Below are 54,516 nucleotides of genomic sequence, written 5' to 3'. Positions count from 1 at the left end.
TTCCACTTCGGCGCGAACGACAACACCATTCCCCCGCAGGACGTCGCGCTGCACCGCCAGAAGCAACCGCAGGCGCAGACCTTCGTCTACGAAGGCACCGGTCATGCGTTCAACCGCGACGTGGATCCGAAGGTGTACGACGCCGACGCGGCGAAGCTCGCCTGGCAGCGGACCTGCGACTTCCTCGAGACGCAGTTGCGATGAACCTCGACAGCTGGCACCTGCACCCGCAACTGGCCGACGACACGCATCCGGTCGCGACCTGGCCGCTGTGCGAAGTGCGCCTGATGGACGATGCCAACCATCCCTGGTTGATCCTCGTCCCGCGCATCGCCGAAGCGACCGAAGTCACCGACCTGGCACCGCCGCAGCAACTGGTGATGGTCCAGGAGATCGACCGCGCGTGCCGTGCGTTGCAGGTGTTCCGTCCGCACAAGCTCAACGTCGCCGCGCTCGGCAACCTGGTCCCGCAATTGCACATCCACGTCATCGCCCGCTACCGCGAGGACATCGCCTGGCCGCGCCCGGTCTGGGGCATGGCGGCCGCGAAACCCTACGCCCCGGAGTTGCTGATCGAGCGGATTCAGCTGTTGCGCGCGACAATCGGCGAACGTCCCTGACCCATCCGGAGTTCGCAATGCGCAAGTTGTTCCTGGCCGCCGCGCTGGCCGTCCTCGCCTTGCCTGCGCAAGCGGGCCTGTTCGACAAGAAGCCCGACGACGTCGCGAACGAAGCGGTCAAAAATAACCTGATGGCAGTGACGATCTGGGTCGATGCCACCTGGGGTTTCCGCAACCAGGGCGCCGCCAATGCGCTCAGCCGCGCACACCAGGCCTTCGCCACGCGCGGGTACAAGGTGCAGAGCGTGGAGCCGTACATCGAGAACGGCGACCTGCAGGGCTTCTTCGTGACCTACCAGAAGCCCTGATCGCGAAACCATCCTCCGCCGCGAACGCGGCGGAGGATGCGCAGACTCAACCCTTCAACACCTGCGTGCCCGCGATCAGATCGTGGCCACAGCGGCGGTCGGCGCGGAAGATCAGCAACACGTCGATCAGCGTGAGCACGGTGCCGAGCACCGGGATCGAACCGGCGACATGCACCGGCAGGTAGCGCTTGAGGATCAGCGTGCCGAAGGCCGGCTGCGTGCCATCGAGCAGCGCAATGCGGATGCCCATGATCTTCTTGCCCCAGGTCTGCGCGGTCTGCGACAGCGGCCAGCCCTGCACGATGAGGAACACGAGGAAGCCTGCGAACGCATAGCCCAACAGGACCGAGATTGCAGCGGTGTCGCCATTCCGCATCCGCTCGAAGTAACCGGTCGCGAACATCACCGGCAGCATGATCGCCAGCAGGATGATGCCGTCGAGGAAGGCCGCGAGGAAACGTTCACCGCGACTGGCGAGTGCTTCTTCGACCGGCTCTGCCACGTTGGCGCTGGGCGCCTGGTACGGATTGTTGTCCATCGTTTTCCCCTCCCCTGGTGGATGTTGGAACCTACGTCCGCGGCAGCGTGACCCCCGTCTGCCCCTGGTATTTGCCGCCGCGGTCCTTGTACGAGGTTTCGCACACTTCGTCGGACTGGAAGAACAACATCTGCGCCACGCCCTCGTTGGCGTAGATGCGCGCCGGCAACGGCGTGGTGTTGCTGAACTCCAGCGTCACGTGCCCTTCCCATTCCGGTTCCAGCGGCGTGACGTTGACGATGATGCCGCAGCGCGCGTAGGTGCTCTTGCCCAGGCACACCACGAGCGTGTCGCGCGGGATGCGGAAGTATTCGACCGTGCGCGCCAGCGCGAAGGAATTGGGCGGGATGATGCACACGTCCGATTCGATGTCCACGAAGCTGCCCGAGTCGAAATGCTTGGGGTCGACGATCGTGGAATTGATGTTGGTGAAGACCTTGAACTCGCGCGAGCAACGCACGTCGTAGCCGTAGCTGGAGGTGCCGTAGCTGACGATGCGGTGGCCATCGGCGGCGTGCTTGACCTGACCGGGTTCGAACGGCTCGATCATCTTCTGCTGTTCGACCATGCGGCGGATCCAGCGGTCGCTCTTGATGCTCATGCGGTCTCGTACAGGTTGGCGATTGCGGGATTGTAGGGCGTTCTATAGCAGCTGCGCGCCCAGCGACACGGGCGCGCGCGGGCGGCTGGCGAGTTCGGCCGCCATGCGGCGCGCGACGGCGCGGTAGGCCGCGGCGGCCGGCGAATCGGGGACGGCGACGACGATCGGCGTACCGGCGTCGCCCTGCTGGCGGATGCCGATTTCCAGCGGCAGCGAACCGAGCAAGGGCGTGCCGTACTGCGCGGCGATGCGCTCGCCGCCGCCATGGCCGAACACATGTTCGACGTGGCCGCAGTTCGAGCAGGTATGCACGGCCATGTTCTCGACCAGGCCCAGCACCGGCACTTCGACTTTTTCGAACATGCGCAGCGCCTTGCGCGCATCCAGCGTCGCCACGTCCTGCGGCGTGGTGACCACCACGGCACCGGCGACGGGGATCTTCTGCGCGAGCGTCAGCTGGATGTCGCCGGTGCCCGGCGGCAGGTCGACGAACAGGTAATCGAGCTGGCCTTCGCCGCCCCACAGCGTCTGTTCGAGCAATTGGGTCAGCGCGGAGGTGGCCATCGGGCCGCGCCAGATCATCGGCGTGTCCTGTTCGACCATCAGGCCGATCGACATCGCCTCGACCCCGTGCGCGTGCATCGGTTCGATCGCCTTGCCGTCGGGGCTGTCGGGGCGGCCGGTGAGGCCGAGCATCGTCGGAATGCTGGGGCCGTAAACGTCGGCATCGAGCACACCCACGCGCGCGCCTTCGCCGGCCAGCGCCAGCGCGAGGTTCACCGTGGTCGTCGACTTGCCCACGCCGCCCTTGCCCGAGCCGACCGCGATGACGTTGCGGATGCGCGCCAGCGGCGCGAGTTTCCCTTGCGGCGCGTGCGCGTCGATCCGGGTCTGCAGTTCGAGGCTGGCGAGCTTCAGGCCTTCGGCCGAGACCGCTTCGGCGACCTGCGCGCGCAACATCTCGTGCCAGCTCGCGGCCGGATACCCCAGCGTGACGGCGACGGCGGCCTGGCCGTCGCTGACGGCGGCGCGGATGCGCGCGCCGGTTTGCGCGAGCGTCAGGCCCGCGGCGGGGTCGCGGAGGGCGGCGATCCGGGATTCGAGCGGGGTCATGGCGGGCACTGCGGGGGAAGGCGCGCATTGTAGGCTGAACCGCGGCGCGACCCCGGATTCCGTACGCACCCGGATGCGGTATAAAGCCGCCAGTCCGCCGGATTCGTGCGGGCATCTTCAACGATCCCTGGGAGGGGACCCATGCGCACCAAGTTCTTCGCGTCCGTGCTGGCGATGCCGCTGCTCGCCGCTGTGTTCGCCGCGTCGGCCCAGACGCCCGATCCGGTCATCGGCAAATGGAAGACCTTCGACGACGAGACCGGCAAGGCCATGTCGATCACGGAGGTGTATCGCACCAAGAATGGCGGCATCGCGGCCAAGGTCGTCGAAACGCTCAACAAGCCCAACGCCACGTGCGACAAGTGCGACGGCGCGGACAAGGGCAAGCCGGTCACCGGCATGCTGGTGTTCTGGGACGTGAAGCAGACCGATGGCGTGTGGGGCGGCGGCCAGGGCTTCAAGCCTTCGGCCGGCGAACACTTCAAGGTCAAGAGCGTCAAGGCCTCGGCCGACGGCAAGCACCTGGAAATCACCGGCTGCAAGTTCGTGTTCTGCCGCACCGGCAAGTGGGAACGCACCGACTGAAGTTCGCGTCCACGCGATCGACTCCAAAGCCCGGCGCAAGCCGGGCTTTTTCGTGTCCGTGCCATAATCGCCGGCCCTGTTCGAAACACGCGCCATGCCCCGCCACGTCGCCGTCTCCTGCGCCCTGCCCTACGCCAACGGCCCGCTGCACCTCGGGCATCTGGTCGGCTACATCCAGGGCGACATCTGGGTGCGCGCACGGCGCATGGCCGGCGACGCGGTGCGCTTCGTGTGCGCCGACGACACGCACGGCACGCCGATCATGCTCGCGGCGGAGAAAGCCGGCACGACGCCCGAGGCGTTCATCGCCGCGATCCAGGCGCAGCACGAACGCGACTTCGCCGCCTTCCACGTCGCCTTCGATCATTACGATTCGACCAACTCGCCGGCCAACCGCCAGCTGACCGAAGCGATCTACGCCGCGCTCGATGCACGCGGCCACATCGCGCGGCGCAGCGTGGCGCAGTTCTACGATCCGGCGAAGGGCATGTTCCTGCCCGACCGTTACATCAAGGGCATCTGCCCGAATTGCGGCACGCCCGACCAGTACGGCGACAACTGCGAAAACTGCGGCGCCACTTACGCGCCGACCGACCTGAAGGAACCGCGCTCGGTGCTCAGCGGCGCCACGCCCGAGCTGCGCGATTCGGATCACTTCTTCTTCGAAGTCGGCCGCTTCAGCGATTTCCTGCGCCAATGGCTGGACAGCGACGTCGCGATCCCCGGCGTGCGCGCCAAGCTGCTCGAATGGCTCGACGCCGAAGGCGGCCTGCGCGCGTGGGACATCTCGCGCGATGCGCCCTACTTCGGGTTCGAAATTCCCGGGCACCCCGGCAAGTACTTCTACGTGTGGCTCGACGCGCCGATCGGTTACCTCTCGGCGCTGCAGGTGTTGTGCGAACGCGACGGCGCGAACTTCATGCAGTACCTCGCGCACGACAGCGAAGCGGAACTGCACCACTTCATCGGCAAGGACATCGTCAACTTCCACGGCCTGTTCTGGCCGGCGGTGCTGCACGGCGCGGGCTTCCGCGCGCCGACGAAGCTGCACGTCAACGGGTATCTCACCGTCGACGGCGCGAAGATGTCCAAGTCGCGCGGCACCTTCGTCATGGCCAGCACCTATCTGGACGCCGGCCTGGAACCCGAAGCGCTGCGTTACTACTTCGCCGCCAAATCCGGCGGCGGCGTCGACGACCTCGACCTCAACCTGCACGACTTCGTCGCGCGCGTGAACAGCGATTTGGTGGGCAAGTTCGTGAACCTGGCCAGCCGCTGCGCCGGTTTCATCGAGAAGCGTTTCGACGGCCAACTCGCCGGTGCATTGCCCGATGCGGCGATGTACACGCGCTTCGTCGATGCGATCCCGCAGGTCGCCGCCGCTTACGAAGCCAACCAGCCCGCCGCGGTGTTGCGCCACGCGATGGCGCTCGCCGACGAAGCGAACCGTTACATCGACGAAACCAAACCCTGGGTGCTCGCCAAGCAGGAAGGCGCCGATGCGCAGCTGCAGGCCGTTTGCACGCAGGGCCTGAACCTGTTCCGCGTGCTCGCCGCGATGCTCAAGCCGGTGCTGCCCTTGCTGTCGCAGCGCGCCGAAGGCTTCCTGCGCGCGCCCGTCGCGGGTTGGCAGGACCTGGCGCAGCCGCTGCTGGCGCATCGCATCGACGCTTACGTTCCCCTGTTCACCCGCATCGACCCCAAGCACATCGACCAAATGACCGAAGCCAGCAAGGACACCATGGCGCCGACCGCGCCGCAGCCCGTCGCCGCCGTTGCCGCCGCAAAGCCCGAGGCGCCGAAGGCCGTGGCCGCCGACGTGGCGCACATCGGCATCGACGACTTCGCCAAGCTCGACCTGCGCGTGGCGAAGGTCCTCGCCTGCGAGTTCGTCGAAGGCTCCGACAAGTTGCTGCGTTTCGAACTCGACGCGGGCGAACTGGGCAAGCGCCAGATTTTCTCCGGCATCCGCGCGTCCTACGGCGATCCGGCCGCGCTGGTCGGTCGCAACGTGGTGTTCATCGCCAACCTCGCGCCGCGCAAGATGCGCTTCGGCGTGAGCGAAGGGATGATCCTGTCCGCCGGCGCCGATGGCGGTGGCCTGCACCTGCTCGACGCACAGGGCGCGCCCGCGGGTTCGCCGGTGAAGTGATGTTGGACCCGTGAACGCGATCGAACTCGTCGAACGTCTCGATCGCGTCCTGCCGCAGACGCAGTGCGGCCAGTGCGGATTCGCCGGATGCCGGCCCTACGCCGAAGCGATGGCGCGCGGCGAAGCGGGTGTCGAACGATGCCCGCCCGGCGGCGATGCGGGCGCGCGTGCGCTCGCGAAAATCCTCGATGTCGCGCCGGTGCCCTTCGATCGCACGCGCGGCGAACACAAGCCGCCGCTGCTCGCCTACATCGTCGAGCCCGATTGCATCGGCTGCACCAAGTGCATCCAGGCCTGTCCGGTCGATGCGATCGTCGGCGGCAGCAAGCGCATGCACACGGTCATCGAACCGCTGTGCACCGGTTGCGAACTCTGCGTCCCCGCATGCCCGGTGGATTGCATCGTGATGATCGCGCCGTAGCGATCAGTGCCGGCGCATCGGTTCGCCGAAGGTCAGCCAGAAGCCGTTGTTGTCGCGCAGGATGAACTCGCGCATGCCGTAGAAGGTGTCGTGCGGGCCTTCGAACACCGACACGCCCCTGGGGAGCGCTTCGAACAGCGCATCGACGTTTTCGACGCCCAGGTACAAGTCGGCATCGCGGCGCGGCGCATCGCTCGCATGGCCGCCGCAGTTGAACATCACGCGGCCCTCGCCGTAGCCGAGCAGCGCCCAGGTCAGTTCGCCCTCTTCTTCCGCCGACTCGAGCAACGTGAATCCCACCGAGACGTACCACGCGATCGTCGCGCGGATGTCGGGCACCTGCAGCATGGGCGTGATCGTGGCCATGTGCGTCACTTCGCGCAGGCCGAGCAAACGCGCTCGACCTTGTAGCCCTGCGCCTTCATGCGTTCGACCACCCCGTCCTTGCCGAGCAGGTGCAACGCGCCGACCACGACGAGCGTGTCGTCGGTGCCCGGCGTGTCCAGGCGCTTGCGGAGCATCGGCACCCACGCCGCGTTGCGATCGCTGTTGATCGTCTTGTAGAGCCCGGGATATTCATCGCGGAACTCGACGCCGAGCTTCGTCCACAACTTGTCGACGTTGCCGCTGCGCCACAGCGTGTGCAGCTCTTGCAGTGCTTCCGGGCCGCCGTCGTGCTCGTCGAGCGATTCGGCCATCAGTTGCAGTTGCTCGGCCTTGCCCATGTCCTCGAACATCGCCAGCTGCTTCATGCCGCCTTCCAGCCCCTGCGTGCGCTTGCCGTCGGCCTTGGCCTGCTTGCCCAGGTGCGCATCCAGACCGAGTTCCGAATCGAAGCCCGCCGTGCGCGCTTCGGCGATCGTCACCAACAGGCTGGCGTACCACGCGTCGACCACCTGGAACATCTCCGGCTGCAGGCCCATCTGCCGGAGCGTGGGGTCGTTCTCGCGCAACCACGTGGCCAGGCGCGCGCGCAACGCGGGCGTCAGGTCGTCGTCGAGCTTGCTGCCGTCGGTGCGCAGCGCGGCCTGCGTCATCGCCACGCTGAGGTCTTGCGACAGCATTTCTTCGGGCGCCAGTTCGAACACCACTTCTTCGGCGTCGGCGTAAGCCGCGTCGATGTCCTTCGACAAGGGATAGTCGTCCTTCGTCAGCATGTGGAAGGAGCCGAGCAGGTACACGGTGTTGTCCTTGTCGGAGACCTTCCACAGCAGCGGCACCGGCGTCGTGGACTTCGACAGCGGCGCGATGTTGTCGGCGGCGAACGACGGGGAAGCGAAGGCGAGCGTTGCGGCAAGCAGCCAGGTGCGACGCATGGAGGATCCTCGGGTCAATGCTTTGCGTAGACGCGTTCGCCGGCTTCGACCGCCAGGTCGAGGCGATTGGCGACCGGCGGCAACGGACAGGTGGCGAAGGCGGTGAACGCGCACGGCGGGTTTTCGGCGCGATTGAAATCGATCGTCATCTGCCGGTTCGCGGTGGGGCGCGCGAGATCGAGATAGCGGCCGGCCGGATAACTCCCGTGTCCGCTCGTGCGATCGGCGTAGACGAGGAAGAGCGTCGGTTCGCCCTGGTCCAGCAATTCCAGGCGATGCGTCTTGCCGCCCTGCACGAATTCCACGGCGCCGGGATTGGGCACCTGTTCGACCATGTTGACGATGTTGACGATCGGCAAGGTCGTTCCCGCCGGATGCGGAATGAAGCGCCCGGCGACCTTCCATTCGGGGCCACCGGGCCAGAACTGCAGGCCCGCGAAATGCAGGCGCGCGGCGGCGTCGCTGTGCTTAACGCGCAGCGCGATGCGATCGCCGCGCTTGATGATCGTCGCCACGCCCTTGCCGTCGTCGAATCCGATCTTGTTCGGGCCGCCCTCGTCCGCATCGGTCTTCAGCACCGTCGCGCCAACGAACGGCGTGCCATCGAGCGTCACCGCGACGCTCTTGTCCGGCACGAAGGTGACGCGGCCATCGGCGCCCAGATCGAACATGCCCAGGTGTTCGGGGCCCATCGTCATGCGCAGGCCGTTGCTGCCCGCGGTGCCGGCGTAATGCGAGCCGGGGTCGATCCAGTGCAGGCCGACGACCGACGTCCAACCATCGGGCGCCGTCAGCTCGGCCACGCGCGCATCGCGCCAGGGCTTTTCCGAGGCAGCGAACGCACGTTCGCGCGCTTCCGCCGCCGCCTTCGCCGCGGCTTCGTCGTTGCCCTTGCCGCAGCCGCCCAACGCGAGCGTGCAGGCCAACAGGGCCAACGCGTAATGCTTCCCCTTCCCCATGTTCAACGCCCTCGCAGGAACCATTTGTCGATGTCGGCCAATGCGAACCGCGTCCACGTGGGACGGCCGTGGTTGCATTGGCCGGAACGTTCGGTCGCTTCCATTTCGCGCAGCAGCGCGTTCATTTCGGCAATGGTGAGACGACGGTTGGCGCGCACGGCGCCGTGGCAGGCCATCGTCGACAACAATTCGTCGCGTGCGGCCGCGATGCGGCGCGATTGTCCGTGTTCGCGCAGGTCGGCGAGCACGTCGCGCAACAAGGCCTCCACGTCGCCGTCTGCGAGCAGGGCCGGCACGCTGCGCAGCAACAGCGAACCGGGGCCGCTGCGCGTGAGTTCGAAACCGAGCGCGGCGAGCGTGCCCGCCTCCCGTTCGGCGACGTCGGCTTCGCGTTCGGAGACCGCGACATTCATCGGGACCAACAGCGGCTGCGTGCGCAGGCCTTCGCCGTCGTGCGCGCCCTTGAGCTTTTCGTACCCGATGCGCTCGTGCGCGGCGTGCATGTCGACGACGATCAGGCCTTCCGCATTCTCGGCGAGGATGTAGATGCCGTGGAGTTGCGCGATGGCGAATCCGAGCGGTGGCGCGGCGTCGTCGCGCGCGTCGGGCATCGGCATCGGACGCGGGGCTTCGGCGAGCGCGACATCGTCGTTGGCGTACAGCGCCGCGTATGCCGCGCGCGCATCGCCAACACGCAGCGACAGGCCGGACTGATCCGCGCCGGTCCACGAGGGGCCGACCCACGTGCGCGAATTCGTTTCGGCAGCGACAGGTGCCGCTGTTTCCGCGGACAAACCCGCGCGCGTTTCGGCAAGCGCCGCATGCAACGTGCGATAGACGAAGTCGTGCACCAGGCGCGATTCGCGGAAACGCACTTCGTGCTTGGCCGGATGGACGTTGACGTCGACCGTGCGCGGATCGAGTTCGAGGAACAACACGTACGCCGGTTGGCGCCCATGGAACAACACGTCGGCATAGGCCTGCTTCACCGCATGCGCGACGTTGCGATCGCGCACGCTGCGGCCGTTGACGTAGAGATACTGCTGGTCGGCGCTCGCGCGGTTGTACACCGGCTGCGCGATCCAGCCATGCAGGCGCAAACCGGCGCCTGCGTGTTCGACGCGCAGCGCGTGCTTCGCGAATTCTTCGCCCAGGGTTTCGAGCAGGCGGTCGGTGGACGCGAGCATGCCGTCGCCGCGGTAACGACGCGCCGGGCGGCCGTTGTGCGAGACGCGCAATTCGACATCGGGGCGCGCGAGCGCGAGCGAACGCAACCATTCCTCGATGTGGCCCAGCTCGGTGCGTTCGGCGCGCAGGAACTTGCGACGCGCGGGGACGTTGTAGAACAGGTCGCGCACCTCGACGGTCGTGCCGTGCGGATGCGCTTTCGGTGCAACATCGCCGAAGCGGCCGCCGTCGACCTGCAAAGCCGCGCCATGGTCGGCATCGGTGCGTCGCGAGGCGAGCATGAAGCGGCTGACCGAGGCGATCGACGGCAAGGCTTCGCCGCGGAAACCGAGCGTGGCGACGGCTTCCAGATCGTCGAGCGAAGCGATCTTGCTGGTCGCGTGCCGCTGCACGGCGAGCGCGAGCTCTTCCGGCGCGATGCCGCCACCGTCGTCGCGCACGCGGATCAGGCGGATGCCGCCTTCTTCCAGGTCGATTTCGACGCGGCGCGCACCGGCGTCCAGCGCGTTCTCCACCAATTCCTTGACCACCGACGCGGGCCGTTCGACGACCTCGCCTGCGGCGATCTGGTTGATCAGGGTGTCGGGAAGTTGGCGGATGGGCACTGCACGGCGCTGCACGGAAGAGCAGCGCCGATCATACCCGCGCTCAGCGGCTGCCGGCGGCGCTCGCCGTGGGATTGTCGGCGGCCTCCGCACGCGCGGCATACAGCGTTCCCGGCGGCGGCTGGCGGGTGAAGTACATGTTGACCCCGTCGAGGATCGCGCGCGCGAGTTCGCCCTGGTGGCGCGGGTCGTTGAGGCGGCGTTCTTCTTCCGGATTGGTGATGAACGCGGTTTCGACGAGCATCGAGGGGACGTCGGGCGAGCGCAGCACGACGAAATTCGCGCGCTCCACGCCGGCCTTGTGCGTGCGGCCCAGTTTCTTCAGGCCGACCAGCACGTGCCCGGCGATGTCTTCGGAGGCTTTCATCGTCGCGCTTTGCGACAGGTCCAGCAGGACCGAGGCGAGCGTGTTGTCCTTGTCCTGCAGGCGCACGCCGCCGACCAGGTCGGCCGCGTTTTCCTGGTTCGCCAGCCAGCGCGCGGCCTGCGACGAGGCGCCGCGCTGGGACAGGACGAACACCGACGAGCCGCTGGCATCGGGATTGTTGAACGCGTCTGCATGGATCGAGACGAACATGTCCGCCTTCGCCGCGCGCGCCTTCTGGTAACGCTGCGCGAGCGGGATGAACACGTCGGTGTCGCGGGTGAGGTAGGCCTTCAGGCCGGGCGTGGCGTTGATCTGGCGCGCCAGTTCGCGCGCGATCGCGAGCGTCACGTCTTTCTCGCGCGTGCCCTTGCCGCCGCGCGCGCCGGGATCCTGGCCGCCGTGGCCGGCGTCGATGGCGATGACCAATTCACGCATGCCGCTGCCGCGCAGCTGTTGCATCGACTTGGTTGCGCCCGGCGGGGGCGTGGTCGAGGCGATCGGCGCGGGAACGACGGTGTATTTCGGGAGCTGGGTCGACGCGTTGGTCGGCAGCGTCGTCGCGGGCTTGATCGACGCGCCCTGCCCGCTCGGCAAACTGGCGACCAGGCGCGAGGTGGCTTCAGCCGAACGCGCGGCGGTTTCCTGCGGCGAGGGTTCTTCGGGCTTGTTCGCGAAGGCGCCGATGGGATCGATGACCTCGGCGTCGATCGCAGGCTTGATCACCGCAGGCTTGACGACCGCAGGCTGGCCAACGACTGCAGCGGCAGCCACGGCCTTGCCGTCGCCCGGCCACTCGAGCACCAGGCGGGTGACGCCGTCGGTGGTTTCGATGCGGGGCTTCAGGCCGACGACCGGCGATGCGAGGTCGAACACGATGCGCACCGTGCCCGGCACGGGCTGGCCGGTACGAACCGACTTCACGACGCCGGCGCCCTCGGGCAGCGCGAAGCGGCCGAGCTTGGAGGACGGCAGGTCCACGACCAGGCGGTCGGGGCCGGCGAGGGTCAGGGTGGAGTAGCTGGCGGGCCCGTCGAGCAGCAGTTCGGCGCGGGTGCCGGTGGCGCCTTCGTCGAGGGTCAGGCCTTTGATTTCACCGGCGCGCGCGATGTTCCAGCACAGCGCGAAGATCAGCGCTGCGCCGAGTGCCCATTGCTGCACGGTGGCCCCCTTGATACGCATGGCCGGGAGTTAAGCACCGGCCGCAAGGATTTGCAACCACTTTTCCCTTAACTATCCGGCACCTGCCGTGGTTTGTTCTCAGCGAGGGGGAACAAACGCATGCAAGTCGGGTAAACCGGCCAAACGGCTCAACCACTCGTCGCCCACCGGCGACCCCGCGACGGCATCGAGCGACCGCCCGTCGCCTTCCAGGGCGAGCAGGAGGTCCAGGTCGGCCGGCGGCAGGGCCCGCCCTCCGCGCTCGGGCCACTCCACCAGCCAGAGTGCGCCCTCGCCCGCGTCGAGGCCGAGGAATTCGAGTTCGCCCGGATCGCCGATGCGATACAGGTCCAGGTGCAAGGCATCGCCACCGTCGTCGAGCGGATAACGCTCGACGAGCGTGTACGTCGGACTGCGAATCGCACCGCGCACGCCGAGCGTGCGCAACAACGCGCGCGCGAACGTGGATTTTCCCGCGCCCAGATCGCCGCGCAGATGCACGACCGCGCGCGGCGGACGCGTGCGCGCGAAGACCGCGGCAACGCGATCGGTATCGTCGGGCGTGGGCAGGAAGGCGCGCATCAACGCACGGCGTCGGGATTGGCGAGGCGACGAATGCGCGGCAGCAAATCCGACGGCAACAAGCCGCGCTCGCCGCCATCGCGCGCGGCTTCGTCGCCGGCGCTCGCATGCAGCAACGCACCGATGCACGCAGCGTCGAACGCCGGCATGCCCTGCGCACGCAAGGCGGCGATCACGCCGGTGAGCAGATCGCCCATGCCGCCGACGGCCATGCCGGGATTGCCCGCACCGATCACGCCCGTTCGCCGGCCGCGTTCGACCACGACGGTGCCAGCGCCCTTCAGCACGACCACGGCGTCGAATTTTTCCGCGATCGCATTCGCCGCACCATGGCGATCGTTCTGGATTTCCGCCGTCGTGACACCGAGCAGGCGCGCGGCTTCGCCGGGATGCGGCGTGAGGACCGTGCCCGTCGGCAATGCGACCGTTTCGCGCGTGGCGAGCAGGTTCAACGCATCGGCATCGAGCACGAGCGGCTTACCCGATCCGAGCGCCGCGCCGAACAACACGCGCCCCCACATGCTTTGTCCCAATCCGGGCCCGGCGGCGACGATATCCGCGCGTTCCAGTTGCCCCGCGAGGTCTTCGCTGCGTTCCACCGCGCGCGCCATCGCTTCGGGCCGGCGCGCGAGCAACGCACCGACGTATTCCTCGCGCGTGGCGACATCCACGAGCCCTGCACCGGCACGCAGCGCGGCTTCTGCGCACAGCATGATCGCGCCGCCGCTGCCGTGGTCGCCGCCCAGGCACAACACGCGGCCCGAATCGCCCTTGTGCGCATCGCGCGCGCGCGGACGCAGCGCGCCTTTCAGGGACTCGGGCAGCAACAAGGCCGAATGGGGTTCGATGCCATCGAACATGTGCGGCGGCATCGACAGTTCGGCCAGCTCCGGGCGGCCGCGCATCGTCATCGCCGGACCGGTGTGCAAGCCGGGCTTGGGCACGATGAATTCCAGCGTGCGCGTGGCGGCGACGGCCACGCCCGGCATCCCGCCGGTATCGGCGTCGATGCCGCTGGGCACGTCGATCGACAATCGCGGCGCGCCCTGTGCGTTGATCGCGTCGATCAGCGTCTTCGCGGCGCCTTCGGGCGCGCGCGTCAGGCCGATGCCGAACAAGGCATCGACGATCAGGTCGGCCGGCGGAAGCTTGTCGACGAAGGCTTCGACGCGGCCCTGTCGATCGCGGAAATCGTCGCGCGCCCGCTGCGCCGACGGCGTGGTCGGCGAATGCTCCGGCAGGCGCACCACGCGCACGTTGCGACCCGCTTCGAGCGCGAGGCGCGCGAGCACGTAGCCGTCCCCGCCGTTGTTGCCCGGCCCGCAGACCACCACGATGCGTTGCGCCTGTGGCCAGTGGCGCAGCGCGCAGTGCCACGCCGCGCGGCCCGCGCGTCGCATCAGTTCGAAGGCGTCGCCGCCCATTTCGGCCGTGGCGCGCGCATCGAGCGCGCGCGCGGCCTTCGTGTCGTACAGCGCAAGGGTCGCAAGCATCATCGGATTCTATACTTGGCAGATGGCCTCCCAGACGCCAACGCCGTCGCATCCTGCACCCGAGGGCAATGTCCTGGCCGCGCAGATCCGTGCGCTGGCCAACGAGCTGGGCTTCCAGCGCGTGGGCATCGCGGGCGTGGACCTGGCCGCCGACGAGGGCCACCTGCGCGATTGGCTGACGCAGGGCCTGTACGGGTCGATGGACTGGATGGCGCGCCACGGCGACAAGCGGTCGCGCCCCGGCGAGCTCGTCCCGGGCACCGTGCGGGTGATTTCGGTCGGGCTGGACTACGCGCAGGACGACGCGTTCGCGTGGCAAACGCTGGACGATGGCGAGCGCGCCTACGTCGCGCGCTACGCGCTGGGCCGCGATTACCACAAGCTGATGCGCAATCGGCTGCAGACCCTGGCCGATCGCATCGCCGCCCTCGTGGGTCCGTTCGGCCACCGGGTGTTCGTCGATTCGGCGCCGGTGCTCGAACGTGCGCTCGCGCGCAACGCAGGCCTGGGGTGGATCGGGAAGAACACCTGCCTGATCGATCGCGACGCAGGCTCGTGGTTTTTCCTCGGCGAGGTGTTCGTCGACATCCCCTTGCCGGTCGACGAACCGGCGAGCGCGCACTGCGGAACATGCACGCGTTGCATCGACATCTGCCCGACGCAGGCGATCACCGCTCCGAATCGGCTGGATGCGCGGCGCTGCATCTCGTATCTGACGATCGAACACGAAGGCAGCATCGATCCCGAATTGCGCCCGCTGATGGGCAACCGCATCTTCGGTTGCGACGACTGCCAGTTGATCTGCCCCTGGAACAAATTCGCGCGACGCACCGACGAACCGGATTTCCGCGCGCGCAACGACCTGGACAAGGCGACCTTGCCGGATCTGTTCGCGTGGACGGAGGACGAGTTCCTCAAGCGCACCGAAGGCTCGGCGATCCGTCGCAGCGGTTACGCGCGCTGGTTACGCAACATTGCGGTGGCGCTGGGGAATGCGCCGACGACGCCGGCGGTGTTGGCCGCATTGGACTCGCGCAAGGACATTGAGGATCCGGTCGTGCGCGAGCATGTCGAGTGGGCGCTGGCCCAACATTCGCGCTAGTCGCGCAGGATCTGGTCCAGCAAGGCCTGCGTCACCGGATCGGCGATCTCCGCCTTCTGCCCGCGCATCGCCGGCAACAGGCTGCTTGCGACCTGCTTGCCCAATTCGACGCCGAATTGATCGAAGGCGTTGATGCTCCACGCGACCGATTGCAGGTAGACGCTGTGTTCGTACAACGCGATCAGCGCACCGAGCGAACGCGGCGTCAGCGCATCGAGCAACACCATCGTGCTCGGGCGATTGCCCGCGTAACGGCGATGCGGATCGGCACTGTCCTGTCCGTTCGCGAAGGCTTCGGTCTGCGCGAGCAGGTTCGCGAACAAGGCGCGGTGGCTTTCGCGATGCGGGTGGTCGGCCTGGAGCGTGCCGACGAAATCGCCGGGAATGATGTCGGTGCCCTGGTGCAGCGCCTGGAAGAAGCTGTGCTGCACATCGGTGCCCGCGCCGCCCCACCACACCGGCACGGTGCGTTCGGCGACGGGCGTGCCGTCGAGGCGCACGGACTTGCCGAGGCTTTCCATCACCACCTGCTGCAGGTGCGCGGGCAGCAGCTTGAGGCGATCGTCGTACGGGAACACGCCCTGCGAGGCGAAACCCATCGCGTTGCGATTCCATACCGCCGTCAACGCGTGCCAGTAGCCGAGGTTTTCGCGCGGCGCGGCTTGCAACACGTGCGCATCCATCTCCGCTGCACCGGCGAGCAGGGCTTCGAACGCCGGCATCCCCAGCGCCAGGCCGATCGGCAAGCCGACCGCCGACCACAGGGAATAGCGGCCGCCGACCCAATCCCACATCGGCAGGATGCGGGCTTCGGGAATGCCCCACTCCGCCGCGCGCGCGACGTTCGCGGTGACCGCGAGCAGGCGCGAGTCGTCGCCGAGCCATTCGCGCACGATGCCGCCGTTGAGCAGCGTTTCCTGCGTGCCGAAGGTTTTCGAAACGATGATGGCGGCGGTGCGCTTCGGATCGAGCCCGGCGAGCACGCGCTGTGCGGCGGCGCCGTCGACATTCGAAATGAAGTGGACACGGAAGCGGCCGGGTTTCGGCGGCGACAAGGCATCGACGACCAGACGCGGACCGAGATCCGAACCACCGATGCCGATGCTGACGACGTCGGTGACCGGCGTGTCCTGCAACAGATCGACGACGCGACGCATGCGCGCGAGCGCGGCTTGCGCTTCTTCGTGCGCGGCCACCGCGATGGGCGCATCGCTCAACGCGCCGCGCAAGGCTGTGTGGAGCGCGGCGCGGTCTTCGGTCGGATTGACGCGCTTGCCGTCGAACAGGTCGCGCACGCGTTCGGGGAATTGCGCCGTATCGGCGAGTGCGAACAACGCATCGATCGCCGCGGCGTCGTAACGCTGGCGCGCGAAGTTCGCATAGACCGGACCGACGCGGAATGCCAGGTTGGTGGCGCGACCCGGCACCTGCACCAGCGTCCGGATCGGCGTGTCGCCCAGGCGCGCGGCGTGCGCGCGCAGGGCGTCGAAGTGCTGCTTGAAGGGGCTGGCGTCCATGCGCCCCAGTATCACGCAGCCTGCTTCGGCATCGAGTGATTGGTGTGCGTCAGCGCGTTGTTGCGATCGACGTAGACGCAGGTCGGCTTGTACTTCGCCGCCTCGGCTTCGTCCATCGACGCGTAGGCGCAGATGATCACCAGGTCGCCCGGCGAGGCGCAGTGCGCAGCCGCGCCGTTGACCGAAATCACGCCCGAGCCTTCTTCGCCACGGATGGCATAGGTCACGAACCGCATGCCGTTGTTGACGTTGTAGATGTGGATCTGTTCGTACTCGCGGATGCCGCTGATGTCGAGCAGGCGGCCGTCGATCGCGCACGAGCCTTCGTAATGCAACTCGGCGTGCGTGACCGTGGCGCGGTGGATCTTGGCTTTGAGCAGGTTGAGCTGCATGGAACGGCTCCGCGGGAAGGCCGGGCGTGGGGCCCGGGAAAGGTGCGCAGTCTAGATAGGGGTTTTCCGCGCCGCAACAAAGGGGGCCGGCGGCGGGCCCTGCGTTCAGAATTCGAGGTTGTCGATCAGGCGGGTGCGGCCCAGGCGGGCCGCGACCAGCGCCACGCGCGGACCGGGAATGTCTTGTGGTTCAAGCAGTTCCGGGGTGCGTACGACAGCGTAGTCGACGTCGAAGCCCGCCGCCGTGAGCGTCGCCCTCGCCTCGCCTTCGACTTCGGAACGCGGTGTTCCGCCCAGCGTGGCCTCGCGCATGCGCAACAGGGTGCGGTGGATGGTCGCCGCCACCGGCCGTTCTTCCGCCGACAGGTACTGGTTGCGCGAGCTCATGGCCAGGCCATCGGTCTCGCGGAATGTCTCGGCGGCCAGCACTTCGATCGGGAATGCGAGGTCGCGCGCCAGATAGCGGATCACGGCGAGCTGCTGGTAATCCTTGCGCCCGAACACGGCGACATCGGGCTGCACCTGCAGGAACAGGCGCGCGACCACCGTCGCCACGCCATCGAAATGCCCCGGGCGATGCGCGCCTTCCAGCACGTCGGTCACGCCGGGCACGCGGATGCGCACCGCGTTGTCCGACCCATACGGATACATCGTCGCCACCTCGGGCATCCACAACAGATGGCAACCGGCGGCCGACAGGCCCGCGGCATCGGCGTCGGGCGTGCGCGGATAGCGCGCGAAATCTTCGTTCGGCCCGAACTGCGTCGGATTCACGAACACGCTCGCGACCACGCGATCGACGTGCCTGCGCGCGAGTTCGACGAGCGAATAATGGCCTGCATGCAGGTTGCCGAGCGTCGGCACGAAACCCACGCGCAGGCCTGCGCGCTTCCACTCACCGACGTGCGCGCGCAGCTCGTCGAGGCCGGTGGCGACCGCGAGCGTCATTCGTAGGCGTGCGCGGCGTCGGGGAACGCGCCGCTGCGCACATCGTCGGCGAAGGCCTGGATCGCACCGGCGATCGAACCGCCCTGGGCGAGGAAATCCTTCACGAATTTCGGGCGGCGGTGCCCGGTGTTCACGCCGAGCAAATCGTGCAGCACGAGCACCTGGCCATCGCATGCGGCGCCTGCGCCGATGCCGATGGTGGGAATCGGGCTGGCGACGGTGATGGCCGCGGCCAGCGACGAGGGAACGCATTCGAGCACGAGCAACGCGGCGCCGGCTTTCGCGACGGCCAGCGCGTCTTCGCAGATTTTCTTCGCCGCCTTGTCTTCGCGCCCCTGCACCTTGTAGCCGCCCAGGCGCAGCACCGATTGCGGCGTCAGGCCCAGGTGCGCGCAGACCGGGATCTCGCGATCGACCAGGAAACGGATGACGTCGAGCTTGTGGTCGGCGCCTTCGAGCTTGACCATCGCCGCGCCCGCCTGCAGCAACTTCAGCGATGCATCCAGCGCACGCTCGGGCGTGGCATCGGCGCCGAACGGCAGGTCGGCGATCAGCAGCGCGCGCTGCAAGCCGCGACCAACGCAGGCCACGTGATAGGCGATGTCGGCGACGGTGACCGGCAGCGTGCTGTCGTGTCCCTGCACCACCATGCCGAGCGAATCGCCGACGAGGATCAGGTCAACGCCGTTGTCGTCCATGACGCGCGCGAAACCGGCGTCGTAGCACGTGAGCATGACGAGCTTGCGGCCGTCGCGCTTGGCGTCGGCGAGCATGGGAACGGTCCAGGGCTTGGCGTCGGTGCTCGTGTACATATCGCTAGCGTAGCGCGTCAGCCCAGTGCATGGATGTCGCCCGTCACCATCGCCGCGACGATGTCGGCGGCTCGGCCGTGGCCGGGGATCACGATGTCGGGCGCGATTTCGACCAGCGGGACCAACGCGAAGGCGCGTTCGTGGAGATGCGGGTGCGGCACGCGCAGGCCGGGTTCGTCGATCACCGCATCGCCGTAGAGCAGCAGGTCGAGGTCGAGCGTGCGTGCGCCCCAGCGGTCGCTGCCGTCGCCGGCGCGGTCGCGGCCCCAATCGCGCTCGATCTGCAACATCTGGTCGAGCAAGGTGCGGGCATCGAGGGTGGTTTCGAGCACGGCGGCCGCGTTCACGAACGCCGGCTGGTCGGTCTTGCCCCAGGCCGGCGTGCGGTAAAGGCGCGAAGCATGCAGCAATCGGGTGTCGGGCAGGCCGTCCAGCGCCTGCAACGCGCCCTGCACGGCGGCAAGGGCATCACCGAGGTTGGCGCCGAGGCCGACGCACGCCTGCACGGGGCCGATCACTCGGTGGCGCCGCCGCCGTTGGTGGGACGCCGGCGACGGCGACGACGACGCGGCGCCTCGCTTTCGGCCGCTTCGATGGCCTGGGCCTCGAGCTGCGCGGCGACCATTTCGCCCGGCTGCGTCTGCACGTCCGCCCAGAACGCGATGTCTTCGGCATGTTCCGGCGATGCGAATTGGCGCAGCTGCAGGAAATCGAACGCCGCGCGGAAACGCGGATGCGACAACAGGCGGAACACGCGTTTGCGCTGGCGCTGCGAAAAGCGCGACTGCAGCATCCAGATTTCCTGCATCGGCAGCGAGAAGCGACGCGGCAGCGCGATGGTGTTGAGTTGGTGCAGCGTGACGCGGTCGGCCGCGCGACGTTGCGCTTCGGCCGCATGCACGCCCTGCGCCTGCAACTGCATCAGGTCGCGGCAATACGCCGGCCACAGCAGCACGGCGAAGAGGAACGCGGGCGAGACCGGTTCGTCGTTGGCCACGCGCAGGTCGGTGCTGCGCAGGCCTTCGAGCAACATCCGACGCAGCGCGCCGCTGCGGTTGGACGCGAGCGCCTTCGCCGTTTCGGGCAGGAAGACCGGCAGCAGGCCGTGTTGTTCGAGGCGTTCGAAGCTCGCCACCGCATGCCCCGACAGGAACATCTTCAGCGATTCTTCGAACAGGCGCGCCGGCGCCGATTCGCGCAACAGCGGTGCCAGCGCGGGAATCGGCGCGGCGGTGTTGCCTTCGATGGTGAAGTCGAGCTTCGCCGCCAGGCGGATCGCACGCAGCATGCGCACCGGATCTTCGCGATAACGCGTTTCCGGATCGCCGATCAGGCGCAGCACGCGCGCCTGCACGTCTTCATAGCCGCCGACGAAATCGCGCACCGAGAAATCCTCGATCGCGTAATACAGGGCGTTGGCGGTGAAGTCGCGGCGGATCGCGTCTTCTTCGATCGTGCCGTAGACGTTGTCGCGCAGCAGGCGACCGCCTTCGTGGGTTTCGCGATCGCCGCTGCCGTCGTCGGCGTTGGAGCGGAAGGTCGCGACTTCGATGATTTCGCGCCCGTAGACCACGTGCGCGAGCCGGAAGCGACGGCCGATCAGGCGGCAATTGCGGAACAGCGCCTTGACCTGTTCGGGCGTGGCCGAGGTGGCGACGTCGAAATCCTTCGGATGCCCGCCGACGAGCAGGTCGCGCACGGCGCCGCCGACGAGATAGGCGCCGAAGCCCCCTTCACGCAGGCGATAGAGCACCCGCAGGGCGTTGGGACTGATGTCCTTGCGCGAGATCGGATGCGCGTCGCGCGCGATGCTGCGCGCATGCACGGCGATGGCGGCGGGAGGAGAAACGGTGATGGTAGACATTCAGGGCCGGTGGAAGGACGTTCCGTTGCCTGGGGCCACGGCGGCCCGTATAGTAGCAAGCCTTCGCGCAGGGCCTTGTTTGCACACGGAAAGGCGCCCTCGCACCCCCTACGCTCCCATCGTCTAGAGGCCTAGGACACCACCCTCTCAAGGTGGACACACGGGTTCGAATCCCGTTGGGAGTACCAAACGCAAGGGAACGGTCCCCCTACCCCCACCGCGTGGGGGCGCCGGGTCCGACCGCGCGGGCCAGGCCCGCGCGATCAGCGCCGATCAGGTCGCCAGTGCGTACGCCAGGCCGGCGAGCACGACCGCGACGAGCGCGGCGGCGAGCATTTCCATCGGCATGCCCTTTTCGGGCCGAGCGGCGATCGACGGATCCTGTGCACGCTCGAGCATCGCCTGCGCGAACGCGTCCGGTGAACCGGGCTCATGACTCATGGTGTTTCCCCTTGCGTAGTCGGCCTGCCCCCCAGGCCGAGCCCAACAGTAACGCCGTTGTGCACTGCGGGGTGACCGTATATCGGACGCCCTCACGCACGCGCAGCCGCTACACTTCGGCCTCTCAATCGCCTTTGCCCCGCGCCCATGCCCTTCGTCGTCACCGAAAACTGCATCAAGTGCAAATACACCGACTGCGTGGAGGTGTGTCCCGTCGACTGCTTCCACGAGGGCCCGAACTTCCTGGTGATCGACCCCGACGAGTGCATCGACTGCACGCTCTGCGAGCCCGAGTGCCCGGTGAACGCCATCTACCCGGAGGACGATGTCCCCGCGGGCCAGGAGCAGTTCGTGCAGCTCAACGCGGAACTGTCGAAGGGATGGCCCGTGATCACGGTGCGCAAGGATCCACCTCCCGATGCGAAGGACTGGGAAGGCAAGGCGGACAAGTTGCCGCTTCTCGAGAAGTAAAAAAAACGGGCGCCCAGGGCGCCCGTTTCGTTTCCGGCGATGGCGCGGCCGATCAGCCGCCGAGCGCCGTCTTCAGGGACGCCATCAGCTTCACCGGCGCTTCGCCCGTCGCGGGCAGGCCGCGCGGATCCACCGCGCTGACGTACACGCCCGCGTCGGTCTTGGTCACGCGGATCAGGAACTTCGCGCCTTCGAAGTCGACGTCGTAGGTGCCCAGCAGCTGCGCGCGGCTGGCGATGGTCGCGCCCGCGATGCCGCCGAGTGCGTCGCCGACCTTCGCGAACACCGCATCGCGCTCACCGGCGACGGTGAAGCCCAGCGGCGTGGTACCGGCGCCGGCGACCGGCGTGGCGGCCGCGGCCGAAGCGGTCGGCGGCATCTTCATCGCGGCATCGACGGCCGGCTTGTCGAGATCCGGCGGCACTTCGAGCGGACGCGCGGCGACTTCGTCCTTGTACAGCTCGCTGTCCTTCTTGAACCAGTGGCAGCCACCGAGCAGGCCGACGAGCAGCGCGGCGGCAACGGCCGAACGGAGGAACATGGGGGTGGGGCGCATTGGGGAAACTCCTGTCAGGCCGCGAGCGCGTCGCGGATCGCGTTTTCGATTTCGAGGATGGCCGCGGCGACGACCGGCGTACGCACGGCATGTGTCGCGGAAAGAGGCAACAAGGGAAGGCGCAGACCGTGGCCGATGCCCATGTGCGCGAGCAGCGCCTTGACGGGAATCGGATTGGGCTCCACGCCGAGGAAATCGTTGGCATCGCGCAGGCGTGCATCGAGCGCCTGCGCGCCGTCGTGATCGCCCTTGCGCGCCAGGTCGCACAGGCGGCGGAACGCGGCGGGCAAGACGTTGGAAGCGACCGAAATCACGCCGTCGGCGCCGGCGAGCATCGCGCGGCAGGCGGTGGGATCGTCGCCGCTGAGGATCGCGAAGGACGCGCTGCGCAATGGCAGCAGCGCATCCATGCGTTCGACATCGCTGCGCGCTTCCTTCAGCGCGACGATGCGCGCGTGGCCGGCGAGCGCGGCGACGGTCTCGGGCAGCATGTCGCAACCGGTGCGCCCGGGCACGTTGTACAGGACGATCGGCAGCGCACCGTCGTCGGCGACCGCGCGGTAATGCGCGATCAGGCCGGCTTGTGTCGGGCGCACGTAGGGCGGCGTGACCACCAGCGCGGCGTCGGCGCCCAGCGCCTTCGCGCGGCGCGTGACTTCGATGGTCTTCTCGGTATTCGACTGGCCCGTGCCCGCGAGCACGGGAATGCGCCCGGCGATGCGTTCCACCGCGGTGCGCAACAGCGCGTCGTATTCCACGTCGAACAACGCCGCCGCTTCGCCCGTCGAACCGGCCACGACCACGGCTTGCGTGCCGCAGGACAGCTGGAGGTCGATGAGGCGACGCCAGGCGTCGAGGTCGAGTTCGCCTGCCGCCGTGAAGGGCGTGGCGAGCGCAGTGATGCTGCCGGTCGGTCGCAAGACGGTGGGCTCTTGGGTGAAGTGGACAAAGATGCCGGAAATCCTCCGGCATTGCGCGTGTTTTGCACGGCAACGGATGAGCGGAAGCGTCGCCGCCCGTCGCGATCTTACTTGCGGCGTGAAACCAGCGGCAAGTATGCTGGCCGCGGCCCCGGAGGATTTTCGGGGACTCGTTCAGACCTCGGAAGGCCGCCTTGACCGAAACCCCCACCCGTCCTGCGCCGAACGAGAACCACCTGCTCATCAACGCGTACACGACGCACCCGCAGTCGCCCCTGCTCGCGGTCACCCGCCGCATTTCCGACAGCGGCTGCAATCTCGTCGATGCGCGCCTGAGTACCGTGGGGCGCGATGTCTCGGTCACGGCGCTCGCCACCGGGTCGTGGGATGCCGTCGCCAAACTCGAGACCATGCTCGGCCGCCTCGAACGCGAGGAAGGCCTGAAGCTGGTGTTCTATCGCACCGGCCCCAAGCAGGTGCAGTCCAACCTGTTGCCCTACATCGTGGAAGTGGTGGCGGCCGACAAGCCCGGCATCCTCTTCCAGCTGGCCGATTTCTTCGACCGCCAGGGCATCACCATCGAAAGCCTGCACTGCTCGCGCTACCGTGCGATGCAGACCGGCGCCGACATGTTCTCCGCGCAGGTCACCATCGGGATCCCGTCGGACATGCACATCGCGGCCTTGCGCGACGACTTCCTCGAGTTCTGCGACCACCTGAACCTCGACGCCATCATGGATCCGATGAAGTTCTGATGGCGACCGCCAAACCGCTGCCCCGCAAGGTCCTCGATGCGCCGCTGGCGCTCGCGGGCAAGGACGGCACGCGAGAAGCGACGCTGTCCGACCATGCCGGCCGCTGGCTGGTGCTGTACTTCTACCCGAAGGACAACACGCCCGGCTGCACCACCGAGGGCCGCGACTTCGCCGCCCTGCTCCCGAAATTCCGCAAGCTCGGCGCCGACATCCTCGGCGTCTCGCGCGACTCGGCGCGCTCGCACCAGAACTTCTGCGACAAGCAGGGCTTCGGGTTCGAGCTGGTGAGCGATCCCGACGAAACGCTTTGCAACGCGTTCGAAGTGATCAAGGAAAAACAGCTTTACGGCCGCAAGTACATCGGCATCGAACGCAGTACGTTCCTGATCGATCCAGAATCCCGCGTCGCGCAAAGCTGGCGCGGCGTGAAAGTCCCCGGCCACGCCCAGGCCGTGCTCGATGCATTGACCTCGCACAGGAAGCCTTGATGACCCGAAGCCCGCGGATCTACGTGCTCGATACCAACGTGCTGATGCACGACCCGACCGCGCTGTTCAAGTTCGAGGAGCACGACGTGTACCTGCCGATGCAGGTCATGGAGGAGCTCGACAACGCGAAGAAAGGCACGTCCGAGCCCTCGCGCAACGCGCGCCAGGTCAGCCGCTTCCTCAACGAGCTGATCGAATCCCAGGGCGTCAAGGACATCGCCGCGGGCATTCCGCTGGCCAACCCCAACGGGCTGCAACTGCGCGGGAAGGAAGCCGCCGGGCGCCTGCGCTTCCAGATCGCCAATTTCGACGCGGGCAAGCGCTTCGGCGCAGTGATTCCGGACAACCACATCCTCGGCGCCATCCTCGCGCTGAAGGACGAGGAACCGGGCACGCCGGTGGTGTTCATTTCCAAGGACATCAACCTGCGGATCAAGGCGGCGATCGCGGGCATCGACTCGGAAGACTACGAGAACGACCGCGCGCTCGACGACTTCAGCCTGCTCTACACCGGCGCCACCGAGTTGCCGGAAGATTTCTGGTCGATCCACGGCAAGGAACTCAAGTCGTGGACGGAGAAGGGCCGCACCTTCTACGAGATCGCGCGCCGCGACGACGACGACTGGTATCCCAACCAGTTCCTCTTCCTGCCGGGCGAAGAAGAAGCGGAGATGAAGGTCGCGCGCGTCAACGACGCGAAGGTCGTGCTGCAGATCGTCGACGACTACCGCCACACCCAGCACGCGGTGTGGGGCATCGCCGCGCGCAACCGCGAGCAGAACTTCGCGCTCAACGCGCTGATGGATCCGGACATCGATTTCGTGTCCCTGCTCGGCACCGCCGGCACGGGCAAGACGCTGCTCGCGCTCGCCGCGGGCCTGGCGCAGACGATGGACCAGCAGCGTTACCGCGAAATCATCATGACGCGCGCGACGGTCAGCGTCGGCGAAGACATCGGCTTCCTGCCGGGCACCGAGGAAGAAAAGATGACGCCGTGGATGGGCGCGCTCACCGACAACCTGGAAGTGCTCACGCACAACCAGGAAGGCGGCAGCTGGGGCCGCGCGGCGACCAACGACCTGCTCGCCTCGCGCATCAAGATCCGCTCGATGAACTTCATGCGCGGCCGCACCTTCCTCTCGCGTTACCTCATCCTCGACGAAGCGCAGAACCTGACGCCCAAGCAGATGAAGACGCTGATCACGCGCGCAGGCCCGGGGACCAAGATCGTGTGCCTGGGCAACGTCGAACAGATCGATACGCCCTACCTCACCGAAACCACCTCGGGCCTGACCTACGCCGTGGATCGCTTCAAGGGTTGGACGCACAGCGCGCACGTGACCCTGCGTCGCGGCGAGCGTTCGCGCCTGGCCGATTACGCGTCCGAAGTGCTGTGACCACGCCTGCCGCGCTGACCATCGCCGGATCCGATTCCGGCGGTGGCGCCGGTATCCAGGCGGATTTGAAGACCTTTGCCGCGCATCGCGTGCATGGCCTCTCGGCCATCGCCGCGCTGACGGCGCAGCACACGCGCGGCGTCACCGCGGTGCACGTCCCGGAAATCGCGTTCCTGCGTGCGCAGGTGCAAGCCTGTTTCGACGATTTCGACGTGCGCGTGGTCAAGCTTGGGATGCTGGCGACGGCGGAGGTGATCGAAGCCGTCGCCGCGTTGCTCGACGCGCATCCGGACGTTCCCGTCGTGCTCGATCCGGTGATGGTGGCCACCAGCGGCGCGAAGCTGCTGGCGGACGACGCGCTGGATGCGATGCGCACGCGGCTGTTGCCGCGCGCGACGATCGCGACACCGAACCTGCCGGAGGCGGAGCTGTTGCTCGGCACGCGCATCGATTCCATCGAAGCGATGCGCGGAGCCGCAAACGCGCTGCGCGCAAGCGGCGCGGGTGCGGTGTTGCTCAAGGGCGGGCATCTGCAAGGTGGTGCTGAGGTAGTCGACATCCTGGTCGATGCCTCGGGCACGCACGCGATCACCCACCCGCGCCTCGCCCTGGAAGCGCATGGCACCGGATGCACGCTCGCTTCGGCGATCGCCGCGCGGATCGCGCTGGGAGACGACGTGCGCGCGGCGTGCATCGCCGCCTCCGATTACGTGCATCGCGCTTTGTCGGGCGGTTATCGCCCGGGGCGCAGCGACATTCTCGTGCTCGATCACTTCGGGGCCGCGCAATGACAGTGCGATCGATGGAAGTGCCCGTGGTCGCGAAGGACGGCCATCGCTTCGTCCTGTCCGCGCGCATTCCATCGCAACCGCGCGCGAGCCTGTTGTGGCTCGGTGGCATGGGCATCGCCGCACGTCACTACATGCCCTTCGCCGACGCACTCGCCTCGCGCGGCATCGCGGTATTCGCCGCCGATTGGCGCGGGCTCGGCAGCAGCAGCGTGCGCGCGTCGCGGCGCGTGGACTGGGGTTATCGCGAATTGCTGATGACCGATTTGCCTGCGTGCGAAGCCGCAATCGAACATGCGCTGCCCGATGTGGCGCGCATCGTCGGCGGCCACAGCCTGGGCGGGCAACTGGCGTGCGTGCGCACCGGTCTCGCACCGGGCACCGCGCAGGCGGTGTGGTTGGTCGCCAGTGGCACGCCGGATTGGCACGCATTCCCGCCGCGCTCGCGCTGGTGGTTGCCGGGGGCGTATCACCTGCTGAATGGCATCGCCCGCGCGGCGGGCAAACTGCCGGGCCGTCGGCTGGGGTTCGGCGGGCAGGAAGCGCGGGGCGTGATGGCGGATTGGTCGCGCAGCGGGCTGACCGGCCGCTACGCCGCCGCGGATCTGGCGGTGGACCTGGAAGTCGCCTTGCGTCGCGTCGCCGTGCCGATCCACGCGGTGCGGATGGCGCACGACTGGCTCGCCCCGGCGTCGTCGCTGCGGGCCTTGCTCGCGAAAATGCCCGAAGCCCCCCGCGACGTCACCGCGCTGGAGGTCGCCGCACCCGGCGTGCGCGCCGATCACTACCACTGGATGAAGCACCCGGCCGCGACCGTCGACGCGTTGCTGCGCTGACTGCATCCGCCGCCGGGCACGACGCGTATCTGCCGGGTTGGGCGTAGGATCGACCCGCGCCCCCGCGTGGAACCGTGCATGGAAGACACCCTCGCCCTTCGCAACGCCGCTGCAGACCCGCCGATGGACCGAAGCGGCCTGGAACGCCTGCTCGCCGCCGTCGCCGGGGGCGATGCGCAGGCCTTCGAGCGCCTGTACCACGCGACGTCCGCGAAGTTGTTCGGCGTGTGCCTGCGTCTGTTGGCCGATCGCGACGAGGCCGAGGATGCGGTGCAGGAAGCCTACGCCGCGATCTGGCGCAAGGCCGCGCAATACGACGCCTCGATCGCGAGCCCGATTTCGTGGCTGGCGATGATCGCGCACAACAAGGCGGTCGATCGCTTGCGCAGCGACGGCACGGCGCGCAACACGCTGCCGATCGAATTCGCGTCCGACGTGAGCGACAGCGCGCCCACCGCACCGGCGCTGGCCGAACACGCGGGGCAAACGCGCCAGCTCGATCGCTGCCTCAACCAACTCGAGGCGCGTCGCCGCACGCTGATCCGCACGGCCTTCTTCGAAGGCGCGACGTACGAGGAACTCGCACGCCGCACCGACACCCCCATCGGCACGGTGAAGAGCTGGATCCGCCGCGGCCTGATCCAATTGCGCACGTGTCTGGAATCATGAGCACGATCGACGATATCTACGGACCGGGCGGCGACGACATCGTCGCGGCCGAATACGTGCTCGGCACGATGGACAGCGCTGCGCGCGAAGCCTTCGCCGCGCGCATCGCGAGTGAACCTGAGCTCGCGCGCGCGATCGATGCCTGGCGCATGCGCCTGGCGCCGCTCGCGGATGAAATCGAACCGGTCGTGCCGCCGATGTACCTGTGGCCGAGGGTGCGCGTGCGCGCGGGGATCGATGCGGCACGCAAGCCCGATGTCGAAGACACGCACTGGTGGGATCGCATCGCGTTCTGGCGCGGCGCGAGCATGGCTGGCCTGGCCGCGACCGCCGCGTGCGTGATCGCGCTCGTCGCCCTGCCCCGCACACCCGACACCGCCGTGCCGGCGCCCGTGCATTCGGCGTTGCCGCATCCGGTGCGCCTCATGACCACGATGAGCGACGGCAAGGGCCGCACGACCTACATGGCCGCCGTCGACGACGATGCCTGCACGCTGGTGCTGATGCCGCTGGTCAAGGATCCGACGCCGGGCGAAGTGCCGCAGGTGTGGCTCGTCTCCAGCGACGGCGCCGCGCAATCGCTGGGCGTGGGCAACGACGCGCCGCTGCAATCGATGACCGTTCCGAACGCCCTGCGCGCACGTTTGTTGCGCGACGACCAGACCCTCGCGGTGTCGATGGAGCCGCCGGGCGGCTCGAAGACCGGCCAGCCCTCGGGATTCGTGATCGGCCGGGGCCAGCTGACCCACCTGTAGTGGGCCGCGCGGTGCATCCTCTGCGATAATCCCGGCGGCCATTTTGGCCCTGTAGCTCAGTTGGATAGAGCGTCCCCCTCCTAAGGGGAAGGTCGCACGTTCGAATCGTGTCAGGGCCGATCCCCCCTCTGGAGTTTCGCGATGCATCCTGTCCTCAAAGCGCTCGGCCTCAACCAGACCGAATCCGGCACCTACCTCGGCAACGGCGAGTGGTCGAAGACCACGGACGCGGGCGTCATCGAACCGGTGAACCCCACCGACGGCAGCGTGCTCGCCAAGGTCCATGCGACTTCGCAGGCCGATTACGAAACCATCGTCGAGCGTGCGCAGCAGGCCTTCAAGGTGTGGCGCACCACGCCGGCGCCGCGCCGCGGCGAAGCCATCCGCCTGTGCGCCGAAGCGCTGCGCGTGCACAAGGACGCGCTGGGTTCGCTGGTCGCGCTGGAGATGGGCAAGTCCAAGCCCGAGGGCGACGGCGAAGTGCAGGAGATGATCGACATCGGCGAATTCGCCGTCGGCCTCTCGCGCCAGCTCTACGGCCTGACGATGCATTCCGAACGCCCCGGGCATCGCATGTACGAGCAGTGGCATCCGATCGGCATCGTGGGAATCATCAGCGCCTTCAACTTCCCGGTCGCGGTGTGGGCCTGGAACAGCTTCATCGCCGCGGTGTGCGGCGACGTCGCGATCTGGAAGCCCTCGCCCAAGACGCCGCTCTCGGCGATCGCCGCGATGAAGATCTGCAACGAAGCGCTGAAGAAGGGGGGCTTCCCCGACATCTTCTTCCTGTTCAACGATGCGGGCAGCGACCTGGCCTCGGCCTTCGTCGACGACAAGCGCATCCCGCTGATCTCCTTCACCGGTTCGACCAAGGTCGGCCGCATGGTCGGCGAGCGCGTCGCGCGCCGCATGGGCCGCTCCCTGCTGGAGCTGGGCGGCAACAACGCGATCATCGTCGACAAGTCGGCGGAGCTGAAGCTGGCCATCCCCGCGATCGTGTTCGGCGCGGTGGGCACCGCGGGCCAGCGCTGCACGACCACGCGCCGGTTGATCGTCCACGAATCGATCCACGACGATGTCCTGTCGAAGCTGATCACCGCGTACAAGCAAGTGGAGAAGAAGATCGGCGACCCGACCGATCCGGCCAACCTGATGGGGCCCCTCAACAGCCGCGATGCGGTCGAGGCCTACCTCGATTCCATCGCCAAGGCGAAGGCGGCCGGCGGCAAGGTCGAGACCGGTGGATCCGCAATCGAAGGCAAGGGGAACTTCGTGCTGCCGACGATCATCACGGGCCTGACCAACGACACGCCGATCGTGCAGCACGAGACGTTCGCGCCGATCCTGTACGTCATGAAGTTCTCGACGCTCGATCAGGCCATTGCGATGCAGAACGCCGTGCCGCAGGGCCTGTCGTCGGCGATCTTCACCCAGGACCTCAAGGCGGCCGAAGGCTTCCTCGCGGCCTCGGGTTCGGACTGCGGCATCGCGAACGTCAACATCGGCACCTCGGGTGCGGAGATCGGCGGCGCGTTCGGTGGCGAGAAGGAAACCGGCGGCGGTCGCGAATCGGGTTCGGATGCGTGGCGCGCCTACATGCGCCGCCAGACGAACACGATCAACTACTCCGACGCGCTGCCGCTGGCGCAGGGCATCAAGTTCGACCTGTGACCACGGGCCACTGACACGGATGTACGGACTCGCCCGCCCCTTCCTCTTCGGCCTGAGCGCCGAGCGCGCGCATGACGTGACGCTCGCCGCGCTCGAGGCCGCGTATCGCAGCGGCGTCAATCCGCTGGTGTCGCGCGCGCCCAGGCCGTTGCCCACGAAGGTGTTCGGGCTGCAGTTCCCCAATCCCGTCGGCCTGGCCGCGGGCCTGGACAAGAACGGCGAGCACATCGATGCGCTGCTCGCGCTGGGGTTCGGTTTCGTCGAAATCGGCACGACGACCCCGCGCGCGCAGGAGGGCAATCCGAAACCGCGCATGTTCCGCCTGCCGGAACAGCGCGCGGTGATCAATCGCCTGGGCTTCAACAACACGGGCGTCGATGCGCTGGTGAAGAATGTCGAACGCGCGCGGCGACGCGGCGTGCTCGGCATCAACATCGGAAAGAACAAGGACACGCCGAACGAGTCGGCGGAGACCGATTACCTGTATTGCCTGGAGCGCGTGTATCCGGTCGCCGATTACGTGACGGTCAACATTTCCTCGCCCAACACCGCGGGCCTGCGCGAGTTGCAGGAAGAACAACAACTGCGCCGCCTCGTCGGCACGCTGCGCGAAGCGCAGGAACGCCTGGCCGCGCAGCACGGGCGGCGCGCGCCGATGCTGGTCAAGATCGCGCCGGATCTGTCGGACGAGGACATCGATGCCGCCGGCCGCGTGCTCTCCGATCTCGAAGTCGATGGCGTCATCGCGACGAATACGACCGTCGGCCGCTTCGGCATGGACGGCGTGCGGCATTCGAACGAAGCCGGCGGGTTGTCGGGCGAGCCCTTGATGGGCAAGTCGACGCTCGTGCTGCGCCGCCTGCGCACGCGCCTGCCCGAGCACATCCCGATGATCGGCGTGGGCGGCATCCTCTCGGGCGCCGATGCGGCGACCAAGCAGGCCGCCGGCGCCTCGCTCATACAGATGTATACGGGCCTGGTGTATCGCGGGCCGGCGTTGATCGGCGAGTGCGTCGATGCGCTGCGCCGCCGCAAGGAAGCGCCGAGCCGCGGGAACCTGCCACCGAATGGGTGAGTCCCTGTCGTCGCAATACCGCATCGTGGAGAACGCGAAGCTCGATGCGCGCAACACCTTCGGCGTCGCCGCGCGCGCGCCCCTGCTGGTCGAAGTGGCGAATACGCAGGCCCTGCCCGAGTTGTTCGCCTACGCGATGCTGCGCGACGGGCCGGTGYTCGTGCTCGGCGGCGGCAGCAACCTGTTGTTCGCCGGCGATCCGGAAGGCGTGGTGCTTGCGCTGACGGCGCAGTCGATCGCGTTGGTCGAGGACGATGGCGACGCCGCGATCGTGCGCGCCGATGCCGGCGTCGAATGGCATGCCTTCGTGTTGTGGACCCTGGGCCACGGCCTTGCGGGGCTGGAGAACCTGGCGCTCATTCCCGGCACGGTCGGCGCCGCGCCGATCCAGAACATCGGCGCGTACGGCGTGGAAGTGCGCGAGGCGATCCACGCGGTGCATGCCTTCGACCGCACGACGCGCAGCATGACCTGCCTCACGGCGGCGGACTGCGCATTCGCCTACCGTGACAGCGTGTTCAAGCACGACCCCGAACGTTACGTCGTCACCGCCGTCGACTTCCGCCTTTCGCGCGCCACGCGCGTGCGGATCGACTACGCAGGCGTCGGCGACGAACTCGCCGCGATGGGCATCGAATCGCCGCGCGCCTCGCAGGTCGCCGAAGCGGTGTGCCGCATCCGCCGCCGCAAGCTGCCGGATCCGGCGGTGATCGGCAACGCGGGCAGTTTCTTCAAGAATCCGATCGTGCCGTTCGCGCAGGCCGAAGCGCTCGTCGACGCGCATCCGCACGCGCCGGTGTTCCGCGGCGCCGACGAAAACTCGCGCAAGCTCTCGGCCGCCTGGTTGATCGACCAATGCGGATGGAAGGGCTTCCGCGAAGGCGATGCGGGCGTGGCGCCGTCGCACGCGCTGGTCCTGGTGAACCATGGGCGCGCGACGGGTGGCGAATTGCTCGCGCTGGCGCGGCGCATCGCGGCCTCGGTGGAAGAACGCTTCGGCGTGGCGATCGAACCCGAACCCCGCATCATCGGCGCACGTTGGTGACCGCCCAGGCCGATCACGGTGCACGGTACTGGCGCGCGGCGTCGCTGATGCTCGGCAGCGCCCTGCTCTTCGGCTTGATGGCGGTGGCCATCCGTTTGGCTTCGAAGACGCTGCACACCTTCGAGATCGCCTTCTTCCGCAACTTCTTCGGCCTGCTCGCGGCCACGCCGCTGCTGGCGCGCCATGGCACGCAGATCCTGCGCACGAACCACTTCCCCCGCTACATCCTCCGCTGCGTGATCGGCGTGCTCGGGATGTTCTGCGGCTTCTGGGCCATCGGCCACCTGCCGCTCGCGCAGGCGATCTCGCTGTCGTATTCCACGCCGCTGTTCGTCACCGTCGCGGCGGTGTGGATGCTCGGCGAACACGTGCGCGCGCGACGCTGGGCGGCGGTGCTGGTCGGCTTCATCGGCGTGCTCATCATCGTGCGCCCCGGCAGCGCGAACTTCACCCTGGGCACCCTGGTCGCGTTGAGCGCCGCGGTCCTGAGCGCGCTGGTGGCGATTCAGATCAAGCAACTCTCGCGCACAGAACCGGCCGACCGCATCGTGCTGTACACAACGGGCCTGTGGGTCCCGATGTCCCTGTTGCCGGCCTTGTTCGTGTGGGAATGGCCCCACGGCATCACGTGGCTGTGGGTGGCCGCCGCCGGCGTCCTGGGCACGAGCGCGCACCTGCTGTGGACTCGCGGCCTGAAACTCGGCGACGTCTCCGCACTCACGCCCATCAGCTTCATGCAATTGCCGGTCGTCGCCGTCGCCGGCTGGCTGCTCTTCGGCGAAGCCCTCGACCGCTACACCGTCCTGGGCGCAAGCATCATCTTCGGCGCAAACGTCTACATCGCACACCGCGAAGCAACATTGCTGCGCAAACACGCAACGACGGCCCCCACCGAAGCCGCACAACCCAACGAATAACGGCAGGCGAGCGCAGCGAAGCCCGCGACGAATCCCTCTGGTGGAAGAGCCCCCTTTTAGTAAAAGGGGGCGCGCGACAGCGCGGGGAATTTGGCATGACGCGCTTTAGCGCCAGCAAATAAAAAGGCCGATGCGTTTAAGCATCGGCCTTTTTATTTGGATGGCGCGCCCGGAGAGATTCGAACTCCCGACCACCAAGTTCGTAGCCTGGTGCTCTATCCAGCTGAGCTACGGGCGCAGGAGCGGAATTATGAAGAACGTGTCGATGTTTCGTCAACGAATTTTTTCTTTCCCATCGTTGCAACGCGTGACCCGTTGCAACTGGCGGAGACGGAGGGATTCGAACCCTCGATGGAGCTTTTGACCCCATACTCCCTTAGCAGGGGAGCCCCTTCGGCCTCTCGGGCACGTCTCCGGAGAGCGGCGAAGTCTACAGATTCAGCCTGCGTCCGGCAAACCCGTCTTGCCCGGATCGCCCGGTTCTTCGCCGCGCTGGATGCGCTGGTAAATCTCTTCGCGATGCACGGCGACGTCCTTCGGCGCGGTAATGCCGATGCGGACCTGGTTGCCCTTGACGCCCAGCACCGTCACGGTGACCGAGTCGCCGATCATGAGTGTTTCGCCGACGCGTCGGGTGAGGATCAACATGTTGAGTCTCCTTCGCCAGCGGCCATCCCGCTGGGCCAGCCCGCCGCACAAACCGCGCGGAGGGGCACATCCATTGGTGCTCGAAGCTGAACGATCATAGTCGCGGGCCACGTTCACCCACAACCGCAACTCGTCATGCACCCCGGAAACAGACGCCGGGGCCCGTTCAATCAGTGTAGGCGCTCGGCCACCCACTGCGGAACCGCCTCCAACGCCGCTTGCAATGCAGGGCCGTCGTCGCCCCCGCCCTGCGCGAGGTCCGGACGCCCACCACCCTTGCCGTTGATACGACTCGCGACATGCGCCAGCAGTTCCCCGGCCTTGACCTTTCCGGCCGCCGAACCGCTCACGCCCGCGACCAGCGCGGCCTTGCCTTCGCTCGCGCCGGCCAGGACGATCACCGCGTCGCCGAGTTGCTGTTTCAAGCGATCCATCGCATCGCGCAGCGCCTTGGCATCGAAGCCTTCCAGGCGCACGGCCAGTACGCGCGTGCCGTTCACGTCCACGGCACCGCCCGCGAGGTCCGACGTCGCACCCGACGCGGCCTTCGCCTTCATTTGTTCGAGTTCGCGCTCCAGCTTCTTTTGCCGATCGAGCAGTGCGCGGAGTTTTTCGTTCACATCGCTGGCGTTTCCACCCAGCAGCCTGGCGGCGTCGTTCAAGCGGCGCTCCTCGTCCGTGACGTAATCGAGCGCCCCCTGCCCGGTCACCGCTTCGATGCGACGAACGCCGGCGGACACGCCCCCTTCCGACACGATCTTGAACAGCCCGATGTCGCCGGTGCGTGAGACATGCGTGCCGCCGCACAACTCGGTGGAGGTGTCGCCCATGCGCAGCACGCGCACGCGCTCGCCGTACTTTTCGCCGAACAGCGCCATCGCGCCGAAATCCAGCGCTTCCTGCATGCCCATGTGGTGGATGTCGGCTGCGTGGTTGCCGCGGATTTCCGCGTTGACCATGCGCTCGATCGTCGCCAGCTCCTGCGCGGTGACCGGCTGGAAATGCGAGAAGTCGAAGCGCAGGCGATCGGGCGCGACCAGCGAACCCTTCTGCGTGACATGCGTGCCGAGGACGGTGCGCAGGGCCGCGTGCAGCAGATGCGTCGCGCTGTGGTTGAGGACGGTGGCGGCGCGGCGCTGGGTGTCGATGCTGCCGCTGACGCGGTCGCCGACTTTCACTTCGCCCGTGGCCAGCATGCCGACGTGGCCATGGAACTGTCCCGCGAGCTTCAGCGTATCGCGCACGTCGAAGCGCGCATTCGCGGTCGCGAGTTGGCCGGTGTCGCCGACCTGGCCGCCGCTCTCGGCATAGAACGGCGTGCGATCGAGCACGATCACCGCTTCTTCGCCTGCGCGCAGCGCATCGACCGGACGCCCGTCGCGCACGATGGCCTGCACGAGCAAACCGTCTTCTTCGGTGTGGTCGTAGCCTTCGAACTGCGTCGGCGAGAGTTGCGCGATCAATTCGCCCGGCAAGGCGATGCCGCCGCCGAACTTGCCCGCGGCGCGCGCGCGTTCGCGCTGCTGCTCCATCAGGCGTTCGTATTCGGCCGTGGTCTGCGCGGGCAGCGTCATGCCCTTCTCGCGCAGGATGTCGGCGATCAGATCCGGCGGGCAGCCGTAGGTGTCGTGCAACTGGAAGACCTGTTCGCCCGTGAGCGCGCCGTCGGATTGGTGCAGGTAGCCTTCCAGGCGCTGCATGCCCGCGTCGAGCGTCTGCGCGAACGCGGCTTCTTCGGCCTTGAGCGAGCGTTCGACGAGATCGCGCTTGGCGATCAATTCCGGATATGCCGCGCCCATTGCTTCGCACAGCGGCGCGACCATGCGCCAGAACGCGCCATCAGCCTGCAGCGCACCGAGCTTCCAGAAATGCCGGACCGCACGACGGATGATGCGGCGAAGCACGTAGCCGCGGCCTTCGTTCGACGGCAGCACGCCGTCGACGATGAGGAAGCTGCAGGCGCGGATGTGGTCGGCGATCACGCGCAGCGATTTGTGTTCGAGGTCGGCGGTGTGCGTGATCTTCGCCGCGGCGTGGATCAGGTGCTGGAACAGGTCGATCTCGTAGTTGCTGTGCACGTGCTGCAGCACGGCCGCGAGGCGTTCCAGGCCCATGCCCGTATCCACGCACGGCGCCGGCAGCGGCACGAGCGTGCCATCGGGCTGGCGATCGAACTGCATGAAAACGTTGTTCCAGATTTCGATGTAGCGATCGCCGTCCTCATCGGGCGAACCCGGCGGACCACCGGGGATGTGCGCACCGTGGTCGTAGAAGATTTCCGTGCACGGGCCACAGGGGCCGGTGTCGGCCATCTGCCAGAAATTGTCCGACGCGTACGGCGCGCCCTTGTTGTCGCCGATGCGGATGATGCGTTCGGGCGGCAGGCCGACGACCGTGTTCCAGATGTCGAAGGCTTCGTCGTCGTTGTGGTAGATCGTCACCAGCAGGCGCTCGGGCGGCAGCTTCCACACTTGCGTCAGCAACTCCCACGCCCACGCGATCGCGTCGCGCTTGAAATAATCGCCGAAGCTGAAGTTGCCCAGCATTTCGAAGAAGGTGTGGTGGCGCGCGGTATAGCCGACCTGGTCGAGATCGTTGTGCTTGCCGCCGGCGCGCACGCAGCGCTGCGAACTCGTCGCACGCGTGTAGCTACGCTTCTCTGCGCCGAGGAAGACATCCTTGAACTGCACCATGCCCGCGTTGGTGAACAGCAGCGTGGGGTCGTTGCCCGGAACCAGCGGACTGGACGGAACGACGGTGTGCCCCTTGGAGCGGAAGAACGCGAGGAAATCGGACCGGATCTGATCGGTGGTGCGGATGGCGTTTGGCGAATTCATGAGGCAACCGGGGGAAAGGGGCCGGGCGTTTCCGGCGGACGCACCTGCCCCCGCGTGGCCGGACCGGCGCTCGCGGAAGCGGCGCTCCCGAAGGCGCCAAGCGTATCAGGCCGTGCGCAGCAGTGTCCGCAGGCGTATGGGCTCCGCGCCGGGGATTCAACCGCGCCGGCGTGCCTCAGTCGTCGGGATCGAAACGCGTGGCCGCGCGCACGTGCGCGCCGGTGAAGCCGCGACGCAGGAGCCAATCGGCCGCCTTGCGCTGGCGATCGCGGTCATTGGCGAGGTCCTCGCCGAAGCGGCGACGCACCAGGTCGCGCGCGTGCGCCTCCCAATCCACCTCTGCCGTTTCCATGGCGGTGGCGACGGCCTCGCGGCCCAGGGAATGCATGCCGAGCTCCGCGCGGATGCGGACCGGGCCGTAGCCGGTGGCCGCACGGCTGCGCACAAGGAGTTCGGCGAAACGCGCGTCGTTCTGCCAGCCGGCCGCCTCGAGCTTGTCGACGGCGGCGACGGCGTCTTCGCGTTCGACGCCGCGCGCGGTGAGCTTGCGGGTCAGTTCGACGCGAGAGTGTTCGCGACGGACCAGCAAGCCGAGCGCGCGCTGCGCCGGCGTGGGTTCGGGTCTCTTTCGACGCGGTTTGGGTGCAGGTGAATCGCTGCCCGCACCCGACGTGCCGTCGACCGACACGCCCTCATCGGAGACCCGACCGTCCTCCCCGCTGCGCCATCCCATAGCCAACGGGGAGGACGATGGGTCAGGCTTCGGCGGTGCTTTCCGGCGCATCGCGCGGTGCGTCCGGTGCAGGCGCGAGCTTCGCGCGCAGTTCCGATTCCAGGCGGACGGCGATCTGCGGATTGTCCTTGAGGAACTGGCGGGCGTTCTCCTTGCCCTGGCCGATGCGCTCGTCGTACGCGCTGTACCAGGCGCCCGACTTCTCCACGAGCTTGGCGTTGACGCCCATTTCGATCAGCTCGCCTTCGCGGCTGATGCCTTCGCCGTAGAGGATTTCGGTGATGACCTGCTTGAACGGCGGCGCCATCTTGTTCTTGACGACCTTGATGCGCGTTTCGTTGCCGATGATTTCGTCGCCCTTCTTCACCGAACCGATGCGACGGATATCCAGGCGCACGGAGGCATAGAACTTCAGCGCGTTGCCGCCGGTGGTCACTTCCGGGCTCTGGCCCGGCATCATCACGCCGATCTTCATGCGCAACTGGTTGATGAAGATGACCATGCAGTTGCTGCGCTTGATGTTGCCGGTGAGCTTGCGCAGGGCCTGGCTCATGAGGCGCGCCTGGAGACCGGGCAGCTGGTCGCCCATTTCGCCTTCGATTTCGGCCTTGGGCGTGAGCGCGGCGACGGAGTCGACGACCACCATGTCCACCGCACCGGAACGCACGAGCATGTCTGCGATTTCCAGGGCCTGCTCGCCGGTGTCGGGCTGCGAGACGAGCATGTCGTCGATGTTGACGCCCAGCTTCTGCGCGTAGATGGGATCCAGCGCGTGCTCGGCGTCGATGAACGCCGCGGTGCCGCCGGCCTTCTGGCACTGCGCGATCGTCTGCAGCGTCAGCGTGGTTTTACCGGAGGATTCCGGACCATAGATTTCGACGACGCGCCCCTTGGGCAGGCCGCCGATGCCGAGCGCGATGTCGAGCATGAGCGAGCCGGTGCCGATGACTTCCGCCGGCTCCACGGCCTTGTCGCCCATGCGCATGACCGAGCCCTTGCCGAACTGCTTCTCGATCTGCCCGAGGGCGGCGGAAAGGGCGCGCTTCTTGTTCTCGTCCATGGTCGTGTCCTGTTTGGGATGGCTTTCTGTTGGCGACGACGTTACGGAGCGGCGGTCGCGCGGATTGAGACGAGTTCGCATGGGTTGGTATTTTTTTCCTTCGCGCTGGTCAGCGGTATCAGGGATTGCCGCGCGCGCGTGTCAGGAAAACACCGATACGAAGCTTTCATGGGGGTCATCGATTGGGTCGCACCAGGCCGCAGTACAGGCCTTCGATCTCGAAATCCTGGCCGGGCTGCACCTCGATGGGCGCGTAGTCCGGATTGCGGGGCAACAGGCGGATGCGATCGGCGGAGAGCTTGAGGAGCTTGACGGTGATCGCATCGTCCACGCGCGCGACCACGATCTGGCCCGAGCGCGCGTCGCGCGTGCGATGCACGCCGATCAGGTCGCCGTCGAAGATGCCTTCGTCGATCATCGAATCGCCCTTCACCTTCAGCAGGTAGTTGGGCGTGGGCGAGAAGAACACGCGATCCAGCAGCACGTAGCTGTCGCCGCCGACGTCCGCGCCGATGGGCACGCCCGCGGCAACGCGACCGAGCACCGGCAGCCGCAGCATGTCCTCGTTGGCGGCGGGCATCGCCGACCTGGCATGGCCCGTATCGACGATGCGGATGCCGCGCGCCACGCCCGGGATGCGCTGGATGGCGCCGGCCTGTTCGAGCGCCTCGAGGTGATACTGCGCCGCGCGCACGCCCTTGAAGCCGCAGGCGTGGGCGATCTCCGTCTGGGACGGCGGGAGCCCGTCGCGCTCGATGCGCTCAGCGATCAGGGCGAGGATGGCTTGCTGCGTATCGGTCAGGTCCATGGTTAGTAGTATTACTGCTAACCACGGGTGGCCGTCAACACTTTCTCAGTCCAACAGGGCGCCCAGGCCCTGGAGCGCGGCTTCGACGGTCTGCCGCCGCACCGCCTCGCGGTCTCCGTCGAAGTGGAACACTTCGGCCTTTGGGTACCCGCCCCGGCGTTTCCAGGCCAGCCACACCGTTCCGACCGGCTTGCCGGGCGTGGCACCGCCCGGCCCCGCGATCCCCGTCACGGCCACCGCGAGTGTCGCGCCCGAGGTCACCAACGCGCCCGACACCATTTCGATCACGGTCTCGCGGCTCACGGCGCCGAAGCGTTCGAGCGTCTCGGACCGCACGCCCAGCAACGCCTGCTTCGCCTCGTAACTGTAGGCGGCCAGGCCGCAGTCGAACCAATCCGACGAACCGGCGATATCGGTTACCGCCTTGGCGATCCAGCCACCCGTGCAGCTCTCCGCCGTCACCAGGCGGTGGCGCGCGGCGCGCAGGCGCTCGCCGAGGTCTTGCGAAAGCGCGTGCAGCGCGCGGTCGTCGGGGACGGTCATCGGGGCGGCCGTGGGGGAAGTCGCGTCTTGTAGCGCAATTCGCCGACGAGTGCAGGGATCGCGCGCGCGATGCCGCTGCCGGACGGCGCGCTGTCATACTGCGATGGCATCCCGCCCTGCCCGACGCCGTGTCCCTCCACGAATCGATCGACCCGCGCGCCGCCGCGCGCAACGACGCCCATACGCCGCTCATGCGCCAGTTCTTCGCCGCCAAGGCGGAGCACCCGGACGTGCTGCTGTTCTTCCGCATGGGCGATTTCTACGAATTGTTCTTCGACGACGCGCGCAAGGCCGCCCGCCTGCTCGACATCACGCTGACCCAGCGCGGTTCGTCCGCGGGCCAACCGATCCCGATGGCGGGCGTGCCGGTGCATGCGTACGAGGGTTACCTCGCGCGCCTGGTCGCATTGGGCGAATCGGTCGCGATCTGCGAACAGATCGGCGATCCCGCGCTGTCGAAAGGCCTGGTCGAACGCAAGGTCGTGCGCATCGTCACGCCGGGCACCGTCACCGACGAAGCCTTGTTGTCCGAACGCCGCGACACACTGCTGCTCGCCCTTTCGCGCGACAAGCGCGGCTACGGACTCGCGTGGATGGACCTGTCGAGCGGCCGCTTCCTGGTCAACGAAGTCGACGGCGACGACGCGCTCGACGCCGAAATCGCGCGCCTCGAACCGGCCGAAATTTTGGTGCCCGACGAAGACGGCGTTCCCGCTTCGATCATCGCGCGTACCGGCGTACGTCGCCGCCCGCCGTGGCTGTTCGACGCCGACAGCGGCCGCCGCCAGCTCCTGCAATTCTTCGGCCTGCACGACCTCACCGGCTTCGGCATCGAAGATCGTCCGCGCGCGATCGCCGCCGCCGGCGCGTTGCTCGGCTATGTCGAAGAGACGCAAAAGCAGCGCCTGCCGCATCTGTCGTCGATCGCGCTGGAAGCCAGCGACGGCGCGATCGCGATGAACGCCGCCACGCGCCGCCATCTCGAACTCGATACGCGCGTCGACGGCGACGTGCGCACCACCCTGCTCGGCGTGCTGGATTCGACGATCACGCCGATGGGCGGCCGCCTGTTGCGCCGCTGGTTGCATCGTCCCCTGCGCGACCGGCGCATCGTCGGCGAGCGCCACCATGCCGTCGCCACCCTGATCGACCAGCGCGGCGATGTCGCGCTGCGCGAACGCTTCCGCGCACTCGGCGACCTCGAACGCATCCTGACGCGCGTGGCGCTGCGCAGTGCGCGCCCGCGCGATCTGTCGACGCTGCGCGATGGCCTGGGCATGCTGCCCGACGTCCGCAACGTCCTCGCACCGCTGGATTCCCCGCGTCTGCAGGCACTCGCCGACGCACTGGGCGAACACGCCGCGCACGCGGCCCTGCTCGCTTCGGCGATCGTTCCGCAACCGCCGGTGCTCGCACGCGACGGCGGCATCTTCGCCGAAGGCTACGACGCCGAACTCGACGAACTGCGGCGCCTGTCGACGAACGCCGATCAATTCCTCGTCGATCTCGAAGCCCGCGAACGCGCCGCCAGCGGGATCGCGACACTGAAGGTCGGCTACAACCGCGTCCACGGTTATTTCATCGAGATCAGCAAGGGCCAGGCCGACAAGGCGCCGACGCACTACACGCGCCGCCAGACGCTGACCGGCGCCGAGCGCTACATCACCGAGGAACTCAAGCAATTCGAGGACAAGGTGCTCTCCGCGCGCGAACGTTCGCTCGCGCGCGAGAAGCTGTTGTACGAAGGGTTGCTCGATGCGTTGAACCAGGACCTCGAATCACTCAAGCGTTGCGCCTCGGCGCTGTCCGAACTCGACGTGCTGGCGTGTTTCGCCGACCGCGCGCAGGTGCTGGATTGGTCACGCCCGGAATTGCGCGACGCGCCGGGCCTGTGCATCGAACGCGGCCGCCATCCGGTGGTCGAAGCGGTGCGCAACGAACCCTTCGAACCGAACGACCTGGTGTTCGACGACGCGGTGCGCATGCGCGTGATCACCGGCCCGAACATGGGCGGCAAGTCCACGTACATGCGGCAGAACGCGTTGATCGTGCTGCTCGCGCACATCGGCAGCTTCGTGCCGGCGTCGCGTGCGCAGATCGGGCCGATCGATCGCATCCTCACGCGCATCGGGGCCGGCGACGACCTCGCGCGCGGGCAGTCGACCTTCATGGTCGAAATGGCGGAGACCAGCTACATCCTCCACCACGCGACAAGCGAATCGCTGGTGTTGATGGACGAAATCGGGCGCGGGACGTCGACCTACGACGGCCTCGCGCTGGCCGATGCGTGCGCGCGCCATCTCGCGGCCGTCAATCGCAGCTACACCTTGTTCGCGACGCATTACTTCGAACTCACCGCGCTCGCCGAACCGGGAAGTGGCATCGCGAACGTGCACCTCGACGCCGTCGAGCATGGCGACACGCTGGTCTTCATGCACGCGGTGAAGGACGGGCCGGCCAATCGCAGTTTCGGTTTGCAGGTCGCCGCGCTGGCGGGCTTGCCCAAGTCGGTCGTGCGGCAGGCGCGCGGGCGTTTGGCGGAACTCGAACAACAGGGGCGCGATGCGCCGTCGATGCCGTTGACGGTCGAAGCGCTGGAATCGCCGCAGCAGTTCGGTCTGTTCGCCCCTTCGTCGGCGGCGCTGGAAGCCCTGGCGGGAATCGAACCGGACGAGCTCACGCCGCGACAGGCGCTGGAAGCGCTGTATCGCTTGAAGGGCCTGGTTTAACGCTACAACGCGTCGATGTCGCCGAGCGCGCGGATCAAGCGTCGCGCACGCTTGTCGGGTTTGGTTTCCGGCGCCTTGTAACCCGCGCGTTCCGCCGCGCGCGTCGCCCGTTCCGCCGCGCGGCGTTCGCGCGATTGAACGCTCTCTTCGTACAAGGCTTGCGCAACCTTCGCCGGCCCGCGCGTGTCGGACAAACCGCGCACGTGGATCTCGAAGCGTTCCTCGCCGCGCACGATCGTCATCGCTTCGTCGACGTGTACTTGCCGCGAGGCTTTCGCGCGTTGTCCGGCGATCTCGACCTTGCCGTTCTCGATGGCCTGCTTGGCCAGGCTGCGCGTCTTGTAGAAGCGCGCGGCCCAGAGCCAGACGTCGATGCGGACGCCGGGTTGCGGCGCGGTGGCGGTTTGTTCGGTCGTCATGGGGCGATATAAACAAAACGACCGCCAAGAGGCGGTCGTTTCGGGTGCATCTGGCGGAGACGCTTACTGCTGGGCAGCAGCGGCGGCCGCAGCGGCCTTGGCCTTCGCGTTGCCGGCCAGGTCTTCCTTGATGCGCGCAGCCTTGCCTTCCAGGCCACGGAGGTAATACAGCTTGCCCGAGCGGACGTCGCCGCGGCGCTTGACTTCGACCGAGTCGATGGCGGCGCTGTGGGTCTGGAACACGCGCTCGACGCCGTAGCCGTGCGAGATCTTGCGCACGGTGAAAGCGGAGTTCAGGCCGGCGTTCTTCTTGCCGATGACCACGCCTTCATAGGCCTGGATGCGTTCGCGGTTGCCTTCCTTGACCTTGACGTTCACCACGACGGTGTCGCCGGGGCCGAAATCGGGCAGCTGGCGCTGGATCTGGTCGGTTTCGAAGTTCTGCAGCAGCGTATTGAGCGAGGGCTTGTTCATGGGACGGCCTGTTGGTGTTCGCGCAGCTGCGCGACGCTTGTTATCGGGCACCAGCGGAGGGCCGGTACCGGGGCTGTTGGAGCGAAGCCGCACATTCTAGCGGCCCATCGGGGCCCAATGCCAGCTTTTCTTTTGAGAAGCCGGGAGTTACGCGTCGCCGTCGGGTTCGTCGATGCCCCGCATGTAACGGGCCCGGAAGTCCTCCAGCAGGCCGCGGTCGGCCTTGGGGAGGGCCTGTTCATCCAGCAGGTCCGGCCGGCGCAGCCAGGTGCGGCCGAGGCTTTCCATCCGGCGCCAGCGGGCGATCTGGGCGTGGTTGCCCGACAGAAGCACCTCGGGAACCTTCCCCAGCGGGTGTTCGACCGGCCGCGTGTAGTGCGGGCAATCGAGCAGGCCCCCTTCGAAGCTGTCCTGCAGTGCCGATTCGGCGTCGTTCAGCGCGCCCTCCTGGAGCCGGGCGACGGCGTCGACGAGGACCGCCGCGGCCAGCTCGCCGCCGGAAAGCACGTAGTCGCCGATGGAGAGCTCCTCGTCGACTTCGGCTTCGATCAGGCGCTCGTCGACGCCTTCATAGCGGCCGCACAGCAGGACCAGGCGCGGCAGCGCCCCGAGCTCGCGCACCTTCGCCTGCGTCAGGCGCGTGCCCTGGGGGGTGAGGTAAACCACGTGCGCATCGACCGGATCGGCAGCGCGCGCGGCGGCGATGGCATCGCGCAGCGGATCGATCAGCATCACCATGCCGGGGCCACCGCCGAACGGGCGGTCGTCCACGCGGCGGTAATTGCCGGGCGCGTAGTCGCGCGGGTTCCAACCATGCAGCGAGAGCAATCCGCGTTCCTGCGCCCGCCCGACCACACCGAAGGCCGCGCATTGCGCGACGAATTCCGGAAACAGGCTGACGATGTCGACGCGCATGCTCAGAAGTCCGCATCCCAGTCGACGGTGACCACGCCGGCATCGAAATCGACGGATTTGACGTAGTCCGGTTCGACGAACGGGATCATGCGTTCGCGGTCGCCCTGCGCCACCAGCACGTCGTTGGCGCCGGTGGAAAACAGGTGCGAAACGGTACCGAAGTCCACGCCTTGCAGGTTCACCACGCGCAGGCCCTCGAGGTCGACCCAGTAATACTCGCCGGGCGCCGGTGGCGGCAGCGTGGAGCGCGGGACGTAGAGTTCGGTGCCGCGCAGTGCATCGGCGGCGTCGCGGTCGGCGATGTCCGGAAGGACGGCGACGACGCCTTTCGGCGTGACGCGGCCTTTCGCGCCGGTGCAGGTGCGCTCGCGGCCCTGCGCATCGCGCAAGGTCCACGGTTGGTATTTGAAGATGCGTTCCGGCGGCTCGGTGAAACTTTCGAGCTTCACTTCGCCCTTGATGCCGAAGCCGCCATGCAGTTTGCCGACCAAAAGCAGACGCCCCGCCAGAAGGTCCTTCTGCGGGGCGTCTTGATCAGGCATGGGTTGCGCGCCGCGCTCGTTCGCGCGACTGCGGAACTCAGGCAGCCGGCGCGGCCTTGACGGCCTGCTTGGCGAGATTGGCGACCTTGTCGCTCATCTGCGCGCCCTGGCCGACCCAGAAATTCAGGCGTTCGGTGTTCAGCTCGACCGACTTCTCGGCGCCCGACGCGATCGGGTTGTAGTAACCCAGGCGCTCGATGTTGCGGCCGTCGCGCGCGCTGCGGCTGTCGGTGACGATGATGTGGTAGAAGGGGCGCTTCTTCGCGCCGCCGCGGGTGAGGCGAATCTTGACCATGGTGCGAGGTTCCTGTGTAGCCCAGTCGGCGGACGTGCCGAGGTAAGCCGGCGATTGTAGACCAATCGCCTGCGCCGGGCCAAGCCGGGTGTGAAGGCGGCCGTGGCCGCCCCGCCCTACTTCCAGAAGTTGATCTTGCCCGACCGCACGACCTGGGTCCGGGCGAGGTCGGAATAGAACCAGAACCGGGCGCTGAGCTGCACGAGGGCCCCGTTGCGATAGGTCACCGTGAGGACTTCGAACTTGCCCCATTCGGCCTTGCGGGTGCCGTTCAGCGCGATGTCCATGCCCGCCACGCCTGGGGCCGCCACGCCTTCGGTGAGGTACACGCCCTTGGCGAGCTGGGCCTGCCCGGGGGGCACGGCGAAATGCATCGCCCATTTGTCGCGCTGGCCGGAGACGGTGTAATCGAATTGGGCGGGCGTGGCATTGGTCAGCCCGAAGATCGCGGTGTCGCCGTAGTAAGTGCGGGTCGACCGGGTCAGCTCGGGGGCCACGATGGAGAAATTCAGCGCCGGCGCCTGGTAATTGATGGCGATCGTGATCGGAGTGATCTCCGGAGACGCGCAGTTCGTCCTCGCAACTGCCTCGAGCCGCATGACCTTGCCGGTCACGACCACGAGTTGGCGGATCGAGAACGCCCCGTACTCCCTGCACCCATTTCCCCACTTCAGGGTGTTTTCGCGGCCATAGGGAAAGGCCAGCGCCGTCGTGTATTCGCGCGGCCCGATGGTTTCGCCTGCCGGCACGCCCATGACCAGCGACATGGGCGTCATTCCGTCGCGCCTGAGGTCGAACTGCACGGTGGTCGGCTGCGCCGGCCGCATGTCGAGGGTCGAATCCGCCGGCGTGAAGATCTGCGTCTGTTCGCCGTGYATCGAATTGGCCGACGTCACGACCGTCACGGTCCACTGCGCACAGGCCGGAAGCGAAGCCGCGAAGAGCAGCATCGCAAGCAATAAGCGCGTCATTCGATTCCCCTTGCCGGTGCGCATCACTTCGTCCAATTGAAGGTGCCCGAGTACACCAGTTGCGTCCTGGCCTCGTCCCTGTAAACCCAGAAGCGCGCGCTCATTTGCGTCGGCAGTCCCGCGTAGTTGGACACGGTCAGGACTTCGAACTTGCCCCATCCCCCGTCACCGACACCATCGGATCCCAGCGAGAGTCCTGCGAGGGTGCCCACCTGATGGTCGTAKGTGTAGTACATGCCCTTCCGGAACTCCGTTTCTCCATACGGCAGCTGGAACATCAGGTGCCAGTACGACGTCCCGCCATCCGCCCTGAGAAGGAAGAGCTGGGTCCCGCTGAAACTGAAGGTGGCGAGATCGTTGTACAGGCGCGCCGAACGGCCCCCGAACGCCGACGTCGGCGAGGTGTCGACCGAGAACGAGAGCTTCGGCGCCCGATACATCAGCACCGCCGCGAGTGCCGGCGCATCCGGGGTGTTGCATCGCTGAAGCACCGAGGCTTCGAGCAGGTTGACCTTGCCCGCGGCGTCGAACCCGATCTGCCGGATGCCGAAATCCCCGTAGACATCGCCGCACGAACGCCCGTCGCCGGAGAAGTCCATGCCCGGCGCGTGGCCGGTTTCGAAGCCTTCGCGCTCGGCCTGCCAGAAGCGATGCACGCGCAGGAATTCGCCGGCGCGCGGCTTGAAGCGCACGTTCCAGGTTTTTCCGTCGGTGCCGACGACGCGCACGAGTACGCGCGTGCGATCGCCGGTCACGGTGAACGTGGCGTTGGCGTTGGTGTAGGTCAGCGACTTGCCCTGCCCGACCCATTCGGACGGCGCGCTGCTGACGATCGACAGTACCGTGTCGGCGCGCGACGGGAATGCCGCCATCGCGAGCAAACACGCGAACAACAATCGCAACATCATCGGCAACCTCACTTCCAGAAGTTGATGCGGCCGGAACGAATGACCTTCGTGCGCGCGACGTCGCTGTAGAACCAATAGCGCGCACTGAGTTGCACGATCGCGCCGTTGCGGTAGGTGATGGTCAGGATTTCGAACTTCCCGCGGTCGGTGCGTCGCGATTTCCCGAGCGCCTGGTCCATGCCCGCGACGCCGGGCGCCGCCACGCCTTCGGTGAGGTACATGCCCTTGGCGAACTGCGCCTGGCCAGGCGGCGCGGCGAAGTTCATCGTCCATACATCGCGCATGCCCGAGGAGACGTAACGGAACGCGGCGGGCGTAGTGTTGACCAACGAGAAGGTGGACGTATCGCCGTAGTAGGTGATCGTGGGCTTGGCGATGTCGGCCTCTCCGACCGAGTAATTCAGCGCCGGTGCCTGGTACTGGACGGCCACCGCCACGGGCGGGGCATTCCAACTGCAATACGCCACCATCACCGCTTCCAGTCGTACCACCACGCCCTGCGCGTCGAACTGGATCTGGCGCACATCGAAGTAGCCCGAGGGGCGGTTGCAGCCCGACCCGTTTCCGTAGAAATCGATGCCCGGCGCGCGACCTTCGGAGAACTGCGAACGCTCGGCGTAGAAGAATTCATTCGGGCGCAGCGATTCGCCTCTTCCGGCCATGAATTCGATGGTCCAGTTCATCGCATCGTTGCCGCTGACGAAGATCCGCACGTAATTCTTGTCGTAGTACGGCTGCATGAGGGTGATGCGCGAATTGGCAGGCGTGTACGTGTAGGTTTTCCCGTTGGTCACGAAGTCCGTGCCGGTGGGCACGATCGCGACCGCGGTCTGCGCGAACGCGGGGAGCGCGCAGGCGAACAGCAGAATTGCGAGGAGCAGGCGTTTCATGCGTCGGTCCCGTTACTGCGTCACGAGATTGAAGTTGCCCGAGCGCAGCAGCCGCGTGCGCGCCGGATCGGCGTAGAACCAGTAACGCGCGCTGATCTGCTTCAGGTAGATGGAGTCGTAGGTGATGCTGAGGATTTCCAACTTGCCGTAACCCCCGCCGCCGCGACTTCCCATCGAGAAATCCATGCCGCCCAGGTTGCCCGTCGCGCGGGACATCGTGACGTAGGTGCCCTTCTGGAAGCGCTCATGTCCATAGGGCAGTTCCAACGTTATGAAGAAGGAAGTGCCCAGCCCGGAAACGTAGATTTGTTCGGTGGGACCCGGAGACCCGATGCTGAAGATCGACGTGTCGCCATACAGTCGCACCGTTTGGCCGAGCCCCACGTAGGTATCGATCGCCTCGGACTTCATCGAGAAGTTGAGCTGCGGCGCGCGATACATCAACACGACCGCCAGCGGCGGCCCTTCCGCGCTGTCGCAGCGTTGCAGCACTGTCGCCTCGAGCATGTTGACCTTGCCGTTGGCGTCGTAACCGATCTGGCGGATGGTGAACGAGCCGTAGACATCGGCGCACGCACGCCCGTCGCCGGAGAAATCCATGCTCGGCGCGCGCCCGGTTTCGAAGCCTTCGCGTTCGGCGAACCAGTATTCGTAGGGCCGGAACTCGTCGTTCACCGGCGCCTTCAACCGCAAGTCCCAGGTCTTGCCGTCGGTCCCCGCCACGCGCACGGTCAATCGCATTCGATCGCCTGCGACCAAAAAGGTCGCATTGGCGTTAGTGTAGGTCTTCGACTGCCCGCGCCCCACCCATTCGGTCGCATCGCTGCTGACCATGGACATCACCGTGTCGGCGAGGGCCGGGAGCGAAACCAGTGCGAGCACGCACGCCAGGAAGATCCGTTTCATGCGCCGTCCCTCACTTCCAATAGTTGATGCGGCCCGAGCGCAGGAGCTTTGTGCGCGCGATGTCGCCGTAGAACCAGAAGCGCGCGCTCACCTGCGCGATCGCGCCGGACTTGTAGGCGATCGACAAGATTTCGAGCTTGCCGTATTCGCCCCTGCGTACGTTGCCGAGCGCGACATCCATGCCTGCAACGCCCGGCGCCGCGACGCCTTCGGTGAGGTAGACGCCCTTGGCGAACTGCGCCTGCCCCGGCGGGACGGCGAAGTTCATCGTCCATTTGTCGCGCTGGCCGGACACCGCGTAACGAAATGCGCCCGGTGACGAATGCACGAGGGAGAACGTCGAGGTATCGCCGTAGTAGGTGCGGTTGGTGCGCCCGAAATCCGGCGCGCCCATCGCGAAATTCAGCGCGGGCGCATTCCACGTGGCCGCGATCGCCAACGGCGGCCCGCCGTCGCAGGACTGCGTGGCCACCGCTTCCAATCGGGTGATCTTCCCGGTCGAATCGAACGCCAGTTGCCGCACGCCGAACCGGCCGGTGACCTTCGAACACCCGCGGCCCCACCCCTGGAATGAAAGCCCCGAGGTGCGACCGATCTGGCTGCCGGCGAGCTCGACGTCGAGGTATTCCCCGACCTGGAGTTGTTCGCCTTCGGGCGCGGTGAGATAGAAATCCCATGAGTTCCCATCGTCGCCGCTGACATAGAACCGCAACCGGCTGCGCCCGCCGTTGGTCAATACGAGACGACCGTTGGCGGGCGTGTAGGTGAGCGCCTGGTCGCCGCTGATGTATTCGCCGCGCCCCGACGGGACGAACGACAGCGCGGCCGATTGCGCAAACGCCGGCAAGGCCGCGAAACAGAGCACGCAGGAGAGCAGAAACCGAGTCATCCGCGGCCTCATTTCACGAAGTTGATGGTGCCGACACTCACGGGCTTCGTGCGTGCGGCGTCGCCGTAGAACCAGTAGCGCGCGCTCAATTGCACGATCTCCCGGTTGCTGTCGTAGGCGATCGACAGGATCTCGAGCCGCCCCAGGTTATGGTTGGCCAACGAGCCGTACGACATGCTCATGGTGGCCTCGCCGACGACGTTGTCGAAAGTCGTCAGGTACATGCCCGTGTGGAAGACGTCTTCGTAAGGCGGCGCCGTGAAGTGGAACATCCACTCCGTCCCGTTGCCCCGCGCGCCGTAATGGAAATAACGCGGCGTGGCCGTCGCCACGTTGAACAGCGCCGTGTCGCCGTACAACTGCGTCGACAACGCCCCGGCCACGAAGTCGGACGTCGAATCGAACTTGAACGACAGTTTCGGCGCGCGATACATGATCACGGCGGCGAGCGGCGGGGCCTCCGGAACACAGCGCTGAATCAGGCTGGCGTCCAGCAGATTGACGCGCCCCGTCGCATCGAAGCCGATCTGGCGAATGCTGAACTCACCGAACACATCGCCGCAGGCGCGCCCGTCGCCGGAGAAGTCCAGGCTCGGCGCGCGGCCGGTTTCGAAACCTTCGCGTTCGGCCAGCTGGAATCGCCGCGGCCGCAGGACCTGGCCGACCGGCGCCTTCAGGCGGACGTCCCACGTCTTGCCATCGGCACCCACGACGCGCAACTGCATGCGCGACCGCGTCCCGGTGACCGTGAAGGTGGCATTGGCGTTGGTGTACGCCAGGGACTGTCCCTGCCCCACCCATTCGGTGGCGTTGGAACTGACGATGGACAGCACGGTGTCGGCGCGCGCCGCGAAGCTCGCAAGCCCAAGCGCGCACGCAAGGAGAAACCGAATCATGCAATCCCCCGATTGCGCCGGGCCCCCTGCCCGACAGCATTCAGGTTAACGCGAACACGGGCGCAGCGCACGCCCGCTACCGATAGTCACTCGGTTCACTTCCAGTAGTTGATGCGGCCCGAGCGGACGATCGTCGTGCGCGAGAGGTCGGTATAGAACCAGTAGCGCGCGCTGAGCTGCACGACCTCCCCGTTGCGATAGCCGATCGTCAGGATTTCCAACTTGCCAGGTTCGGCCTTTCGCGTGGTGCCGAGTCGAAGGTCCATTCCGGCGCGGTTCGGCACCGCCGTTCCTTCGGTGAGGTAGACGCCCTTGACGAAATACGCTTGTCCCGTGGGCACGGCGAAGTTCATCGTCCATTTGTCGCGCAGGCCCGCGGCCTTGTACTGGAAGGCCGTCAGCGACGCGCTCACGAGCGAGTACGTCGAGGTATCGCCGTAATAGCCGCGCCCGACGCGCTGCAGGTCCGCCGCATCGATCCAGAAATTCATCGGCGGCGCCTGGTACACGATGCCGATGCCGACCGGAGGCGATCCGTAGTTTTCGCAATAGTGGGTCGCGTTGGCTTCGAGCCGCAGCAGCTGGCCGGCTGCATTGAATTGGATCTGGCGAATGGAGAATGCGCCGAGCACCCGGTTGCAGCCGGCACCATCGCCGGCGTAATCCAGCGCCGGCGCGCGGCCTTTCTGGAAACCCCATCGCTCGGCGAAGAAATACTGGCCCGGTTCCAGCGTTTCCCCCACCGGGGCCTGGAGCTCGATGTCCCACGCTTTCCCGTCGTTGCCGCGAATGGCGACCGAGATCGAATGTCGTTGGGAGGCGGTGACCGTGATGCCTGCGTTGGCCGAGGTGAACGTGCGCGCGACGCCCTTGCTCACCCAGTCCCTCCCGGTGGGCACGATCGAAACGGCGGTGTTGTCCGCGAAGGCCGGCACCGTTGCGGCGAACAGGAGGCATGCCAGGAGGAATCGCTTCATCGCAGTCTCCGGTTCACTTCGAGAAATTGACGCCGCCCGAACGCACGACTTTCGTGCGCGTGGCGTCTTTGTAGAACGTGTAGCGGGCGCTGAATTGCCGCACGTCGTCGGCGGCGTCGTAGGTGACGGAGAGCACTTCCAGGCGTCCCCACGATTCGTTGTCGCCACGCCCGTTGCCGAACTGGTCCATCGCCGCAAGCGACGAACCCGGCATGCGCACGGTGTCGTAGATGCCCTTCGCCAAGCGTGCCTGGCCAACGGGCGGTACGAGCATCATCGTGTAATCCAGGCCCTTGCCTGCGACCTCCAGGATCACCGCGCCCTGCCCGTTGCCGTTGACCTCGAACGTGGCGACGTCGTTGTAAAGCGTCGTGTTCACGCCCGCGCCGACCCAATCTTCCGGCGAGGAAGCCAGGCTGAAAGACAACTTCGCCGCGCGATACATCACCGTCACGGCCAGCGGCGGCGCGTCCTCTTTCTCGCAGCGCTGCAGCACCGCAGCCTCGAGCATGTTGACGTTGCCCCTGGCGTCGTAACCGATCTGGCGCAGTTTGAAGTCGCCGTACACCTCGCCGCACGCACGTCCGTTGCCCGAGAAATCCATGCTCGGCGCGCGGCCGGCTTCGAAGCCTTCGCGTTCTGCGTACCAGTATTCGTGCGGGCGGAACGTGGAACCGACCGGCGCCTTGAGCACCATGTCCCAGGTCTTGCCGTCGGTGCCGACCACGCGCAGTTGCAGGCGCTGGTTGTTGCCGCTGACGGTGAACGTCGCGTTCGCGTTGGTGTAGGTCTTGCTCTGTCCTTGTCCGACCCATTCGGACGGGCTCGCACTCACGATGGACATCACGGTGTCCGCGCGCGCGGGCAAGGCAGCGAGCGCAAGCGCGCACGCCAGCAGGAATGCCTTCATCGAACTCCCCTTCGACCCCGGGCCGTCATGCCCGATGCGGCGAGACGTTAACCGCAAAGCGGGCGCGTTGCGAGCCCGCTACCCACGCTCACGGGGAGACGCTCCTTAGCGGAACGGCATCCCGCCGCGGCCGCCCATCATGCCCTTCATGCCGCGCATGAGGCCCTTCATGCCGCCGCCGGCGAGCTTGCCCATCATCTTTTCCATTTGCTGGAATTGCTTGAGCAGCTTGTTGACGTCGGCCGGCGAGGTGCCCGAGCCCTTCGCGATGCGTGCGCGGCGCGAGCCGTTGAGCAGATGCGGGTTACGGCGTTCCTTCGGCGTCATCGAACCGATGATCGCCATCATGCGCGGCACTTCCTTGCCGGTGACCTGGTTCTTCAGGTGCTCGGGCACCTGGCCCATGCCCGGCAGCTTGTCCATGAGCCCGTGCAGGCCGCCCATGTTCTGCATCTGCTCGAGCTGGTCGCGCATGTCCTCGAGGTTGAAGCGCTTGCCCTTGGCGACCTTCTCGGCGAGCTTGGCCGCCTTGTCCTTGTCGACCTGCTGCTCGACCTGTTCGACGAGCGAGAGCACGTCGCCCATGTCGAGGATGCGGCTGGCGACGCGATCGGGATGGAAGACATCCAGGCCATCGGGCTTCTCGCCGGTGCCGATGAACTTGATCGGCTTGCCGGTGATGTAACGCACCGACAACGCGGCGCCACCACGCGCGTCGCCGTCGGTCTTGGTGAGCACCACGCCGGTGAGCGGCAGCGCGTCGCCGAAATGTTTCGCGGTGACCGCGGCGTCCTGGCCGGTCATCGAGTCGACGACGAACAGCGTTTCGACCGGCGCGACCGCGGCATGCAGCGCCTGGATCTCGCGCATCATCGCTTCGTCGATGCTCGTGCGGCCCGCGGTGTCGACGATCAGCACGTCGGCGAAGGACTTGCGCGCATCGTCGATCGCCGCGCGCACGATCGCCTCGGGCTTCTGCGAGGGATCGGACGGGAACCACAGCACGTCGACCTGCTGCGCGAGGGTTTTCAACTGTTCGATCGCGGCCGGGCGATAGACGTCGGCCGACACCACCATCACCTTCTTCTTGCGGCGTTCCTTCAGGTGCTTGGCGAGCTTGGCGACGGTAGTCGTCTTGCCCGCGCCCTGCAGGCCGGCCATCAGGATCACGGCCGGTGCGGGCACGTTGAGGTTGAGGTCGGAGGCGGCCGCGCCCATCACGGTCGTCAGCTCGTCGCGCACGATCTTGATCAGCGCCTGGCCGGGCGTCAGCGACTTCAGGACTTCCTGCCCGACCGCGCGCACCTTGATGCGTTCGACCAGCGCCTGCACCACCGGCAGCGCGACGTCCGCTTCGAGCAGCGCGATGCGCACTTCGCGCAGCGCCTCGCGGATGTTCTCCTCGGTCAGGCGGCCACGGCCGCGCAGGCGCTCGATGGTGCCGGAGAGGCGCTGGGTCAGGGATTCGAACATGGGGGTCTTGAAATGCGGCGAAAACCAGGCCGCGCAGTATAGCCCTTGGGCCGTGGCACACTTCCGACATGACGCTCGCATTCATCACCGCCCTGGCCTACCTCTGCGCCGCCGGCTTGCTTGCCCGCGACGTCGCGCGCGATGCGCGCGGACGTGCGTGGTTGTTGCCCGCGTTGATCGCGCTGGCCCTGCATGTCGCCCTGCACGCGAGCACCTGGCATGGGGCCGGCGCGCTGGACCTGCACTTCTTCTCCGCGCTGTCGCTGGT

The 54,516-nt window shown here is 67.1% G+C and carries 59 protein-coding genes, 4 tRNA genes and 1 pseudogene (2 of these 64 running past the window's edge); 23 read left to right on the top strand and 41 right to left on the bottom strand.

Annotated elements, in window-relative coordinates; genetic code table 11:
* The 3 genes in view from AC1DOM_RS07760 to AC1DOM_RS07750 are tightly spaced (at most 17 nt apart) and all read left to right on the top strand, a layout consistent with a single transcriptional unit that may run on beyond the window.
* A protein-coding gene (locus tag AC1DOM_RS07760; protein ID WP_498961907.1) for a dienelactone hydrolase family protein crosses the window boundary here: on the top strand, positions 1 to 204 show its 3' end. 465 nt of this gene lie to the left of the window's left edge; only the last 204 of its 669 coding nucleotides appear in the window; the start codon falls outside the window, past its left edge; it ends in the stop codon at positions 202 to 204.
* On the top strand, positions 201 to 620 hold the full coding sequence (locus tag AC1DOM_RS07755; RefSeq protein ID WP_498961905.1) for an HIT domain-containing protein: 420 nt from the start codon (positions 201 to 203) through the stop codon (positions 618 to 620). Before AC1DOM_RS07760 ends, AC1DOM_RS07755 begins: the two co-directional genes overlap by 4 nt.
* A 17-nt stretch (positions 621 to 637) precedes the next feature.
* A complete protein-coding gene (locus AC1DOM_RS07750; RefSeq protein ID WP_498961903.1) occupies positions 638 to 928 on the top strand; it encodes a hypothetical protein in 291 nt (96 codons plus the stop codon).
* Positions 929 to 974: 46 nt separating this feature from the next.
* Here AC1DOM_RS07750 and AC1DOM_RS07745 read toward each other — a convergent pair whose 3' ends face one another.
* The 3 genes from AC1DOM_RS07745 to apbC are packed head-to-tail and all read right to left on the bottom strand — an operon-like array spanning position 975 to position 3,180.
* Positions 975 to 1,466 carry an RDD family protein gene (locus tag AC1DOM_RS07745; RefSeq protein WP_498961901.1) on the bottom strand — a complete coding sequence of 164 codons (492 nt, stop codon included), beginning with the start codon at positions 1,464 to 1,466 and terminating at the stop codon, positions 975 to 977.
* A gap of 31 nt (positions 1,467 to 1,497) precedes the next feature.
* The gene (gene dcd, locus AC1DOM_RS07740; protein WP_036166972.1) at positions 1,498 to 2,067 is read right to left on the bottom strand and encodes a dCTP deaminase; all 570 of its coding nucleotides are present in this window, start codon (positions 2,065 to 2,067) and stop codon (positions 1,498 to 1,500) included.
* 42 nt (positions 2,068 to 2,109) lie between these two features.
* Positions 2,110 to 3,180 carry an iron-sulfur cluster carrier protein ApbC gene (gene apbC, locus AC1DOM_RS07735; RefSeq protein ID WP_498961899.1) on the bottom strand — a complete coding sequence of 357 codons (1,071 nt, stop codon included), beginning with the start codon at positions 3,178 to 3,180 and terminating at the stop codon, positions 2,110 to 2,112.
* A 141-nt stretch (positions 3,181 to 3,321) separates the two neighbouring features.
* Between apbC and AC1DOM_RS07730 the strand changes: the two genes are divergently transcribed.
* From AC1DOM_RS07730 to rnfB, 3 genes are all read left to right on the top strand, one after another.
* Positions 3,322 to 3,765: a DUF2147 domain-containing protein gene (locus AC1DOM_RS07730; RefSeq protein WP_498961897.1), complete on the top strand. Its 444-nt coding sequence runs from the start codon at positions 3,322 to 3,324 to the stop codon at positions 3,763 to 3,765.
* Positions 3,766 to 3,859: 94 nt separating this feature from the next.
* Entirely contained in the window at positions 3,860 to 5,917 is a 2,058-nt protein-coding gene (gene metG / locus AC1DOM_RS07725; protein ID WP_498961895.1) for a methionine--tRNA ligase, read from the top strand.
* Positions 5,918 to 5,927: 10 nt separating this feature from the next.
* Positions 5,928 to 6,338: an Rnf electron transport complex subunit RnfB gene (gene rnfB / locus AC1DOM_RS07720; RefSeq protein WP_498961893.1), complete on the top strand. Its 411-nt coding sequence runs from the start codon at positions 5,928 to 5,930 to the stop codon at positions 6,336 to 6,338.
* Between the two features lie 3 nt (positions 6,339 to 6,341).
* Here rnfB and AC1DOM_RS07715 read toward each other — a convergent pair whose 3' ends face one another.
* From AC1DOM_RS07715 to AC1DOM_RS07685, 7 genes are all read right to left on the bottom strand, one after another.
* Positions 6,342 to 6,704: a VOC family protein gene (locus tag AC1DOM_RS07715; protein WP_498961891.1), complete on the bottom strand. Its 363-nt coding sequence runs from the start codon at positions 6,702 to 6,704 to the stop codon at positions 6,342 to 6,344.
* 5 nt (positions 6,705 to 6,709) lie between these two features.
* Positions 6,710 to 7,654, bottom strand: a complete 945-nt coding sequence (locus AC1DOM_RS07710; RefSeq protein WP_498961889.1) for a TraB/GumN family protein — start codon at positions 7,652 to 7,654, stop codon at positions 6,710 to 6,712.
* A 14-nt stretch (positions 7,655 to 7,668) separates the two neighbouring features.
* On the bottom strand, positions 7,669 to 8,619 hold the full coding sequence (locus AC1DOM_RS07705; RefSeq protein ID WP_498961887.1) for a DUF1684 domain-containing protein: 951 nt from the start codon (positions 8,617 to 8,619) through the stop codon (positions 7,669 to 7,671).
* Complete coding sequence (gene mutL / locus AC1DOM_RS07700) at positions 8,616 to 10,406, bottom strand: DNA mismatch repair endonuclease MutL (RefSeq protein ID WP_498961949.1); 1,791 nt, start codon at positions 10,404 to 10,406, stop codon at positions 8,616 to 8,618. The genes AC1DOM_RS07705 and mutL overlap by 4 nt, the downstream gene beginning before the upstream one ends.
* Before the next feature lie 43 nt (positions 10,407 to 10,449).
* Positions 10,450 to 11,952, bottom strand: a complete 1,503-nt coding sequence (locus AC1DOM_RS07695) for an N-acetylmuramoyl-L-alanine amidase (RefSeq protein ID WP_498961885.1) — start codon at positions 11,950 to 11,952, stop codon at positions 10,450 to 10,452.
* Positions 11,953 to 12,030: 78 nt separating this feature from the next.
* Positions 12,031 to 12,516 (bottom strand): tRNA (adenosine(37)-N6)-threonylcarbamoyltransferase complex ATPase subunit type 1 TsaE, encoded by a 486-nt coding sequence (gene tsaE / locus AC1DOM_RS07690; protein WP_498961883.1) that lies wholly within the window; start codon positions 12,514 to 12,516, stop codon positions 12,031 to 12,033.
* On the bottom strand, positions 12,513 to 14,006 hold the full coding sequence (locus AC1DOM_RS07685; protein WP_498961881.1) for an NAD(P)H-hydrate dehydratase: 1,494 nt from the start codon (positions 14,004 to 14,006) through the stop codon (positions 12,513 to 12,515). Before AC1DOM_RS07685 ends, tsaE begins: the two co-directional genes overlap by 4 nt.
* A 22-nt stretch (positions 14,007 to 14,028) precedes the next feature.
* Here AC1DOM_RS07685 and queG point away from each other — a divergent pair, with 22 nt between their 5' ends.
* Complete coding sequence (gene queG / locus AC1DOM_RS07680; protein WP_498961879.1) at positions 14,029 to 15,108, top strand: tRNA epoxyqueuosine(34) reductase QueG; 1,080 nt, start codon at positions 14,029 to 14,031, stop codon at positions 15,106 to 15,108.
* Here queG and pgi read toward each other — a convergent pair.
* The 6 genes and pseudogenes from pgi to pcnB form a co-directional block, all read right to left on the bottom strand.
* A complete protein-coding gene (gene pgi, locus AC1DOM_RS07675; protein WP_498961877.1) occupies positions 15,105 to 16,625 on the bottom strand; it encodes a glucose-6-phosphate isomerase in 1,521 nt (506 codons plus the stop codon). The two genes, queG and pgi, sit on opposite strands and share 4 nt — an antisense overlap.
* An 11-nt stretch (positions 16,626 to 16,636) precedes the next feature.
* Complete coding sequence (gene panD / locus AC1DOM_RS07670) at positions 16,637 to 17,017, bottom strand: aspartate 1-decarboxylase (protein WP_498961875.1); 381 nt, start codon at positions 17,015 to 17,017, stop codon at positions 16,637 to 16,639.
* Between the two features lie 105 nt (positions 17,018 to 17,122).
* On the bottom strand, positions 17,123 to 17,965 hold the full coding sequence (panC, locus tag AC1DOM_RS07665) for a pantoate--beta-alanine ligase (protein WP_498961873.1): 843 nt from the start codon (positions 17,963 to 17,965) through the stop codon (positions 17,123 to 17,125).
* Entirely contained in the window at positions 17,962 to 18,777 is an 816-nt protein-coding gene (gene panB / locus AC1DOM_RS07660) for a 3-methyl-2-oxobutanoate hydroxymethyltransferase (protein ID WP_498961871.1), read from the bottom strand. The genes panC and panB overlap by 4 nt, the downstream gene beginning before the upstream one ends.
* A gap of 17 nt (positions 18,778 to 18,794) precedes the next feature.
* Positions 18,795 to 19,295 carry a 2-amino-4-hydroxy-6-hydroxymethyldihydropteridine diphosphokinase gene (gene folK / locus AC1DOM_RS07655; protein WP_498961869.1) on the bottom strand — a complete coding sequence of 167 codons (501 nt, stop codon included), beginning with the start codon at positions 19,293 to 19,295 and terminating at the stop codon, positions 18,795 to 18,797.
* A pseudogene (gene pcnB / locus AC1DOM_RS07650) lies at positions 19,292 to 20,593 on the bottom strand (polynucleotide adenylyltransferase PcnB); the annotation flags it as partial. The pseudogene pcnB and the gene folK, both read right to left, overlap by 4 nt.
* 160 nt (positions 20,594 to 20,753) lie before the next feature.
* Between pcnB and AC1DOM_RS07645 the strand changes: the two are divergent.
* Positions 20,754 to 20,829 (top strand) — tRNA-Glu (locus tag AC1DOM_RS07645).
* 85 nt (positions 20,830 to 20,914) lie between these two features.
* On the opposite strand, the gene AC1DOM_RS07640 is transcribed toward AC1DOM_RS07645, so the two are convergent.
* Positions 20,915 to 21,082: a hypothetical protein gene (locus AC1DOM_RS07640; protein WP_498961867.1), complete on the bottom strand. Its 168-nt coding sequence runs from the start codon at positions 21,080 to 21,082 to the stop codon at positions 20,915 to 20,917.
* Between the two features lie 147 nt (positions 21,083 to 21,229).
* On the opposite strand from AC1DOM_RS07640, the gene fdxA reads away from it, so the two are divergent.
* Positions 21,230 to 21,553 (top strand): ferredoxin FdxA, encoded by a 324-nt coding sequence (gene fdxA, locus AC1DOM_RS07635; protein WP_498961865.1) that lies wholly within the window; start codon positions 21,230 to 21,232, stop codon positions 21,551 to 21,553.
* Between the two features lie 52 nt (positions 21,554 to 21,605).
* Here fdxA and AC1DOM_RS07630 read toward each other — a convergent pair whose 3' ends face one another.
* Entirely contained in the window at positions 21,606 to 22,109 is a 504-nt protein-coding gene (locus tag AC1DOM_RS07630; RefSeq protein ID WP_498961863.1) for a hypothetical protein, read from the bottom strand.
* Between the two features lie 14 nt (positions 22,110 to 22,123).
* Positions 22,124 to 23,029, bottom strand: a complete 906-nt coding sequence (dapA, locus tag AC1DOM_RS07625; RefSeq protein ID WP_498961861.1) for a 4-hydroxy-tetrahydrodipicolinate synthase — start codon at positions 23,027 to 23,029, stop codon at positions 22,124 to 22,126.
* A 194-nt stretch (positions 23,030 to 23,223) separates the two neighbouring features.
* On the opposite strand from dapA, the gene AC1DOM_RS07620 reads away from it, so the two are divergent.
* The 12 genes from AC1DOM_RS07620 (at position 23,224) to AC1DOM_RS07565 (ending at position 33,425) form a co-directional block, all read left to right on the top strand.
* Positions 23,224 to 23,784 (top strand): glycine cleavage system transcriptional repressor, encoded by a 561-nt coding sequence (locus AC1DOM_RS07620; protein WP_156642655.1) that lies wholly within the window; start codon positions 23,224 to 23,226, stop codon positions 23,782 to 23,784.
* Positions 23,784 to 24,272 carry a peroxiredoxin gene (locus tag AC1DOM_RS07615; RefSeq protein WP_156642656.1) on the top strand — a complete coding sequence of 163 codons (489 nt, stop codon included), beginning with the start codon at positions 23,784 to 23,786 and terminating at the stop codon, positions 24,270 to 24,272. The genes AC1DOM_RS07620 and AC1DOM_RS07615 overlap by 1 nt, the downstream gene beginning before the upstream one ends.
* Entirely contained in the window at positions 24,272 to 25,669 is a 1,398-nt protein-coding gene (locus tag AC1DOM_RS07610; RefSeq protein WP_498961857.1) for a PhoH family protein, read from the top strand. Before AC1DOM_RS07615 ends, AC1DOM_RS07610 begins: the two co-directional genes overlap by 1 nt.
* On the top strand, positions 25,666 to 26,460 hold the full coding sequence (gene thiD, locus AC1DOM_RS07605) for a bifunctional hydroxymethylpyrimidine kinase/phosphomethylpyrimidine kinase (protein ID WP_498961855.1): 795 nt from the start codon (positions 25,666 to 25,668) through the stop codon (positions 26,458 to 26,460). The genes AC1DOM_RS07610 and thiD overlap by 4 nt, the downstream gene beginning before the upstream one ends.
* On the top strand, positions 26,457 to 27,293 hold the full coding sequence (locus AC1DOM_RS07600) for an alpha/beta hydrolase family protein (RefSeq protein WP_498961853.1): 837 nt from the start codon (positions 26,457 to 26,459) through the stop codon (positions 27,291 to 27,293). Before thiD ends, AC1DOM_RS07600 begins: the two co-directional genes overlap by 4 nt.
* Positions 27,294 to 27,371: 78 nt before the next feature.
* A complete protein-coding gene (locus tag AC1DOM_RS07595; protein WP_498961850.1) occupies positions 27,372 to 27,962 on the top strand; it encodes a sigma-70 family RNA polymerase sigma factor in 591 nt (196 codons plus the stop codon).
* Positions 27,959 to 28,717, top strand: a complete 759-nt coding sequence (locus AC1DOM_RS07590; RefSeq protein ID WP_498961848.1) for an anti-sigma factor — start codon at positions 27,959 to 27,961, stop codon at positions 28,715 to 28,717. Before AC1DOM_RS07595 ends, AC1DOM_RS07590 begins: the two co-directional genes overlap by 4 nt.
* Positions 28,718 to 28,762: 45 nt before the next feature.
* Positions 28,763 to 28,836, top strand: a tRNA-Arg gene (locus AC1DOM_RS07585).
* A gap of 22 nt (positions 28,837 to 28,858) precedes the next feature.
* Positions 28,859 to 30,388 carry an L-piperidine-6-carboxylate dehydrogenase gene (amaB, locus tag AC1DOM_RS07580; protein ID WP_498961846.1) on the top strand — a complete coding sequence of 510 codons (1,530 nt, stop codon included), beginning with the start codon at positions 28,859 to 28,861 and terminating at the stop codon, positions 30,386 to 30,388.
* A gap of 19 nt (positions 30,389 to 30,407) precedes the next feature.
* Positions 30,408 to 31,463 carry a quinone-dependent dihydroorotate dehydrogenase gene (locus tag AC1DOM_RS07575; RefSeq protein WP_498961844.1) on the top strand — a complete coding sequence of 352 codons (1,056 nt, stop codon included), beginning with the start codon at positions 30,408 to 30,410 and terminating at the stop codon, positions 31,461 to 31,463.
* Positions 31,456 to 32,508, top strand: coding sequence for a UDP-N-acetylmuramate dehydrogenase (murB, locus tag AC1DOM_RS07570; protein WP_498961842.1), 1,053 nt, complete (start codon positions 31,456 to 31,458; stop codon positions 32,506 to 32,508). The genes AC1DOM_RS07575 and murB overlap by 8 nt, the downstream gene beginning before the upstream one ends.
* 47 nt (positions 32,509 to 32,555) lie before the next feature.
* The gene (locus AC1DOM_RS07565) at positions 32,556 to 33,425 is read left to right on the top strand and encodes a DMT family transporter (protein WP_498961947.1); all 870 of its coding nucleotides are present in this window, start codon (positions 32,556 to 32,558) and stop codon (positions 33,423 to 33,425) included.
* Between the two features lie 161 nt (positions 33,426 to 33,586).
* Here AC1DOM_RS07565 and AC1DOM_RS07560 read toward each other — a convergent pair.
* The 8 genes from AC1DOM_RS07560 to AC1DOM_RS07525 form a co-directional block, all read right to left on the bottom strand.
* Positions 33,587 to 33,663 (bottom strand) — tRNA-Arg (locus AC1DOM_RS07560).
* 84 nt (positions 33,664 to 33,747) lie between these two features.
* A tRNA-Ser gene (locus AC1DOM_RS07555) sits at positions 33,748 to 33,840 on the bottom strand.
* 23 nt (positions 33,841 to 33,863) lie between these two features.
* On the bottom strand, positions 33,864 to 34,073 hold the full coding sequence (gene csrA / locus AC1DOM_RS07550) for a carbon storage regulator CsrA (protein ID WP_498961840.1): 210 nt from the start codon (positions 34,071 to 34,073) through the stop codon (positions 33,864 to 33,866).
* A 170-nt stretch (positions 34,074 to 34,243) separates the two neighbouring features.
* Entirely contained in the window at positions 34,244 to 36,910 is a 2,667-nt protein-coding gene (alaS, locus tag AC1DOM_RS07545) for an alanine--tRNA ligase (protein ID WP_498961838.1), read from the bottom strand.
* 175 nt (positions 36,911 to 37,085) lie between these two features.
* Positions 37,086 to 37,598: a recombination regulator RecX gene (gene recX / locus AC1DOM_RS07540; protein ID WP_498961836.1), complete on the bottom strand. Its 513-nt coding sequence runs from the start codon at positions 37,596 to 37,598 to the stop codon at positions 37,086 to 37,088.
* Positions 37,599 to 37,665: 67 nt separating this feature from the next.
* Complete coding sequence (gene recA / locus AC1DOM_RS07535; RefSeq protein ID WP_498961834.1) at positions 37,666 to 38,703, bottom strand: recombinase RecA; 1,038 nt, start codon at positions 38,701 to 38,703, stop codon at positions 37,666 to 37,668.
* A gap of 175 nt (positions 38,704 to 38,878) precedes the next feature.
* On the bottom strand, positions 38,879 to 39,511 hold the full coding sequence (lexA, locus tag AC1DOM_RS07530; RefSeq protein ID WP_498961832.1) for a transcriptional repressor LexA: 633 nt from the start codon (positions 39,509 to 39,511) through the stop codon (positions 38,879 to 38,881).
* Positions 39,512 to 39,556: 45 nt separating this feature from the next.
* The gene (locus tag AC1DOM_RS07525; RefSeq protein ID WP_498961830.1) at positions 39,557 to 40,054 is read right to left on the bottom strand and encodes a CinA family protein; all 498 of its coding nucleotides are present in this window, start codon (positions 40,052 to 40,054) and stop codon (positions 39,557 to 39,559) included.
* Between the two features lie 191 nt (positions 40,055 to 40,245).
* Between AC1DOM_RS07525 and mutS the strand changes: the two genes are divergently transcribed.
* Entirely contained in the window at positions 40,246 to 42,783 is a 2,538-nt protein-coding gene (gene mutS / locus AC1DOM_RS07520) for a DNA mismatch repair protein MutS (RefSeq protein WP_498961945.1), read from the top strand.
* A gap of 2 nt (positions 42,784 to 42,785) precedes the next feature.
* On the opposite strand, the gene AC1DOM_RS07515 is transcribed toward mutS, so the two are convergent.
* The 14 genes from AC1DOM_RS07515 to ffh all read right to left on the bottom strand — a co-directional run bounded on the left by AC1DOM_RS07515 (position 42,786) and on the right by ffh (position 54,248).
* On the bottom strand, positions 42,786 to 43,202 hold the full coding sequence (locus tag AC1DOM_RS07515; RefSeq protein WP_498961828.1) for an RNA-binding S4 domain-containing protein: 417 nt from the start codon (positions 43,200 to 43,202) through the stop codon (positions 42,786 to 42,788).
* A gap of 63 nt (positions 43,203 to 43,265) precedes the next feature.
* Positions 43,266 to 43,676 carry a 50S ribosomal protein L19 gene (gene rplS, locus AC1DOM_RS07510; protein WP_498961826.1) on the bottom strand — a complete coding sequence of 137 codons (411 nt, stop codon included), beginning with the start codon at positions 43,674 to 43,676 and terminating at the stop codon, positions 43,266 to 43,268.
* Between the two features lie 147 nt (positions 43,677 to 43,823).
* Positions 43,824 to 44,591, bottom strand: a complete 768-nt coding sequence (gene trmD / locus AC1DOM_RS07505) for a tRNA (guanosine(37)-N1)-methyltransferase TrmD (protein ID WP_498961824.1) — start codon at positions 44,589 to 44,591, stop codon at positions 43,824 to 43,826.
* A 2-nt stretch (positions 44,592 to 44,593) separates the two neighbouring features.
* Positions 44,594 to 45,133, bottom strand: a complete 540-nt coding sequence (gene rimM / locus AC1DOM_RS07500) for a ribosome maturation factor RimM (protein ID WP_498961822.1) — start codon at positions 45,131 to 45,133, stop codon at positions 44,594 to 44,596.
* Positions 45,134 to 45,170: 37 nt separating this feature from the next.
* Positions 45,171 to 45,428, bottom strand: coding sequence for a 30S ribosomal protein S16 (gene rpsP, locus AC1DOM_RS07495; protein WP_498961820.1), 258 nt, complete (start codon positions 45,426 to 45,428; stop codon positions 45,171 to 45,173).
* 116 nt (positions 45,429 to 45,544) lie between these two features.
* Positions 45,545 to 46,423 (bottom strand): hypothetical protein, encoded by an 879-nt coding sequence (locus AC1DOM_RS07490; RefSeq protein WP_498961818.1) that lies wholly within the window; start codon positions 46,421 to 46,423, stop codon positions 45,545 to 45,547.
* Entirely contained in the window at positions 46,423 to 47,307 is an 885-nt protein-coding gene (locus AC1DOM_RS07485; RefSeq protein WP_498961816.1) for a hypothetical protein, read from the bottom strand. Before AC1DOM_RS07485 ends, AC1DOM_RS07490 begins: the two co-directional genes overlap by 1 nt.
* 8 nt (positions 47,308 to 47,315) lie before the next feature.
* On the bottom strand, positions 47,316 to 48,197 hold the full coding sequence (locus tag AC1DOM_RS07480; protein WP_498961814.1) for a hypothetical protein: 882 nt from the start codon (positions 48,195 to 48,197) through the stop codon (positions 47,316 to 47,318).
* A 12-nt stretch (positions 48,198 to 48,209) separates the two neighbouring features.
* Entirely contained in the window at positions 48,210 to 49,103 is an 894-nt protein-coding gene (locus AC1DOM_RS07475) for a hypothetical protein (protein WP_498961812.1), read from the bottom strand.
* A 10-nt stretch (positions 49,104 to 49,113) separates the two neighbouring features.
* Positions 49,114 to 49,992, bottom strand: a complete 879-nt coding sequence (locus AC1DOM_RS07470; RefSeq protein WP_498961810.1) for a hypothetical protein — start codon at positions 49,990 to 49,992, stop codon at positions 49,114 to 49,116.
* An 8-nt stretch (positions 49,993 to 50,000) separates the two neighbouring features.
* Positions 50,001 to 50,888 (bottom strand): hypothetical protein, encoded by an 888-nt coding sequence (locus AC1DOM_RS07465; protein WP_498961808.1) that lies wholly within the window; start codon positions 50,886 to 50,888, stop codon positions 50,001 to 50,003.
* Between the two features lie 95 nt (positions 50,889 to 50,983).
* The gene (locus AC1DOM_RS07460) at positions 50,984 to 51,865 is read right to left on the bottom strand and encodes a hypothetical protein (RefSeq protein ID WP_498961806.1); all 882 of its coding nucleotides are present in this window, start codon (positions 51,863 to 51,865) and stop codon (positions 50,984 to 50,986) included.
* A gap of 13 nt (positions 51,866 to 51,878) precedes the next feature.
* Complete coding sequence (locus tag AC1DOM_RS07455) at positions 51,879 to 52,775, bottom strand: hypothetical protein (protein WP_498961804.1); 897 nt, start codon at positions 52,773 to 52,775, stop codon at positions 51,879 to 51,881.
* 105 nt (positions 52,776 to 52,880) lie between these two features.
* Positions 52,881 to 54,248, bottom strand: coding sequence for a signal recognition particle protein (gene ffh, locus AC1DOM_RS07450; protein ID WP_498961802.1), 1,368 nt, complete (start codon positions 54,246 to 54,248; stop codon positions 52,881 to 52,883).
* Between the two features lie 68 nt (positions 54,249 to 54,316).
* Between ffh and AC1DOM_RS07445 the strand changes: the two genes are divergently transcribed.
* Positions 54,317 to 54,516 carry the start of a cytochrome C assembly family protein gene (locus AC1DOM_RS07445; RefSeq protein ID WP_498961800.1) on the top strand. Its footprint extends 583 nt past the window's final position, so the window shows 200 of its 783 coding nt (coding positions 1-200); its start codon is at positions 54,317 to 54,319; its stop codon lies off the right edge, out of view.

The sequence above is a fragment of the Lysobacter sp. P5_B12 genome, assembly GCF_056400425.1.
Note: the sequence above shows the minus strand (reverse complement) of the source record. Positions and strands in the feature narration are given on the sequence as shown.

What these genes read in the sequence shown, in the direction of transcription:
- AC1DOM_RS07755 (WP_498961905.1), top strand. Translation starts at nt 201, where the DNA reads ATGAACCTCGACAGCTGGCACCTGCACCCGCAACTGGCCGACGACACG.
- AC1DOM_RS07750 (WP_498961903.1), top strand. Translation starts at nt 638, where the DNA reads ATGCGCAAGTTGTTCCTGGCCGCCGCGCTGGCCGTCCTCGCCTTGCCT.
- AC1DOM_RS07745 (WP_498961901.1), bottom strand. Translation starts at nt 1,466, where the DNA reads ATGGACAACAATCCGTACCAGGCGCCCAGCGCCAACGTGGCAGAGCCG.
- dcd (WP_036166972.1), bottom strand. Translation starts at nt 2,067, where the DNA reads ATGAGCATCAAGAGCGACCGCTGGATCCGCCGCATGGTCGAACAGCAG.
- apbC (WP_498961899.1), bottom strand. Translation starts at nt 3,180, where the DNA reads ATGACCCCGCTCGAATCCCGGATCGCCGCCCTCCGCGACCCCGCCGCG.
- AC1DOM_RS07730 (WP_498961897.1), top strand. Translation starts at nt 3,322, where the DNA reads ATGCGCACCAAGTTCTTCGCGTCCGTGCTGGCGATGCCGCTGCTCGCC.
- metG (WP_498961895.1), top strand. Translation starts at nt 3,860, where the DNA reads ATGCCCCGCCACGTCGCCGTCTCCTGCGCCCTGCCCTACGCCAACGGC.
- AC1DOM_RS07715 (WP_498961891.1), bottom strand. Translation starts at nt 6,704, where the DNA reads ATGGCCACGATCACGCCCATGCTGCAGGTGCCCGACATCCGCGCGACG.
- AC1DOM_RS07710 (WP_498961889.1), bottom strand. Translation starts at nt 7,654, where the DNA reads ATGCGTCGCACCTGGCTGCTTGCCGCAACGCTCGCCTTCGCTTCCCCG.
- AC1DOM_RS07695 (WP_498961885.1), bottom strand. Translation starts at nt 11,952, where the DNA reads ATGCGTATCAAGGGGGCCACCGTGCAGCAATGGGCACTCGGCGCAGCG.
- AC1DOM_RS07685 (WP_498961881.1), bottom strand. Translation starts at nt 14,006, where the DNA reads ATGCTTGCGACCCTTGCGCTGTACGACACGAAGGCCGCGCGCGCGCTC.
- queG (WP_498961879.1), top strand. Translation starts at nt 14,029, where the DNA reads ATGGCCTCCCAGACGCCAACGCCGTCGCATCCTGCACCCGAGGGCAAT.
- pgi (WP_498961877.1), bottom strand. Translation starts at nt 16,625, where the DNA reads ATGGACGCCAGCCCCTTCAAGCAGCACTTCGACGCCCTGCGCGCGCAC.
- panD (WP_498961875.1), bottom strand. Translation starts at nt 17,017, where the DNA reads ATGCAGCTCAACCTGCTCAAAGCCAAGATCCACCGCGCCACGGTCACG.
- panC (WP_498961873.1), bottom strand. Translation starts at nt 17,965, where the DNA reads ATGACGCTCGCGGTCGCCACCGGCCTCGACGAGCTGCGCGCGCACGTC.
- panB (WP_498961871.1), bottom strand. Translation starts at nt 18,777, where the DNA reads ATGTACACGAGCACCGACGCCAAGCCCTGGACCGTTCCCATGCTCGCC.
- AC1DOM_RS07640 (WP_498961867.1), bottom strand. Translation starts at nt 21,082, where the DNA reads ATGAGTCATGAGCCCGGTTCACCGGACGCGTTCGCGCAGGCGATGCTC.
- fdxA (WP_498961865.1), top strand. Translation starts at nt 21,230, where the DNA reads ATGCCCTTCGTCGTCACCGAAAACTGCATCAAGTGCAAATACACCGAC.
- AC1DOM_RS07630 (WP_498961863.1), bottom strand. Translation starts at nt 22,109, where the DNA reads ATGCGCCCCACCCCCATGTTCCTCCGTTCGGCCGTTGCCGCCGCGCTG.
- AC1DOM_RS07615 (WP_156642656.1), top strand. Translation starts at nt 23,784, where the DNA reads ATGGCGACCGCCAAACCGCTGCCCCGCAAGGTCCTCGATGCGCCGCTG.
- AC1DOM_RS07610 (WP_498961857.1), top strand. Translation starts at nt 24,272, where the DNA reads ATGACCCGAAGCCCGCGGATCTACGTGCTCGATACCAACGTGCTGATG.
- AC1DOM_RS07600 (WP_498961853.1), top strand. Translation starts at nt 26,457, where the DNA reads ATGACAGTGCGATCGATGGAAGTGCCCGTGGTCGCGAAGGACGGCCAT.
- AC1DOM_RS07595 (WP_498961850.1), top strand. Translation starts at nt 27,372, where the DNA reads ATGGAAGACACCCTCGCCCTTCGCAACGCCGCTGCAGACCCGCCGATG.
- AC1DOM_RS07590 (WP_498961848.1), top strand. Translation starts at nt 27,959, where the DNA reads ATGAGCACGATCGACGATATCTACGGACCGGGCGGCGACGACATCGTC.
- amaB (WP_498961846.1), top strand. Translation starts at nt 28,859, where the DNA reads ATGCATCCTGTCCTCAAAGCGCTCGGCCTCAACCAGACCGAATCCGGC.
- AC1DOM_RS07575 (WP_498961844.1), top strand. Translation starts at nt 30,408, where the DNA reads ATGTACGGACTCGCCCGCCCCTTCCTCTTCGGCCTGAGCGCCGAGCGC.
- AC1DOM_RS07565 (WP_498961947.1), top strand. Translation starts at nt 32,556, where the DNA reads ATGCTCGGCAGCGCCCTGCTCTTCGGCTTGATGGCGGTGGCCATCCGT.
- csrA (WP_498961840.1), bottom strand. Translation starts at nt 34,073, where the DNA reads ATGTTGATCCTCACCCGACGCGTCGGCGAAACACTCATGATCGGCGAC.
- alaS (WP_498961838.1), bottom strand. Translation starts at nt 36,910, where the DNA reads ATGAATTCGCCAAACGCCATCCGCACCACCGATCAGATCCGGTCCGAT.
- recA (WP_498961834.1), bottom strand. Translation starts at nt 38,703, where the DNA reads ATGGACGAGAACAAGAAGCGCGCCCTTTCCGCCGCCCTCGGGCAGATC.
- lexA (WP_498961832.1), bottom strand. Translation starts at nt 39,511, where the DNA reads ATGGACCTGACCGATACGCAGCAAGCCATCCTCGCCCTGATCGCTGAG.
- AC1DOM_RS07525 (WP_498961830.1), bottom strand. Translation starts at nt 40,054, where the DNA reads ATGACCGTCCCCGACGACCGCGCGCTGCACGCGCTTTCGCAAGACCTC.
- mutS (WP_498961945.1), top strand. Translation starts at nt 40,246, where the DNA reads ATGCGCCAGTTCTTCGCCGCCAAGGCGGAGCACCCGGACGTGCTGCTG.
- AC1DOM_RS07515 (WP_498961828.1), bottom strand. Translation starts at nt 43,202, where the DNA reads ATGACGACCGAACAAACCGCCACCGCGCCGCAACCCGGCGTCCGCATC.
- rplS (WP_498961826.1), bottom strand. Translation starts at nt 43,676, where the DNA reads ATGAACAAGCCCTCGCTCAATACGCTGCTGCAGAACTTCGAAACCGAC.
- trmD (WP_498961824.1), bottom strand. Translation starts at nt 44,591, where the DNA reads ATGCGCGTCGACATCGTCAGCCTGTTTCCGGAATTCGTCGCGCAATGC.
- rimM (WP_498961822.1), bottom strand. Translation starts at nt 45,133, where the DNA reads ATGCCTGATCAAGACGCCCCGCAGAAGGACCTTCTGGCGGGGCGTCTG.
- rpsP (WP_498961820.1), bottom strand. Translation starts at nt 45,428, where the DNA reads ATGGTCAAGATTCGCCTCACCCGCGGCGGCGCGAAGAAGCGCCCCTTC.
- AC1DOM_RS07480 (WP_498961814.1), bottom strand. Translation starts at nt 48,197, where the DNA reads ATGAAACGCCTGCTCCTCGCAATTCTGCTGTTCGCCTGCGCGCTCCCC.
- AC1DOM_RS07475 (WP_498961812.1), bottom strand. Translation starts at nt 49,103, where the DNA reads ATGAAACGGATCTTCCTGGCGTGCGTGCTCGCACTGGTTTCGCTCCCG.
- AC1DOM_RS07470 (WP_498961810.1), bottom strand. Translation starts at nt 49,992, where the DNA reads ATGACTCGGTTTCTGCTCTCCTGCGTGCTCTGTTTCGCGGCCTTGCCG.
- AC1DOM_RS07465 (WP_498961808.1), bottom strand. Translation starts at nt 50,888, where the DNA reads ATGATTCGGTTTCTCCTTGCGTGCGCGCTTGGGCTTGCGAGCTTCGCG.
- AC1DOM_RS07460 (WP_498961806.1), bottom strand. Translation starts at nt 51,865, where the DNA reads ATGAAGCGATTCCTCCTGGCATGCCTCCTGTTCGCCGCAACGGTGCCG.
- AC1DOM_RS07455 (WP_498961804.1), bottom strand. Translation starts at nt 52,775, where the DNA reads ATGAAGGCATTCCTGCTGGCGTGCGCGCTTGCGCTCGCTGCCTTGCCC.
- ffh (WP_498961802.1), bottom strand. Translation starts at nt 54,248, where the DNA reads ATGTTCGAATCCCTGACCCAGCGCCTCTCCGGCACCATCGAGCGCCTG.